Here is a 52,011-nt window from a genome sequence, read left to right on the forward strand (position 1 = left end):
GTCGAGGGAGAAGCCGGGCGCGGACGCGGCGGCGCGCTCGACGAACAGCCGGACCGCGTCGGCCGGCCGCAGCGGCTCGACCAGGAACACCCGCTCACCGGCCAGGTCGAGCGGCTCGCGGCCGGTGGCCAGGATCCGCAGCCCGGGCGCGGCGGCCAGCAGCCCGGCGGCCAGGCCGGCGGCGGCCTCGACGACGTGCTCGCAGTTGTCCAGCACCAGCAGGATCTCGCGCTCCCGCAGGGCGGCGGCCAGCCGCGCCCCGGGCGTCCCGGCCGCCGGGCCCGCGCCGAACGCGGGGGCGTCGTCGCGGACGTCGAGGACGGCGGCGACGTGCTGCGCCAGATCGCCGGCATCGCCGCGCCACCCGGCCAGCTCCACCAGCCACACCCCGTCACCGAACCCCTGGGCCTGGGACCCGTGGGCGGCCCGGCGGGCGGCCTCCAGCGCCAGGCGCGTCTTGCCGACCCCGCCGGGACCGGTCAGCGTCACCAGCCGGACGTCCCCGAGCAGCCGGCCCACCTCGGCGACCGCCGCGTCCCGCCCGACGAGGTCGCCGAGCGGCGCGGGCAGGTTCGTCCGCGCCTCCCGGCCGGGCTCCGCGACGCCGCCCGCGACCGGGCGAACGGGTCCCCCGGCGCTCGCGGTGGGCAGGAGGGCGGGATCCTGGCGGAGGATGGCCTCGAACAGGGCGGTCAGGGCGGGGGACGGGTCGACGCCCAGCTCGTCGGCGAGCCGGTCGCGCAGGTCGCCGTAGGAGGCGATGGCCTCGCTCTGGCGCCCCGCCACGTACAGGGCGCGGACCTGGACGGCGCGCAGCCGCTCCCGCAGCGGATGACGGGCCACCAGCCCCGCCAGCTCGCCGGCCAGCAGCAGGTGGTCGCCCGCCGCCAGCCGCGCCTCCGCCTGCTCCTCCAGCACGGACAGGCGCTCCTCCGCCAGCCGCCGCGCCGCGATCCGCGCGAACTCCTCGTCGGCGACGTCCGCGAACGCGGGCCCGCGCCACAGCCGGAGCGCCTCGGTCAGCAGCGCGGCGCGCTCGCGCGGGTCGCCGGCCGGGCGGGCCAGGCTGACCAGGGACCGGAAGCGCGCCGCGTCCACCTCGTCGGACGCCTCCAGCCGCAGCCGGTACCCGGCCGCCTGGTACGGCACCCGGTCGCGCCCCAGAGCCGCGCGCAGCCGCGACACCTTGGCCTGCAACGCGTTGCCGGCCCGCCCCGGCGGCTCGTCGCCCCACAGGTCGTCGATGAGCCGGTCGGCCGACACCGGCCGCCCCTCGTGGACGAGCAGGTCGGCGAGCAGGGCCCGGACCTTGCTCTCGACGATCTTGACGGGCCGCCCCTCGTCGTCCCACACGGCGAGCGGGCCGAGCACTGCGAACCGCATGGGAGAACCGTACACACGCGCCGGAGGAGGACCGTCAGCAGATCGTCAGGATCCCCGCAGCGCCCGGGTGCAGAGTTCGGTCACGGATCACGGCGATCCGCCTCGCACAGATCGGAAGCACTGACATGTCCGGCACGTCACCCCTGTTCCAGCCCACGACGCTCGGCTCGCTGAGCCTGCCCAACCGCCTGGTGATGGCGCCGATGACGCGCAACCGCGCCGCCGCCGACGGCACGCCCACCGACCTCATGGCCGAGTACTACGCCCAGCGGTCGGCCGCCGGGCTGATCATCGCCGAGGCCACCACGCCCAACGCCGTCGGCCAGACCTATCCGAACATCCCCGCCCTGCACCTGCCCAGGCACGTGGCCGGCTGGCGGCGGGTCACCGAGGCGGTCGCCGAGGCCGGCGGCCGGATGTTCGTGCAGCTACAGCATGGCGGCCGGATCGGCCACCCGGCCAACAGCGGCCTGCGGCCCGTCGCGCCGTCCCCGGTGGCCTTCCCCGAGCCGGTCGCCACCCCGGACGGGAACCGCCCGGCCGTCGTGCCGAGGACGATGAGCCTGGAGGAGATCGAGTCCACCGTGGCCGACTTCGCCGCCGCCGCCCGCCGGGCCGTGGACGCCGGCTTCGCCGGGGTGGAGGTGCACGGCGCCAACGGCTACCTCATCCACCAGTTCCTGGCCGACGGCACCAACCACCGCACCGACGCCTACGGCGGCTCGACGGCCCGGCGCATGCGCTTCGCCGTCGAGGTGGTGCGCGCGGTCGCCGCCGCCGTCGGGCCGGAACGGGTCGGGCTGCGGCTGTCGCCCGGGTTCCCCGGGCAGGGGATGAGCGAGAGCGACACCGACGTGCTCTACCCGGCGCTCGTCGAGGAGCTGTCCGGCCTCGGGCTGGCCTACCTGCACCTGGTGTGGGCCAAGCCGGACCAGCCGCTCTACCGGCGGCTGCGCGCCGCCTGGCCGGGCGCGCTGATCGCCAACCCGGCCCAGCCCTGGCCGGCTCCGCTGCCCGCCGACGGCGGCCGGCGCGAGGCGGAACGGCTGCTCGACGCGGGCGCCGACCTGGTGTCGCTCGGACGGGCCTTCCTGGCCAACCCCGACCTGCCCGAGAGGCTGGCCGCCGGGGCCCCGCTCAACCCCGTCCGCATCGAGCACTGGTACGGCGGCGGCCACACCGGCTACACCGACTACCCGACCCTGCGCCAGCCTGTGCCGGCCTGAGACCACCTGCTCCCACCGGCGGGGGGGGGGGGGGGGGGGGGGGGGGGGGGGGGGGGGGGGGGGGGGGGGGGGGGGGGGGGGGGCGGGGGCGCGGGGCGCCGGGGGGGGGCGCGCGCCCCCCCCCCCCCCCCCCCCCCCCCCCCCCCCCCCGCCCCCCCGGGGGGGGGCCCCCCCCCCCCCCCCCCGCGGGGGGGGGGCGCCCCCCCCCCCCCCCCCCCCCCCCCCCCCGCCTTTTCGCGTCTCCGACCTGCGGTGACATCCCCGATCTCGCTCCTCACGCGGCTCTCCCGACGGCTCTCGCCGGGTCCGGACGGCGGTCTTGACAGACGGTCTCTTTGCCTTCAAATTAGGCAAGGCTTACCTAACTAAAGCATTCGGGAGGACGTGCCGCAATGGACGGGATCGACGGCGGGATCGCCTTGGTGACCGGCGCGGCCCGCGGCATCGGGGCGGCCGTCTGCGCCGCCCTGGCCGGGGCCGGGGCCGTGGTCGCCGCGGCCGACCTGCGACCGGTGACCGGCGGCGACGGGCGGCCGTACCGCATGGACGTGCGCGACCCGCACGACGTCGAGCGCGTCGTCGCGGCGGTCGAGCGGGACCTCGGCCCGATCGCGATCCTCGTCAACACCGCCGGCGTGCTGCTGCCCGGCGAGGTGGACGGCACCGGCGACGACCACTGGAGGCAGAGCTTCGCCGTCAACGCCGACGGCGTCTTCCACGTCTCCCGCGCCGTCGCCCGCCGCATGACGCCGCGGCGGCGGGGCGTGATCGTCACCGTCGGCTCCAACGCGGCCGGCGTGCCGCGCGTCGGCATGGCCGCCTACGCCGCCTCCAAGGCGGCGGCCCGGATGTTCACCCGCTGCCTCGGCCTGGAGGTCGCCAGGCACGGCATCAGGTGCAACGTCGTCTCACCCGGCTCGACCGACACCGCCATGCTGCGCGCCCTGTGGGACGGCGCCGACCCCGGCGAGGCGCTGTCGGCCACCCTGCACGGCGACCCGGCCGCCTTCCGCGTCGGCATCCCGCTCGGCCGGGTGGCCGACCCGGCCGACGTGGCCGACGCGGTGCTGTTCCTCTGCTCGGCACGCGCCAGGCACATCACCATGCACGACCTCCTCGTGGACGGCGGCGCCACCCTCCACGCCTGACCCGCCCCGGCCCTCCTGCGCCACCCCGACCCCGCCCACCGAACCTGCCCCCTTCGAGCCTGCCCTGAGCCCCCGAGCCCGCGGCCTGCGCGCCCGGACCGCCCGGCAGCGGGCCGAACCAGATGGACCGACCGAGATTGGACCGATCGAGATTGGACCTCCCTTGCATCTGCTGACAACCGCGGCGGATCCGCTCGCGGGCTACGACCGCGCGGAGTCGGTGCTGTTCGCCTCCGCCCGCGGCACGCTGCTCACCCGCGGGGTGCGCGGCGTCGCCGCCGGCGACCTGGCCACGCTGGCCGGCAGGGTGGACGGCCCGGCAGCCGGGGCCATCGGCTTCGACGGCACGGCCCACCTGATCCTGCCCGAGTCCGAGACCTGGTCGCCGCCGCTGCCGCCGGGCGCCGCCCCCCTGGTCAGCGGCGGCTGGTGGAGCAGGCGGGTGCCCGAGCCGGCCGCGTACGCCGCCGCGGTGCGCAGGGCCCTGGCCGAGCTGGAGCGCGGCGGCCTGGCCAAGGTGGTGCTCGCCAGGACCGTGGAGCTGCGCTCGGACGAGCCGATCGACCTGCCGGGGCTGCTGCGCCCGCTGCTCGGGCACGGCTACTCCTTCGCCGCGCCGCTGCCCGGCGGCCGCACGCTCACCGGCGCCAGCCCCGAGCTGCTGGTCTCCCGCCACGGGCGCGCGGTGGTCAGCAATCCGCTGGCCGGCTCGGCGGCCCGCTGCGCCGACCCCGCCGAGGACCGGCGCAGGGCCGCCGCGCTGGCCGCCTCCGCCAAGGACCTGCGCGAGCACCGGCTGGTCGTGGAGGCCGTCGCCGACGCGCTCGCGCCGTACTGCGCGGGCCTCCAGGTTCCCGTCACACCCGAGCTGACCTCCACCGTGACCATGTGGCACCTGTCCACCCGCGTCACCGGCACGCTGCGCGACCCCGACACGCGCGTGCTCGCGCTGGCCGCCGCCCTGCATCCGACGCCCGCCGTCTGCGGCACGCCCGAGTCCGGGGCGCGGCGGATGATCGAGGAGCTGGAGCCGTTCGACCGCGGCTTCTACGCCGGGCTGGTCGGATGGACCGACGCCGCGGGCGACGGCGAGTGGGCCGTGGCGATCCGCTGCGCCGAGGTGGCCGAGCACACCCTGCGCCTGTACGCCGGCGCCGGCATCGTCACCGGCTCCGACCCCGAGGCCGAGCTGGCCGAGACCGCCGCCAAGTTCCGCACCATGCTGCGCGCCCTGGGGGTCTCCGATGCGCTGGCCTGAGGAGGAGGCAGCGCGGTACCGGGCGGCCGGCTACTGGCGCGGCGAGACGTTCGGCGGCCTGCTGCGCGACCTGGCCGCCGCGTACGGCCCCCGCCCCGCCCTGATCTCGCCCACCGCCCGCTGGACCTTCCGCGACCTGGACGAGCGCGCCGACCGCCTGGCCGCCGGGCTGCGCGCGAGCGGCATCGGCCGCGGCGACCGCGTCGTGGTCCAGCTCCCCAACGTGCCCGAGTTCCACCAGGTGTGCTTCGCGCTGTTCCGGATCGGCGCCTGGCCGGTGTTCGCGCTGCCCGCCCACCGCTCGGCCGAGATCTCCTACTTCTGCTCCTTCACCGAGGCCGCCGCCTACATCTGCCCCGACGACGGGCACCGGGCCTACGCCCCCGGCACGCCCGCGCACGTCCTCGGCGAGCTCCCCGAGGCCGACCCGGACGAGGACAGCCCGGACGGGGAAGACCCCGGCGGCCCGCACCGCCCCGCGCCCGGCGACGTCGCCTTCCTGCAGCTGTCCGGCGGCAGCACCGGCCTGCCCAAGCTCATCCCGCGCACCCACGACGACTACATCTACAGCTTCCGCGCCAGCGCCGAGATCTGCGCGCTGCGGCCGGACAGCGTCTACCTGTGCGCGCTGCCCGCCGCGCACAACTTCCCGATGAGCTCGCCCGGCGTGTTCGGGGCGCTGAGCGCCGGGGCCGCGTCCGTGCTGGCCCCCGACCCCAGCCCCGGCACCTGCTTCCCGCTCGTCGAGCGCGAGCGCGTCACGATCGCGGCGCTCGTCCCGCCGCTCGCCCTGGTCTGGCTGGACGCCGCCGCCACCACCGGCCACGACCTGTCCAGCCTGGAGGTGCTCCAGGTCGGCGGCGCCAAGTTCGCCCGGGAGGCGGCCAAGCGGGTGCGGCCCGAGCTCGGCTGCACGCTCCAGCAGGTGTTCGGCATGGCCGAGGGCCTGGTCAACTACACCCGGCTGGACGACGACGAGGAGACCATCGTCGCCACCCAGGGACGTCCCATCTCGCCCGACGACGAGATCCGCGTCCTGGACGACGACGGCCGCGACAGCGACCACGGCCACCTGCTGACCCGCGGCCCGTACACCATCCGCGGCTACTGGCGGGCCGAGGAGCACAACAGGACCGCCTTCACCGACGACGGCTTCTACCGCACCGGCGACATCGTCCGTCGCACCCCCACCGGCCACCTGGTCGTCGAGGGACGCGCCAAGGACCAGATCAACCGGGGCGGCGAGAAGATCGCGGGCGAGGAGGTCGAGAACCACCTGCTGGCCCACCCGGCGGTCCACGACGCCAGCGTGGTCGCCGTGCCCGACCCCTACCTGGGGGAGCGGGCCTGCGCCTACGTCATCTGCCGCGGCGACCCGCCCAGCGGGGCCGAGCTGCGCGCGTTCCTGCGCGGGCGCGGCATCGCCGTCTTCAAGATCCCTGACCGGTTCGAGTTCGTCGACGCCTTCCCGCAGACCGCGGTCGGCAAGGTCAGCAAGCGCCACCTCCGCGAAAGGACATGACATGCCGATCCCCAGGATCGAACCGTACGCCATGCCGTCCGAGCTCCCGGCCGACCGGGTGGACTGGCGGCCCGACCCGCGCCGGGCCGTGCTGCTCGTGCACGACATGCAGAACTACTTCCTGCGCGCCTTCACCCCCGGCCGCTCGCCGATGGTCGAGCTGATGGCCAACGTGCTGGCGCTGCGCGAGCGGTGCGCCGAGCTGGGCGTGCCCGTCGTCTACTCCGCCCAGCCCGGCGCCCAGAGCGCCGAGCAGCGCGGCCTGCTGCTGGACTTCTGGGGCACCGGCATCGGCGCCGACCCGCGCGAGGCCGCCATCGCCGACGAGCTGACGCCCGGCGACGGCGACGTGCTGCTCACCAAGTGGCGCTACAGCGCCTACCAGCGCACCGGGCTCGCCGAGCTGATGGCCGGGCAGGGCCGCGACCAGCTCGTCATCTGCGGCGTGTACGCCCACATCGGCGTGCTGATGACCGCCTGCGAGGCGTTCATGCGGGACGTGCAGGCGTTCGTGGTCGCCGACGCCGTCGCCGACTTCTCCCGGCAGCACCACGAGATGGCCCTCACCTACGCCGCCGAGCGGTGCGCCGTCACCACCACGACCACCCGCGTCAGCCGCGCCCTGTCGGGGGCGGTGGCCGGTGTCTGAGGCCGAGGAGCGCCTGCGCGCCCAGATCGCCGGCCTGCTGTACGTCGAGCCCGCCGAGCTCGGCCCGCACGACGACCTGCTGGACGCCGGCCTGGACTCCATCAGGGTGATGACGCTCATCGAGGCGTGGAAGCGGGAGGGCCGCGACATCGGCTTCCCCGACCTCGTGGACCGGCCCACCATCGCGGCCTGGGCGGAGCTGCTCACGTGACCGTGCAGACCATGCCGCTCACGGGCGCCCAGGCCGGGATCTGGCTCGCCCAGCGCCTGGATCCCGCCAACCCCGTCTACAACGCCGCGGACCGCATCGACCTGCGCGGCCCGCTCGACCCGGCCCTCTTCGCGCGGGCGCTGGAACGCTGCCTGGCCGAGGCCGAGCCGCTGCGCCTGCGCTTCACCGCCGAACCGGCCCAGTACCTGCCCGACTACGACTCGCTGCGCGGCTGCCTGACCGTGCTGGACCTGCGCGCCGAGCCCGACCCGGAGGCCGCGGCCGACGCCTGGATGCGGGCCGACCTGGCCGCGCCCGTGGACGTCGTCACCGGCCCCCTGTCGCGGCACGCGCTGCTGCGCCTGGCCGGCGACCACCACGTCTGGTACCTGCGGGCCCACCACATCCTCATCGACGCCTACGCCCTGTCGATGCTGGTCGGCCGGACCGCCGGCATCTACACGGCGCTGGCCGACGGGCTGGCGCCGGGGGCGGGGCCGTTCGGGTCGATGGCGGCGCTGCTGGCCGAGGAGGAGGCGTACCTGGCCTCGGAACGGCGGGCCCGCGACCGGGCGTACTGGCTGGAGCGGCTGGCCGGCGCCCCCGAGCCCGCCGGGCTCGCCGGGACGCCCGGTCTGTCGGCCCGCGAGGTCGCCGGGCTCGCCGGCACGCCCGCCTTGTCGGCCCGTGAGGTCGTCCGGCGGCGCGCCGTCCTGCCGCCCCTGCCCCGGTGGGACGACCTGGCCCGCGCCGCCCGCGCCACCTGGGCCGACGTCGCCGCCGCCGGCCTGGCCTGCTACGTGGGACGGCTCACCGGCGGCACCGACGTGCTGGTCGGGCTGCCGCTGATGAACCGCACCGGGGCCGCCGTCCGCGTGCCGTGCCTGACGGTCAACGTGCTGCCCGTCCGGCTCGACGTACGGCCCGGGCGCACGGTCGGCGACCTGGTCGGGCAGGCCGCCCGCCGGATCGCCGAGGCCCGCCGCCACGGCCGCTACCGCATCGAGGACCTGCGCCGCGACCTGGGCCTCGGCGGGACGTCGCGGGCGCTGTTCGGCCCGCTGCTCAACATCAAGCCGTTCCCGGCCGAGACGAAGTTCGGCAACGCGACCGGCACCGTCACCAACCTGGCCGCCGGGCCGGTGGACGACGTGGCCGTGGCCCTGCTGCCCGACGGCGACCGCCTCACCCTGGAACTCGACGGCAACGCCGCCCGCTACGACCAGGCCGCCCTGGCCGCCCACACCCGACGCCTGGCCGGCTTCCTCACCACCCTGACCGGCGCCTCCCCGGACACCCCGCTCGGCCGCCTCCCCCTCCTCACCGCCGAGGACCGCGCGGCCCTTCCCTCCGAGGCCCCACAGCCGACCGGCCGCGCCACCGGCCGCGCCACCAGGCAGGCCGACGGCCGGACGGACGGCCGGACCGCTGGCCGGACCGCTGGCCGGACCGCTGGGCGGACCGCTGGCCGGACCGTGGTGGATGCCTTCCTGGAACGCGTCCGGCTGACGCCCGCCGAGACGGCCCTGGTGTGCGACGGCGACAGGCTCACCTACGAGGAGCTGGGCGCGCGGGTGGACCGGCTGGCCCGGCGGCTGGCCGCCGGCGGCGCGGGCCCGGAGCGGGTCGTGGCCGTCGTCCTGCCGCGCTCGGCCGAGCTGGTGGTGGCGCTGCTGGCGGTGCTGCGCAGCGGCGCGGCCTTCCTGCCGGTGGATCCCTCCTACCCGGCGGAGCGGCGCGCCCTCATGCTGGCCGACGCCGCCCCGTCCGTCGTGCTCACCCCCGGTTGGGCGGGGGATGCGCCCGGCACGCCGGATCCGCTGCCTCTCCCCGGGCCGGGCGACGCCGCGTACGTCATCTACACCTCCGGCTCCACCGGCCGGCCCAAGGGCGTCGTGGGGACCCACGGCGGGCTCGCCGCCCTCCTGGACTCCCACCGCGAGCGCCTGTTCCCGGACGGCGGGCGGCTGCGCGTCGCGCACACCGCGTCGTTCTCGTTCGACGCCTCCCTGGACCCGGTGCTGTGGATGATCGGCGGTCACGAGCTGCACCTGCTCGGCGACGACCGCTACCGCGACCCCGAGGCCCTGACCGCCTACGTCCGCGAGCACGGCGTCGACTACCTGGACCTGACCCCCTCCCACCTGAAGGAGCTGCCCGGCCTGCTGGCCGAGCCGCCGCGCGTCGTCGTGGTCGGCGGCGAGGACGTGCCCGGCCCGCTGTGGCGGACGCTGCGCGAGCGCACGTTCGCCGTCAACCACTACGGCCCCACCGAGGCCACCGTGGACGCCTACACCTGGCTCGGCGACGGCTCGGAGTGGCCCACCGCGGGCTCGTCGGCGCACGTGCTCGACCACGCGCTGCAACCGGCGCCGCCGGGCGCCGCCGGCGAGCTGTACCTGGCGGGGGAGGGGCTGGCCCGCGGCTACCTCGGGCGTCCCGACCTGACGGCCGAGCGGTTCGTCGCCGGTCCCGGCGGGTCGCGGCTGTACCGGACGGGCGACCGCGCCCGCTGGGCCGCCCCCGGACGGCTGGAGCTGCTGGGCCGGGCCGACGACCAGGTCAAGGTGCGCGGCGTGCGGATCGAGCCGGCCGAGGTCGAGGCGGTGCTGGAGGAGCACCCGTCGGTGGCCGCGGCCGCGGTCGCCCCCCACGCCGGCCGCCTGGTCGCCTACGTCGTCCCCACCCCACCCGGCGCGCCCGGCGCGGACCTCTCGACGGGGGTGGAGCTGCTGCGGTTCGCGGCCGCGCGGTTGCCCGTCGGGATGACGCCCGCCCAGGTCGTCACCCTGGAGGCGCTGCCCCGCACGCCCAACGGCAAGCTCGACCGGGCCGCCCTCCCCGCCCCCGAGGCCAGGGCCGCCACCGGCCGCGGGCCCGCGAACGCCGCCGAGGAGACCATGTGCGCCCTGTTCGCCGAGGTGCTGGACCTCCCGGCGGCGGGCCCCGAGGACGGCTTCTTCGACCTGGGCGGCCACTCGCTGCTGGCCGCCCGCCTCACCGTGCGGATCAGGGAGACCTTCGGGGCCGCCGTGCCGATCAGGGCCGTGTTCGACGCCCCCACCCCGGCCGGGCTCGCGGCCCGGCTCGGCGTCACCGCCGCCCCCCGGCCGCCCCTGGTCCCGTCCCCGCGGACCGGGCCGGCGGCGATGCGGCCCGATCCGGTGCCGCTGTCGTCCGCGCAGGCCAGGCTCTGGTTCCTGTATCGGATGGAGGGGCCCAACCCGACGTACAACATCCCGCTGGCGCTGCGGCTCGGCGGCGACGTGGACCGCGCCGCGCTGCGGGCCGCGCTCGACGACGTCGTGGCCCGGCACGAGATCCTGCGCACGGTCTTCCCCGAACGCGACGGCGTCCCCTGCCAGCGGGTCCTGGACCGGTACAGCGTCCCGATGCCCGTCTGGCAGCCGGACGAGCCCGCCGCGGCCATGCGCCGGATCGCCCGCCGCGGCTTCGACCTGGCCGCCGAGCCGCCCTTCCGCGCCCACCTGCTGCGGCTCGGCCGCGACGGGCACGTGCTGATGCTCGTCCTGCACCACATCGCGGGCGACGGCTGGTCGGCGGGGCCGCTGGTCGGGGACCTGAGGGCGGCCTACGAGGCCCGCCGGAGCGGCCAGGCGCCGGCGTTCGGGCCGCCGCCCGTCCAGTACGCCGACTACACGCTGTGGCAGCGCGACCTGCCCCTGACCGGGCTGGAACACTGGCGGGCCACGCTGGCCGGCCTGCCGGACCGGCTCGACCTGCCGTACGACCGGCCACGGCCCGCCGTGCTGGGCGGCGCGGGCGGCACGGTCCCCGTGACGTTCCGGCCCGCTCTCATGGCCGAGGTCGAGGCGCTGGCCCGCCGCGCCCGCGCCAGCGTCTTCATGGTGCTGCACGCCGCCTTGGCCGCCCTGCTCACCCGGCTCGGCGCGGGCACCGACATCCCGATCGGCACGCCCGTCGCCGGCCGCGGCCACAGCGCCCTGGACGGCAGCGTCGGCTTCTACGTCAACACCCTCGTGCTGCGCGCCGACACCTCGGGCGACCCGTCGTTCGCCGAGCTGCTGGACCGGGTCAAGGCCGCCGACCTGACCGCGTTCGACCACGCCGAGCTGCCCTTCGACCGGCTCGTCGAGGCGCTCAACCCGCCCAGGTCGCGCGACCGGCACCCGCTGTTCCAGGTCATGCTCGTCCACCAGGACGCCGCCGAACCGCCCGGCGTCGAGGTCGTCCACACCGGGACGGCGAAGTTCGACCTCACCCTGAACGTCGGCCCGTCCGGCGCCGGGTTCCTGGAGTACAACCGCGACCTGTTCGACCGGGCCACCGCCCGCGCCCTCGCCGGCCGGCTGACCCGCCTGCTGGAACAGGCCGTGGCCGATCCGGACCGGCCGCTCGGCGGGTACGACCTGCTCGACGCCGCCGAACGCCGCACCCTGGTCGAGGAGTGGAACGGCGACCTGGTCAGCGAGCCCGGCGGCACCCTGCCCGGCCTGTTCGAGGCCCAGGCCCGTCGCACCCCGGACGCCGTCGCCGTGGACACCTGGACGTACGCCGAGCTGAACGCGCGCGCCAACCGGCTGGCGCACAAGCTCATCGCCCACGGCGCCCGGCCCGGCGCCGTCGTCGCGCTGTCGCTGCCCCGCTCGCCCGACCTGGTGGCGGCGTTGCTCGCGGTGGTCAAGACGGGCGCGGCCTACCTGCCGCTCGACCCGTCCCACCCGGCCGCCAGGACCGACCACATGATCGCCGACGCCGGGCCGGTGTGCGTCGTGGACGCGTCCTGGCTGGGCGACCTCGGCGACTGGCTGGATCACGACCCGGAGCGCGACCTGCGTCCGGGGGACGCCGCGTACGTCATCTACACCAGCGGCTCCACCGGGCGGCCCAAGGGCGTGGTCGTCACCCACCACAACGTCGTCCGGCTGCTGTCGGCCACCGACGCGTGGTTCGGGTTCGGCCCCGCCGACGTGTGGACGCTGTTCCACTCCTACGCCTTCGACTTCTCGGTGTGGGAGCTGTGGGGCGCGCTGCTGTACGGCGGCCGCCTGGTCGTGGTGCCGTACGAGACCAGCCGGTCCCCGGGCGACCTGCTCGCCCTGCTGGAACGCGAGCGCGTCACCGTGCTCAACCAGACGCCGTCGGCGTTCTACCAGCTCATCGCCGCCGACGACGGCCGCGACCTGGCCCTGCGGTACGTGATCTTCGGCGGCGAGGCGCTGGAGCCCGCCCGCCTCGCCCCCTGGCGGGCCCGCCGTCCGGACCTGCCGCGCCTGGTCAACATGTACGGCATCACCGAGACGACCGTGCACGTCACCCACCACGTGCTGCCGCCCGGCGAGCAGCACGGCAGCCCCATCGGGCGCGGCATCCCCGACCTGCGGGTCTACGTCCTGGACGACCGCCTGCGGCCGGTGCCTCCCGGCGTGGTCGGCGAGCTGTACGTCGCCGGGGACGGCCTCGCCCGCGGCTACCTCGGCCGGCCCGGCCTGACCGCCGAACGGTTCGTCGCCGACCCCTTCGGACGGCCCGGCACCCGCATGTACCGCTCCGGCGACCTGGCCAGATGGCGCGCCGACGGCACGCTCGACTACGCGGGCCGCGCCGACCAGCAGGTCAAGGTGCGCGGCTTCCGCATCGAGCCGGGCGAGGTCGAGGCGGCCCTGCTGCGGCACCCGTCGGTCGCCCAGGCCGCCGTGATCGTCCGCGAGGACCGGCCCGGCGACCAGCGCCTCACCGCCTACATCGTCCCGCCCGCCGGATCCGCTTCCGCCGGAACCGCCCCCGCCGGAACCGCCTCCGAGGGGCCCGCCTCCGAGGGGCCCGCCTCCGCCACGGACGCCGACGTGGGGGAGGTGCGGGCGTTCGTGGCGCGGGTGCTGCCCGGCTACATGGTGCCGGCCGCCGTCGTCCGGGTGCCCGCGCTGCCGCTCACCGTGAACGGCAAGCTCGACCGCGCCGCCCTGCCCGCCCCCGAGGCCCCCACCGGCGGCGGCCGGCTGCCGGACGGGCCGCGCGAGGAGGCGATGTGCGCGCTGTTCGCCGAGGTGCTCGGCCTGCCCCGGGTCGGCGTGGACGACGGCTTCTTCGACCTCGGCGGCCACTCCCTGCTCGCGGTCCGGCTGGTGGCCAGGGTCAAGGAGGTGTTCGGCGCCGAGGTGTCCGTCGGCGCGCTGTTCGAGGCGCCGACCGCCGCCGCGCTCACCGTCCTGGCGCAGGGCGGCGCGCGCACCGACCCGCTGCGGACGCTGCTGCCGCTGCGCGAGTCCGGCTCCCGGCCGCCGCTGTTCTGCGTGCACCCGGCGGGCGGGCTGAGCTGGTGCTACGGCGGCCTCATCCGGCACGTCCAGGACCGCCCGATCTACGGGCTGCAGGCCCGCCGCGACCACCTGCCCACCTCGCTGCGCCGCCTGGCCGCCGACTACGTGGCCCAGCTCAGGCTGGTGCGCCCGCGCGGCCCCTACCACCTGCTGGGCTGGTCCACCGGCGGGATCATCGCCCAGGAGATGGCGGTGCAGCTCCGGCTGGCCGGGCAGGAGGTCGCGCTGCTGGCCGTCCTGGACGCCTACCCCGCCGAGGGCATGCGCGACCTGCCGCCCTCCGACGAGGCCGAGGCGCTGGAGGCGCTGCTCACGATGGCCGGCTTCGCCCCCGACGCCGCCCTCACGCTGGAGCGGGTGGCGGAGATCCTGCGCCGCGAGTCCAGCCCCCTGGCCGGGCTGCCGGCCGGGACGCTGGCCGAGCTGAAGGACCTCTACCTCAACACCAACCGCCTCGTCCGCGCCCTCGACACCCGCCGCTTCGACGGCGACGTGCTGTTCTTCCGCGCCACCGTCGACACGGTGGACGACACCCTGACCGCGGACGCCTGGCGCCCGCACGTCGGCGGCACGATCGAGACGCACGACGTGGCCTGCAGCCACAAGGACATGACACAGCCGGGCCCGATCGCCGAGATCGCCGCGATCGTCGCCGCCCGCCTCGACCGCCTCGACCATCTCGACCATCTCGACGGAATCGACCGACCCGGCGGCCCCGGCCCCCGTGGCGCCGCCCCCGCGACCCAGGAGCACACCCCGTGAACCCCTTCGACGACCCGGACGGGCAGTTCCTCGTCCTGGCAAACGACGAGGACCAGCACTCCCTGTGGCCCTCCTTCGCCGCCGTCCCCGACGGCTGGTCGGTGCGCTTCGGGCCGGACGGCCGGGCCGCCTGCCTGGCCTACGTCCAGGCGTCCTGGACCGACCTGCGCCCCCGCAGCCTGCGCCGGTGAGGGGCCGCGTACTGGCCGCCTACGTCACGGCGATGTGCGTGAGCGGCCTGGACGCGACGATCGTCAACCCGGCGCTGTTCGCCGTCGCGGCCGACCTCGGCGTGCCGCCCGCCGCGGCGAACGCCGTGGAGTCGGCGTTCCTGGCCAGCCTCGCGATCGCCATGCCGGTCGCCGGCTGGCTGTGCGACCGGTACGGCGCGTCGCGCGTCTTCCTGGCCGCGCTCGCCGCGTTCACGGCGGCCTCCGGGCTGTGCGCGCTGTCGTGGGACCTGGGGTCGCTGGTGTGCTTCCGGGTGCTGCAGGGCGCGGCGGGCGGCGTCCTGACGCCCGCCGGGATGGCCATGTTGTTCGCCGCCTACGCCCCGGCGGAGCGCATGCGGCTGTCCCGGCACATCGTGGTGCCGACCGCGCTCGCGCCCGCGCTCGGCCCGGTGCTCGGTGGCCTGCTGGCCGACACGCTCTCGTGGCGCTGGGCGTTCCTGGTCAACCTGCCGCTCGGCGCGGCGGCCCTGCTCGCCGGCGCCGCCGCGCCGCCGCCCGCCCCCGGCACGGGCGGAGGCACGGGCGGCGGGACGGCCAGGGGCGGGGGCACGGGCGCAGGGCGGCTGGACGTGCGCGGCCTGCTGCTGGCCGGCGCCGGGTCCGGCCTGCTGATGTACGGGCTGAACGAGGCCGCCGCCGGCCTGTCGCCGCTCGCCTGGGCGGCGCTGCCCGCCGGAGCCGCCCTGGTGTGGGCGCTGGCCCGGTCGGCGCGCAGCACCGAGCTGCCGCTGCTGGACCTGGGTCTGCTGGCCGACCGCGGTTTCCTGCGCGGCGCGGCCACCGCCACGCTGTCGGCCGCCGGGCTGCTCGGCATGCTGTTCGCCTTCCCCCTGATGTACCAGGACGCGCTGGCGGCCACGGCCACCGACGCCGGTCTCGTCGTCTTCCCCGAGGCGCTGGGGCTCATGGCCGCCGGGTTCCTGGTGGACCGCGCCTGCGCCCGCTGGGGCGAGCGGCGGGTGGTGGCGGCCGGGCTGCTCGGCGGCGCGGCGCTGTTCGCGTTCCTCGCGCTGGCCGAGCCGGGCCCCTGGACGCTGCGGGCCGTCATGTTCGCCGTGGGGCTGGTGCTCGGGCAGGCCGTGACGGCGGTGCAGGTGTCGGCGTTCACGACGGTCGGGCCGCAGGTGATGGGCCGGGCCATGACCCTGTTCCAGTCGCTGCGCATGCTCGGCGGCGGGCTCGGCGTCGGCGTGTGCGCCGCGGCCGCGGCCCTGGCCGGGTACCGCGCCGCACTGCTGGCCGCCGCGGCGTTCCTGCTGGCCGCCTGCGGCGCCGCGGCGCTGCTCCGGCCCACCGCGGTCACCGCGCGGAAGGCCGGCCCCACCGGCTGAGCCCCAAGCCGGCGGCCGTCCGGGGCTACGGGGTGAGCGCCAGGTCGGCGGTTGTCAGTGCGAGCAGGACGGCCGCCTCCACCAGCGCGCGGTCGGCTGCAGGGGCCGCCGCCGCGGCCGCGAACCCCGGCTCGTGCGGCGCGGCCCCGCCCGCCCCGATGTCCAGCATGGGATGGACGGCCGGCACGACGTGCGACACGTTCCCCATGTCCGTCACCGCGAACGGCTCACGCTCCACCGGCGCCGGACGGCCCAGCGCGGCGGCGTTGGCCGCGTAGAGACGGGCCAGGGCGGCGTCGTCGCGGAAGTCCAGGTAGTCGGGCTCCGGCCGGGTCAGCCGCAGCTCGCAGCCGGTCGCCGTCGCCGCGCCGCGGAAGCAGGACTCCACCCGGGCCCGCAGCCCCGCCAGGTCCCGCGCGGCGGCGGCCCTGATCTCGTAGGAGGCCGCGGACCTGGCCGGGATGACGTTGGGCGCCTCGCCCGCCGAGGTGACCACGCCGTGCACGCGCAGGTCGTGCGGGAGCTGCTGGCGCAGCAGGCCGATCGCCACCTGGGCCAGCGTCACCGCGTCGGCCGCGTTGCGGCCCTCGTACGGGGCGAGGGTCGCGTGCGCGGCCCGTCCGGTGTACTCGGCGTCCAGGGTGCCGAGCGCGAACGAGCGGAACCGGACGGTCTCGAACGGCCCGGGATGCACCATCATGGCGGCGTCCACGCCGTCGAACACCCCCGCCTCCAGCAGCAGCGCCTTGCCGCCGCCGCGTTCCTCGGCCGGGGTGCCGACGACCTTCACGGTCAGCCCCAGCTCGTCGGCGAACGGGGCCAGCGCCAGGCCCGCGCCGGCCGAGGCGGCGGCGATCACGTTGTGGCCGCAGGCGTGGCCGAGGCCGGGCAGCGCGTCGTACTCGGCGCAGAAGGCCACGGTCAGCGGGCCGCTGCCGAGAGAGGCGGAGAAGGCCGTCGGCAGGCCGCCCGCGCCCGCCGTCACCGCGAACCCGCCCGCTTCGAGCAGGCCCGCGGTCCAGGCGGCCGCCCGGTGCTCCTCGAACGCGGTCTCGGGGTGGGCGTGGATCCGGTGGCTGAGCGCGACCAGCTCGGGGGCGTGGGCCTCGGCGCGGCGGCGGATCGCGTCCCTGACGTTCACAGCCAGCCCGCCGCGAGGTCGGTGAGGCCGTCGGCCAGGCCGCCGAGCCAGCAGGCCGGGTCGTGGCCGCCGTTGTACTCGGTGTAGCTCACCTCGTACCCCTGGGCGGCGAGGGCGCCGGCGAAGCGGCGGTTCTCCTCCAGCAGCATCCACTCCAGCCGGCCGGCCTCGACGTGGAAGCGCACCGGCAGCCTCGGGACGGCGGCGTACCGGCGGGTCAGCCGTTCCGGATCCTCGTCGGGCCACCAGTACGACCCCGACTGCGACAGGACGTTGCCGAACCGTCCGGGCGCGAGGAACGCGGCGTAGGAGGCGGTCAGCCCGCCGAGGCTCTGCCCCGCGATCACGGTCAGCCCCGGATCGCTGGTCGCCCGCCACGTGCGCTCCGCCCACGGCAGCAGGTCGTCGGCCAGGTAGCGGACGAACGGCTCGTGGCAGGCCAGCTCCCGCAGCCGGGCCGGCCGGTCCACCGAGTCGGGCATCAGCACGACGAGCGGCGGGAGGCGGCCCTCGTTCACCAGGTTGTCCAGGGTGGGCGCGACGCGCCCGGCCCACACCTCGCCGTCCAGCAGCACCACGACGGGAAGGGGACCGGCGGCCGGGCCGGGCGGCGTGTAGACCCACACCCGCCGCCCGCCCGACCGCGCCTGGCCGACCCGGCCGCGCGGCACGCCCGGCCGGCGCTCCCGGTACGGCTGCGGCGGCGCCTGCGGCAGCTCCAGCAACGATGAGGGACGCCGGTCCGGCGGGCCGGGCACCGTGAGCGGGTTGCCCGGATCCGGCACGGCCGTGCGCATGACCTGGAGCCAGGAGTCCCGGTCGGTGCCCGGCAGCCGGTCGCAGGGCAGGATCTGGTAGCCGGCCCGCAGGTCGGCGTCGAGCTCGTAGGTCAGGTGGAGCAGGTCGCTGCCCGGACGGCGAGTCATGACATGTCTGCTGATGTCGCCCGCGTGCCGGTCGCGGTCGGTCATCGTGTTGATCAGCACGACCGCCTGCTCGTCGCGCGACCTGGGCCGCCAGAGGAACGTCACCTTGCACCGGCCGGGCGTGCCGGCGGGCTCGACGATCGGGGTGGTTGCGGGCGTCATGTCACGGCCTCCGGTCCGACAGCAGGGTCCACAGCAGGAAGGGGCCGCCCAGGATGCTGGTCACGACGCCCACGGGGATCTCGGCGCCGTCGGCGGCCACGCGTCCGGCCGTGTCGGCGATCACGACCAGCGCCGCGCCGGTGAGCGGCGCGCCGACCAGGGGCAGCCGGGCCGGTCCTGCCAGCCGGGCGGCGACGACGGGCGCGGCCAGGGCCACGAACGCGACGGGCCCGGCCACGCCCGCCGCCAGCCCGGCCAGCACGACGGCGAGCGCCAGCAGGGCGATCCTGGTCCGGCCTGGATCGACGCCGAGCCCGGCGCTGACGTCCTCGTCGAAGCGCAGCACCGCCACCCGGCGGGCCAGCGCGAGCGCGGCCGGGACCAGCACCGCCAGCCCGGCGGCCACGGGCAGGGCGACGGAGTAGCCGCGCCCGGCCAGGCTGCCCACGCTCCAGGAGTGCACGGCCGTGGCCGAGCCGAGCCCCTGCCAGGCCAGCAGCGACTGGGTGAGCGCGCCGGCCAGCGTGGTCAGCGCCAGCCCCGTCACGATGAACCGGTAACCCTGCCGGCCGACGCCGCCCGAGACGGCGAACACCGCCACCGCGGCGGCCAGCGCGCCCACGGGACCGATCCACCAGTGGGCGAACAGCGTGCCCGAGGCGGACACCATCCCGGCGACCATGATGGCGATGACCGCGCCCTGGTTGATGCCGAGCATGTCGGGGGTGGCCAGCCGGTTGCGGGCCAGCGCCTGGGTCAGGCAGCCGGACAGCCCGAGCGCCGCCCCGGCCACCAGCCCCGCCACCACCCGCGGCAGCCTGATCTCCTGGACGAGCAGCACGTGCCCGCCCTCGCCCGCGCCCGTCAGGGCACTCAGCGCCTGCCCGGCCGTCATGCCCGACTGCCCGGCCGCCACCGCCGCCACGACGGCCACCGCGGTGACCGCCAGCAACGCCGCCGCCGCCACGGAGGACCGTACGGGCACCAGCACCGACCAGCCCCGCCGCCGCACGACGCGCGTGTCGGAAGGCGAAGGCCCACCCGCCCGCGCGGCCCCGCGGGCGGGCCGCCGCCGCGGCGCGCGGGACGGGACCAGGTCACCGGGCCCGGCGGCCACCGCCCGGGACCGGGCCACCACGACCAGCACCGGCGCCCCCAGCACGGCGACCAGCAGCGCCACGGGCGCCTCGTACGGCCGCATGACCACCCGGGCCAGCACGTCGGCCCCCAGCAGCACCACCGCCCCGGCCAGCCCGGACAGCACGATCCGCGGCCCCACCCGCCCCCCGCCCAGGGCCCTGGACAGGTAACCGGCCAGCAGGCCGAGGAAGCCGATCGGACCGGCCACCGCGACCGCCGCGGCGCTGAGCAGCGTCACCGCCACCGTCACCCACAGCCGCGTGCGCCCCGGCCGGTGCCCGAGCGCGACGGCCAGGTCGTCGCCGAGCGCCAGCGCCGCCAGCGGCCGGGCCGCGACCGCCGCCATGACCAGCCCCGCCGCGACCGCCGGCGCGATCGCCAGCACCCGGTCCATGGGGATCCCGGCCAGCGAGCCGAGGATCCAGAACCGGTACTGGTCGAACGTGACCGGGTCGGCCACCAGCACGGCCGTGGTGATCCCGGTGAGCGTGGCCGACAGGGCGGCCCCGGCCAGCACCAGCTTCAGCGGCGAGAGCCGGGCCCCGATCGCGAGCACGACCCCGGTGGCCGGCAGCGCGCCGCCGAGCGCCCATCCCAGGTACGCGCCTCCGGTCTGCGCCCCGGCGGTGACGATCCCGATCACCACGCCGAGGGCGGCGCCCGCGTTCACGCCGAGCAGCCCGGTCTCGGCCAGCGGGTTGCGGGTGACCGACTGCAGCAGCATGCCCGAGACCCCGAGCGCGGCGCCGATGACGAGGGCCGCCAGCGTCCGGGGCAGTCGCAGCGTGTCCACCACCATGCGCAGGTGGTCGTCCCCGCCGCCGCTGAGCAGGTGGTCGAGGACCTGCCCGGGGGCGACCCGGCCCGCGCCGGTGAGCATGGACGCCGCGCACAGGGCCAGCAGCGCGGCGGCGCCGAGTCCGAAGGCCCGGACTTGCGTAAACATAAGGTAAGGCTAACCTAAAAAAGGTAAGGCTTACCTCATTTCTTAGCTCGGGAGCTCGTATGGCCCCTCTCCGCAGGGTCGGCGGACTGCTCGTCGCCGCCGCCGCCGTCCTGACCGCCGTGGCGTGCGGCGCGTCCTCCGCACCCGCCGCGCCGGGCGCGTCCGCCGCCGCCGCGCCGGCCGTCCGGGAGGTCAAGGACGCCACCGGCACCCTGATCAAGGTCCCGGCCCGGCCCAAGCGCGTGGTCACCCTCACCCAGGAGGACCTGGACGCCGTCCTGGCCCTCGGCGTGACCCCGGTGGGCATCACCAACGGCCAGGGCATCGACACGCCGCCGGCCTACCTGGCCGACAAGGTGAAGGGCGTCCCGGTCGTGGGCAACCTGCTGCAGCCGGTCATCGACAAGGTCGTCGAGGCCCGTCCGGACCTCATCCTCGCCGGCGACCTCCAGGACCAGCAGGTGCTCGACCAGCTCCGCAAGATCACCCCGGCCACCGTGGTCACGATGGCCCCCACCGACGACTGGAAGCTGTCGTTCATGGGCGTCGGCAACGCGCTCAACAAGCTCGACGCGGCCAGGAAGGTCATGGCCGACTACGACGCCCGCGTCGCCGCGGCCAAGGCCAGGATCAAGCCGGCCGAAGTGAGCATCGTGCGCTGGAACCCGCAGGGCCCGAGCTGGATGGAGAAGCGGCAGTTCGCCGGATTCGTCGCCACCGACCTCGGCCTGACCCGTCCCGCCGCCCAGGACAAGGACGGCACCGCCCACTCCATGCCGCTCAGCCTGGAGGCGCTGTCGGACATCGACGGCGAATGGCTGTTCGTCTCCACGCTGACCGCCGACGGCGAGAAGACGCTCGACGAGGTGCGGCGGACGCCCGCCTTCAAGGAGCTGAGAGCGGTCAAGGCGGGGCACGTCGTGCCGGTGAACGGCTCGGTCTGGAGCACCCGCGGCGCCCCGCTGGCCGCCGGCGTCGTCCTGGACGACCTGGTCAAGGCCCTCACCGCCGCCTGAACGAGCCTGGAAAGGGAATTTGCCGGGCGCGGCGCGGGTTGGCGGGGGAGATCGTCCGCATCCGATGAGGAGAACCCATGAACGACCACCCCGACGCCCCGGCCGTCCGACAGCTCCGGCTGGTCGTCGAGGCGGAGGACTACGAGGCGGCGCTGACCTTCTACCGCGACGTGCTCGGCCTGCCCGAGGAGGCCGCCTACTCCTCCGGCGACGGCGCCCGCGTGGCGATCCTCGACGCGGGCCGGGCCACCCTGGAGATCGCGAACCCGGCCCAGAAGAAGATGATCGACGACGTCGAGGTGGGCCGGCAGGTGGCGCCCAAGCTCCGGGTCGCCTTCGAGGTGGACGACTCCCGTGCGACCACCGCCCGCCTGGTGTCGGCCGGCGCGGACGAGGTGGCCCCGCCCACGCTCACCCCCTGGCAGTCGCTCAACGCCCGCCTCGACGCGCCCGGCGGCCTGCACATCACCGTCTTCCAGGAGCTCGCCACCCCGGAGGAGCGCGAGCAGCTGGACGGCTTCGGCACCTCCTGACCGGCACGTCCTGAGCGGCGGCTCGTCGGGCGGCGGCTCGTCGGGCGGTGGCTCATCCGGCGGTGGGGCGGGCGCGCACGTGCATGCGCTCGCCCTGCCGCCCGAACAGGGCGAGCACCTCCGTGGGCTCGGGGCCGGGATTGCCGAACGCGTGCGGCACACGGGTGTCGAACTCGGCCACCTCGCCCGCCGTCAGCAGCACGTCGTGCTCGCCGAGCAGCAGGCGCAGCCGCCCGGACAGGACGTAGAGCCACTCGTGGCCCTCGTGGGCCCGCTGCTCGTACTCGCCGTGAGGCCAGCCCGGCGGGTAGATCTGCTTGTACGCCTGGATCCCGCCGGGACGCCGGCTCAGCGGGATGTACGTCATGCCGTGCCGCGACACCGGTCGCAGGTGCACCCGCGGATCGCCGGTCGGCGGCACGTCGATCAGCTCGTCCAGCGGCACCTGGTGGGCGCGCGCCAGCGACAGCAGCAGCTCCAGCGTGGGCCGGCGGCCGCCCGACTCCAGCCGCGACAGCGTGCTGACCGAGATGCCCGTGGCCTCGGCGAGCTGGGCCAGCGTCACGCCCCGCCGCTGCCGCAACGCCCGCAGCCGCGGCCCCACCGCCCGCAGGACCTCGTCGAGATCCGGTGTCTCGTCCATGCGGCCCAGCTTGCCATTTCGGCAACGACATTTGTCAACCGCGTCGCGCGGGACGCACAGTGTGCCATCGGCACATCTCTGGAGGAACGCGTGGACGACAAGATGGACGACAAGTACGACGTGGTGGTCGTCGGCGGCGGGGCCGCCGGGCTCAGCGGCGCCCTGACCCTGAGCCGGGCCCGCCGCCGGGTGCTGGTGATCGACGAGGGGCGGCCGCGCAACGCCCCGGCCGACGGCGTGCACACCTACCTGGGACGGGAGGGCACCCCGCCGCTCGACCTGCTGGCCGCCGGCCGCGACGAGGTGGCCGGGTACGGCGGCGAGCTCGTCACCGGCTCCGCCGTGGCGGCCGAACGCCTGGACGCCGGCGGCTTCCGCGTGCGGCTGGCCGACGGGTCCGCGGTCGTGGCGGACCGGCTGCTGGTCACCACGGGCCTGGTGGACGAGCTGCCGGACCTGCCCGGCGTGGCCGAGCGGTGGGGCCGGGAGGTGCTGCACTGCCCGTACTGCCACGGGTGGGAGGTGCGCGACCAGCCGATCGGCGTGCTGGCCGCCGGCTCGATCGCCGCCCACCAGGCGCTGCTGTGGCGGCAGTGGAGCGACGACGTGACGCTCTTCACACACACCGCCCCGCCGCTCGGCGAGGAGGACCGGGCCAGGCTGGCCGCGCGCGGCGTCACCGTCGTCGAAGGGCGGGTCGCCGGCCTGTCGCCGGACTCCGGCCCGCTCACCGGCGTCACCCTGGAGAACGGCGACGTCGTCCCGTGCCGGGCCTTCGTGGTCGCCCCGCGCTTCACCGCCCGCTCCGCCCTGCTGGCCGGGCTCGGCGTCGAGACGGCCGAGCAGCTCATGAACGGGCACGTCATGGGCGTCCACGTGCCCGCCGACCCGGCCGGCGCGACCGGCGTCCCCGGCGTGTGGGTGGCCGGGAACGTGGCCAACCTGGGCGAGAACGTCATCGGCGCCGCCGCCGCGGGGGTCAGGGCGGCGGCGGCGATCAACGCCGACCTGATCGAGGAGGAGACCCGCCGCGCGGTGGCGGCCGCCGGCGCGCCGGTCTCCGGCGAACAGTTCTGGGACGAGCGCTACGGGCAGTCCGAACGGATCTGGAGCGGCAACCCCAACGTGCGCCTGGTCGAGGAGGTCGCGGACCTGGCACCCGGCACCGCGCTGGAACTGGGCTGCGGCGAGGGCGCCGACGCCGTGTGGCTGGCCCGCCGCGGCTGGCGGGTCACCGCCGCCGACATCTCCGGCGTGGCCCTGGCCCGCGCCGCCGTCCACGCCGCGGAGGCGGGCGTGGCCGAGCGCGTCGACTGGCAGCGCCACGACCTGGCCGAGTCCTTCCCCGAGGGCGAGTACGACCTGGTCACCGCGAGCTACCTGCACTCGCCCGCCGAGCTGTCGCGCGAGAAGGTCCTGCGCGCCGCCGCCGCGGCCGTCGCGCCCGGCGGTCAGCTCCTGGTGCTCGGGCACGCCGGCCCCCCGCCGTGGGAGCCTGAAGCCCGCGTCGAGCTGCCCACCCCGCAGCAGGTGCTGGACGCTCTGGAGCTGGCCGAGGGGGAGTGGGAGGTGCTGCGGGCCGAGGAGTTCGAACGCGCCCAGACCGCCCCGGGCGGCGCGCCGGCCGTCCGCGTCGACAACGTGCTGAGGATCCGGCGGCGCGGCTGACCCGAGCGCTCAGCGGCGGCGCTCGCGCAGGGCCAGGCCGCTGTCCTGGGGGGCGCGCTGGGCGAGCCGCTCCTCGACCTTCCGGTCGATCTCGTGGCCGACCCGCTCCGGGAACGAGTCCACCAGGGCCTGCTCGTAGTCGGGACCCAGCTCCCGGCGCGCGGCGACGGCGGCGCGCAGCTCGTCGTCCGGCAGTTCCGAGGCGCTCATACCCTCGGCTCTACGCCACCCCGGCACCCTCGTCCAGACACCGGGACGCGCTGGTCGAGGGCCGTCGTCAGCGGGCCGCGGGCGGTCTCCTCCAGCAGGGCGACGGTGGCGGTCAGGTCGGGGAAGGCGTCGATGAAGGCGTCGACCGGGTGCGGGGCGAAGTCGGCGGGCCGGCGCAGCCCGCTCTGCATGCAGGCGACGAACCGCAGGCCCGCGCCGGTGGCCGCCGCGGCGTCGGTGGGGGAGTCGCCGACGTAGAGGCACTCGTCGGGGGCCAGGCCGGTGGCCGCCAGCAGCTCGTCGAAGGCGCGCGGGTCGGGCTTGCCGAAGCGGGTGTTGCCGGCGTGGTAGACGGCCGCGATCCGGCCGTCGAGCGCGTGGCCCGGCGCCATCAGGTGCTCCATCTCGGCCTCGTCGCGCGAGGTCAGCAGCATGACCGCGCGCCCGGCCGCGTTGAGCTCGTCGATCGCGCGCAGGTTCTCCCCCGGGACGGCGTCGACCAGCCCGGCCGCCACGTACTCGCGCAGCACGGCGTGATGCAGGGGCAGGTAGGCGGCCAGGTCGAGGCCGGGCGAGCGCAGCGGCATGGCCTCGTGCAGCGACCGGCCCCAGGTCGCCACGTGCACCGCCCTGGACATGGGCCCGTGGCCGAGCCGCCCCAGGACCTCGTTCTCCAGCTCGAAGCACGCGGCCTCGGTGAGGCACAGGGTGTCGTCGACATCAACCACCACGGCACGGATCACAGGCCACACCATAACCGGTGGCCGTCTCAGGAGCCGACGGCGGCGGCGCGCAGCGCGCCCGCCAGGTCCGCGACCGGCCCGGGGACGGGGCCGGGGAGGCGGGCCAGCAGCAGCCGCCGCTGCTCGCGCGGCCCGCCCCGCACCGGCAGCACCCGTACGCCCTCCGGCAGGGCCGGGCCCATCGACGCCGGCACCGTGGTCAGCCCGCAGCCGGCCGCCACGAGGGCGAGCTTGGCCAGCCAGTCGCGGACGACGAACACCGTCTCCGGCCGCTCGTCCAGGCCCGGCCACACGCCCAGGGTGGGGCTCTCGCCCGCCGGGGCGGCCGGGCTGGCGATCCAGGGACGGCCGTGCAGGTCGGCGACGTCCACGTACTCGCCCCGGGCCAGCGGGTGCCCGGCGGGGACGGCCACCCGCAGGCCGCGCTCGGTGAGGATCTCGATCTCCAGCGGCGGCGTCTCGGCGTCCGGGGCGCGGAACGGCGGGGCCGAGCTGAGCAGGGCCAGGTCCAGCGTGCCGGCCCGCAACGCGCGGACCAGGGCCGAGCTGCCGTCCTCCCGCCCGGTGACCGCGATGGACGGACGCGTGCGGCGCAGCTCGGCCAGCGCGCGGGGCACCAGCGCGGCCCCCGCCGCCGCGAACCAGCCGAACCGGACGGTCGCCGGCTCGCCGGGCAGCCCGGCCAGCTCCCTGGCCGCGGCGTCGACCTCGTCCACGACGGCCGCGGCGCGGCGGAGGACGAGCCGTCCGGCGGCGGTCAGGCGCACGCCGTCGTGCCGCCGCTCCAGCAGGCGCGCCCCGGCGGCGCGTTCGAGCGCGGCGATCTGCCGGGACACGGCGGACTGCGTGTAGCCGAGGGCGGTGGCCGCCGCGGTGAGCGTGCCCCGCTCGGCGACCTCCCGGAAGACCCGCAGGGCGGTGAGCGACGCGTCGGTGAAGGCCATGACGATCACGCATACCGGACTTGAGTAACTTTCGCTACCCGAATGCCTCCGGCCGCTCCTAACCTGACCGGTGCCGGGAGCGCGCACCGGCCCGCACAAGCATTTTTCGAAGGAGTGACAATGAGCACCACCCCGAAGGTCGCCCTGGTGACCGGCGCGACGCAGGGGCTCGGGCTGGCCCTCGTCGAAGGGCTGGCCCGCCGGATGACGCCGGACGACACCGTCTACCTCACCGGGCGCGACGCCGCCCGCGTGGCCGAGGCCGCGGCGGCGATGCCGGCGACCGGCGCCCGGGTCCGCGGCGAGCTGCTCGACGTGGCCGACCCGCAGGCCGCCGCCGAGCTCGCCGGCCTGCTGCGCGAGCGGCACGGCGGCGTGGACGTCGTCGCCGGCAACGCCGTCATGCGCGTCGGCCCGGACGACGACATGCGCGCCCTCATCGACGCCTACACCGAGGTGAACAACTTCGGCACCACCCGGCTCCTGCGCGCCTTCGCCCCGCTGGTCCGGGACGGCGGCAGGCTCCTGGTGGTCGGCAGCTCGCTGGGCACGCTGCACCACCTGGCCCCCGTCCTGCACGACCGCTTCGACGGGCTGACCAGCCTGGAGGAGGTGGACGCTCAGGTGGCCGCCTGGCGCGACGCGGTCAAGGACGGCAGCGCCCGCGCCCAGTCCTGGCCGGGCTTCGTCAACATCCCGTCCAAGGTCTGGCAGGTCGCCGCGGTGCGGGCGCTGGCCGGACAACGGCGGGAGGAGGACGCCCGCCGCGGCATCCTGCTGGCCGCCGTCTGCCCGGGGATGATCAACACGCCGACGTCCGGCCTGTGGTGGGACGTCAGCGGCGCGCCTACGCCGGAGCAGGCCGCCGTGCCGCTGCTCGACCTGGCCCTCGGCCCGGTGGACCCCGGCCACTACGGGGAACTCGTCCGGTTCGGACGGGTTCTCCCATGGCGGCCGGAGTGGCGGCCGGAGTGGCGGCCGGAGCGGCGGCCGGAGCGGGCGGCTAGTTGATCGTGACGATCGTCCCGGCGCCGTTGGGGTACTCGACGTAGCCGGTGTTGACGCGCTGCGTCGCGCCCGTCCAGGACGCGGTCAGCGTGAACGGCGTGCCGGCGGTCACCTTCGGGCGGGCCGGCGTCACGGTGAGCGCGCCGCGCGCGTGGCCCGCCTCCACGATGTCGGTCTGGGTGGTGAACGCCGTGGACGTCGTCCCCGGCAGGTCACCCAGGCTGAGCACGATCAGGGTGTACCTGCCGGGCCGCGGGCGGGACAGCACGGCGCGGTGGTCGCCGTCCGGGCTGGACAGCCACGCCTTGAACTCGCGCTCGCCGGCGCCCTCGCGGACGAGCAGGCCGCCCACCTGGGCCTCCGGGTTCACCGCCTTGATGCGGAACGCGGCGGCCCTGGCGCCCTCGGGCACCGTGACCGGGATCTCGCGGCCCCACACCTCGTCCTGGCCGACCGTGCCGGGCGTCTCGGCCCCCGAGACCGGCCCGTACGGGGTGACCTGGAACTTCTTCAGCCCCGGCGTCACCTCGAAGGAGAGCGAGCCGGTCGCGCCCGCGCCGCGCACCTCGGCGGGCGCCCTGGCGCTCAGCGGCGTGACCACGATCGCGCTGCGCACGCCGATGCCCGCCCCGGTCCAGGTGAGCCGGCCGGTGGCGGTCTCGCCGGTGGCCTCGGGCAGCGTCTCCAGCGTGACGGTGAACTCCCTGGCCTGGCCGGCCTCCTTGAACACCAGCGTGGACGGCTTGACCTTCGCCCTGAACCCGGGCACCTCGATCGAGGCGTGGTAGACGCCCGGCGTGAGCGCCGTCACCCGGCGGGTGACCGTGCGCGAGCCGAACAGCTCGGCCACCGCGATCGTCGGGTAGTTCAGGTCGGAGGCGGCCAGCGGCGCGACGCCGGTGCCGGTGGCCACGCCGAGGCCCTCCAGGAACCCGTACCAGTCCTTCGGCCCGGCGTCGTAGACCAGGCCGGGGGTGAACATGCGGGACGGGTCCACGTGCCCGGCGCCCTGGGCGAAGACGTCCGGGGTCCTGGTGTCGTAGGCGGTGGTCATCATGGCCGACTTGATCGCCATCGGCGACATCTGGGGATGCCGGCCGAGGTAGAGGGCGGCCAGGCCGGCGATGTGCGGGGTGGCCATCGAGGTGCCGGAGTAGAAGTCGAAGTCCTTGCCGTCGTTGCCCGGCGGCGCCACGGCGGCCAGGATCGCCGCGCCGGGGGCGGTGACGTCCGGCTTCAGCAGGTCGCCCTTGGCGGACAGGGCGGGGCCGCGCGAGGAGAAGCTGGTCACCTCGGGGTAGGCCACGCCGTCGGAGGGGGCGGGGAGCAGGGTGGCCGTCGCGCCCGGCGTGGCCGCGTACGCCGCGATCCTCCCGGCGTCGGGCGCGTCCACGTGCACCGTCGGCACGGCGTGCAGGTCGGCGTCGGTGGACTGGGGGGTCGGGTTGCCCAGCACCATGCCCACGCCGCCGGCCCGCCTGACCTCGGCCGACTTCTCCACGCGGGCCGTCGTCCCGCGCTCGCAGTAGACGATCTTCCCGGCGGCCTTGGCCGGGTCGAGCGCGCCGGCCGCGCACACCTCGGCGTCGGCGTCGGACGCCTGGCCCGCCTTCACCGACACGGCGGTGGCCAGCGGCACGGGGCCGAGCGGCGCGACGACCGAGGTGCTGATGCCCCGGTAGGCGGCGCCGTCGCCGAGCCGGACCTCGCCCCGGCGGGGCGCGATCGTGCCGGCGGCGACGGTCGTCGTCCAGGGTGCGGTGTTGTCCAGCGTGGAGGCGTCGGGGCCGGAGTTGCCGCCGGCGGTGGCGACGAAGACGCCGGCCTGGGCGGCGGCCAGGAAGGCGAGCTGGATCGGGTCGTCGGCGGGCGATTCCGACATCGCGCTGCCGATCGAGTAGTTGATCACGTCCACGCCGTCGGCCACCGCCTGGTCGATGGCCGCGATCAGGTCGGAGCTGAAGCCGCCCGTCGTGCCGCCGTCCTTGCCCTGCCACAGCGCCTTGTAGACGGCGATCGCCGCGCCCGGCGCGACGCCGGAGACCGTGCCGAAGTCGATGCCGTTCGCGGCGGCCGGCACGCCGTGGTCGCCCGCCGCGGTCCCGGCGGTGTGCGAGCCGTGGCCCTGGGCGTCGCGCGGCGAGGCGAAGTCGTCGCGCTGCTGCGGCGGGGTCTGCCGCAGCCACTGCTCGCCGAAGTAGCGGGCGCTGATCAGCTTGCCGTTGCACAGATCGGCGGTGAAGCGCTCGCCGGTCTGGCAGAGACCGGTGAACGTGGAGCCGTCGGCCTTCCGCATGACCGTGGCCCCGTCCTTGAGATAGGGGCGGTACGGGTCGGCGCCGGCGGCCGGCTCCGTGCCGAGGGCGGGGCCGGCGAAGGACGGGTTCTCCGGCCAGATGCCGGTGTCGACGACGCCGACGACCACGCCCTTGCCCGCCTTGCCCGTGCCGCCGAGGGCGGCCCACAGGCCGCGGTCGCCGGACAGGCGCAGGAAGTCGGTGGAGTTCCGGTCGTCCAGGGCCTTGTGCAGGACGTCCGGGGTGACCGAGAGCACGCCCCGGCTGGCGTGCAGGCGCAGGGCCTGGGCGGGGGTGAGGTCGGCGGTGAAGCTGTTGGAGGCGACCACGTGGTGGGCGGTGGCGGACGCGCCGACGCTGCGGGCCACCTCGTCCTGCCGGGTGGTCAGGCGGTCGCGGTAGCGCCTGGCGTGGGGGCTGGTGGTGTCCACCTTCCTGCCCTTGCCGCCCTTGGTGGGCGCGATGCCGGTGACGCCGCCGTCGTAGGTGGCCAGGGGCGACTCGGTCAGGGTGACGACGTAGGGGGAGGGGGCTGCGGCCGGTGCGGCGGCTGCTGTGGAGGCCGCCGCGGGCCCGGCCACGGCCGGGACGGCGGCGGTGACCGCCAGCGCGGCGGCCAGTGCTAGTGCGCGGTGAACGCGGGTGTTGCGGGACATTGCTCCTCAAGGGGGACGAGCCTGGTCACCCGTCCGGGGAGGATCACCGGAGGGCCGCCTTGGAGTCAAGCGTCCAGTGGAGATCAGTGTCGAGATATAGTGCTGACATTTTCGGCCACGTGACCAAAAACGACATTTTCGGAAGGTGCTTTGTGGCGGACGGCTCTGTGCTCGGCGCGGTGGGCCTGTCGGACTTCGACGAGCGGCTCTACCGGCTGCTGCTGCGCGGGCCCGGCCTGCGCGCGGCCGAGGCGGCGGCCGCGCTGGAGACCGGCCCCGCCCGGGTGCGCGCCGGGCTGGCCCGCCTGGCCGACGCCGGGCTGCTGCGCCGCACCGGACCCGGCCGGTACGAGGCCGTGCCGCCGGAGGCGGCGATCGAGTGGCTGGTGGACCGCCGGCGCCTGGAGACCGAGGCGCGGCTCGCGGCGGTCCGGACGGTCGTGTCGGACTTCGCCCAGCTCTACCACTCCGGCCGGATGGGCTCCGGGCCGGCCGGGGTCGTGGAGGTGCTGGCCGGCGAGGAGGCCGTCAAGCGGGTGATCACCGAGTTGCAGCGGACGGTCGGCGTGGAACTGCTCGGCTTCGACCGCCCGCCGTACGTGGGCCGCCCCGACGACTCCCACGACACCAACGAGTCGGAGCTGGAGGGCACCCGGCAACTGCTGGCGCGCGGCGTGGACATCCGGGTGGTCTACTGCGCCGAGTCCCTGGACCGGCCCGGCCGCCTGGAGACGCTGATCCGGCTGGCCGAGGAGGGCGAGCGGTCCCGGTTCGTCGCGCACCTGCCGTTCAAGCTGCGCATCGCCGACCGCAGGATCGGCCTGTTCCCGCTGGTGGACGGCGTCTACGACAACATCGCCCTGCTGCACCCCTCGCGGCTGCTGGACGCCCTGGTCGAGCTGTTCGACGTCTACTGGGAGCGCGGCCGGCCGCTGGCCGGGCTGCCGCAGGCGGCGCAGGAACGCCCGGCGGAGGCGGACCTGCTCGTGCTGCGCCTGCTCAACGCCGGGCTCAAGGACGAGGCCATCGGCCGCCACCTCGGCGTCAGCCCCAGGACGGCCACCCGCAAGATCGCCGCCGTGGTGGAGAGCCTCGGCGTGACCAGCCGCTTCCAGGCGGGCGCGGAGGCGGCCGCCCGCGGCTGGCTCTGATTCCCTACCGCCTTCCATATCGCCGCACTTCGGTCGATCTTCGCTTACTGTGCATCTCGGGGGGTGCGCTGCGGGAGAATGTTCCTCGCCGCGCGCCGGTGCACGGCCAGCGGGGGAACAACGGGGGAACACGGAGGATGACGTCGAGGATGAGTGCTCAGACGCAGGAGCATCTCGGCCCTTACCGGGTGATCAGGAAGATCGGCGAGGGCGGCATGGGGGTCGCCCACCTCGGTCTCGACGGCGCGGGTCGCCAGGTCGCGATCAAGGTGCTGCATCCGCACGTCGCCGCCGACCTCAAGGCGCGCGACCGCCTGGTGCGCGAGGTGGAGACCATGCGCCGGGTGCGCAGCCGGTACGTCGCCGAGGTCGTCGACGCCGAGTTCGACGCCCACCGGCCCTACGTCGTGACGCGCTTCGCCGACGGGCGCACGCTGGAGCAGGCCGTCCTGACCGACGGCCCCCTGGAGGCCCACGCGGTCGTCAGGCTCGCGCAGGGGCTGTGCCAGGCGCTGGTCGACATCCACGCGGCCGGCGTGATCCACCGCGACCTCAAACCGGCCAACGTCATGCTGGTCGGCGGCGAGCCGCTGGTCATCGACTTCGGCATCGCCCACCTGGTCGACGCGGCCCGGCTGACGCAGTCGGGCATGTTCGTGGGCACGCCCGGCTACCTGGCGCCGGAGATCATCCGGGCCTCGCAGGTCACCCCGGCGGCCGACGTGCACGCGCTGGCCTCGACGGTGTTCTTCGCCGCCACGGGGCTGCCGCCGTTCGGCACCGGGTCGTTCGAGGCCGTCTGCTTCAACACCATGGAGGGACGGGCGCGGCTCGACGAGGCGCCCGCGTGGCTGCGCGGCTGGCTGGCCGGCGCGCTGCGCGTCGACCCGGCGGCCCGGCCCGTCGCCCGGGAGCTGCTGCGGCAGGCCGGGGCGCTCGACCCCGGCGGCCGCCCGCTCCCGCCCGAACGGCCCGGCGCCAGCACGCTCACCATGGACGCCGTCTCCGCCCTGCTGCCGCCGGTGGAGTACGCGCCGCGCGGCCACCACGAGCAGCCGGCGCCGCCCGCCCCCACCGTCCACGCGGACCGGCAGTGGGAACGCCCGCGGCCCGCCCCGGCGCCCGCCGCCCCCGCCGAGCCGTTCGACCTGCGGCGGTTCGTGACCAGCAGCGCGTTCGTCGGCGTGCTGGCGCTGGTGACGCTGTCGGCCACGACCGTCGTCACGCCGGTCGTCGGCGGCCTGCTGGCGGTGGCGCTCTCGCTGGCGCTGCGCGTCGCCGACCACTTCCTGTCCGAGGAGCGGCCGACGCCGGCCCGCGCCGCGCTCGTGGCCATGGGCAACCTGCTCCTGTCGCTGGCCTGCGGCCTGGGCGTGGCCGGCCTGCTGGAGGCGGCCGGATCGAGCACCAGCCACGCCGAGGCCCTGGCCGCCGGCGCGTTCACGCTGGGGCTGTTCGTGCTGCCCGGCGCGGGGCCCGCGCGGCGCAGGGCCGCGCGCGTGCTGGCCCGCCTCCTGCCCGGCCGCAGCGCGACCGTGGTGACGGTGGCCGTCATGGGGCCGATCGCGCTGCTGGCCACGATCGCGGCGCTGCTCCAGGGCTGACCGGCCCGAAGAGCGCAGCCCCGGCCGTCGGCGGTCCACACCTCGCAGCCGGCCGCGCGCACCCGCAGCGGCTCCCCGGCATCGAAGATCATTCGCGGTGCCGTACGGCTGGACACCGCGACGGTCAACGTGCTCAGAATGGGCCTCGTGACGCCTCCGACCGGGCACGTCGTCAGGAACCCGCTCACCGGGCGCGCCGAGCGGCCGCTCGCGCCCGTCGGCCCCGATCGGCTGGCGGAGATCGCGGCCGGGCTGCGCGCGATGGCCCCCGCCTGGCGGGCCCCCGACCGGGCCGCCGACCGGGGCGCGGTGCTGGCCGCGTTCGGCCGGGCGCTGGCGGCCGACGACGAGCTGCTGGCCGCGCTGGTGGCCGACACGGGCCGGGAGGCCGAGTCCAGGCTGGAGCGGCAGCTCACCGCCGGGCTCGCCGAACGCTGGGCGCGCCAGGCCCCCGCCCTGCTCGCGCCTCCGCCCGAACGGCCGGCCGCGCTGCCGGGGATCGCGGTGGGCGGCGACGCGGTGCCGTACGAGCTGGCCGGGGTGATCAGCCCCTGGAACTTCCCGCTGCTGCTCGCCCTGATCGACGCGGTGCCCGCGCTGGCGGCCGGCTGCGCGGTGCTGGTCAAGCCGAGCGAGGTGACGCCGCGCTTCATCGAGCCGCTGATGCGGCTGGTCCCCGCCGAGCTGCCGCTGCGGCTGGTCGAGGGGGCCGCCGAGACCGGCGAACGGCTCGTCGGCCTGGTGGACACCGTCGTGTTCACCGGCAGCGTGCCGACCGGCCGCCGGGTGGCCGAGGCCGCGGCGCGCGCGTTCGTCCCCGCCCACCTGGAGCTGGGCGGCAAGGATCCGGCGATCGTGCTGGCGGGCGCCGACCTGGAACGGGCGGCCGAGGCCGTCCTGTGGGGCGGCACGGCCAACGCCGGGCAGTCCTGCCAGTCCGTCGAACGCGTCTACGTCGAGCGCGGCGCGTACGACACGTTCCTCGGCCTGCTCGCCGACCGGGCCGCGCGCACCCGGCTGACCTGCGAGGGCGGCCCCATCGGGCCGATCATCGACCCCGCGCAGGCCGGCGTCATCGCGGCCCACCTGGCCGACGCCGCCGCCAAGGGGGCGCTGACCCACACGGGCGGCGCGATCGAGCGGCACGGCGGCGGGCTGTGGTGCCGTCCCACCGTGCTGTCGCGGGTGCGGCACGACATGCTGGTCATGACGGAGGAGACGTTCGGGCCGGTGCTGCCGGTCATGGCCGTGTCCGGGGCGGAGGAGGCGGTGGAGCTGGCCAACGACAGCGCGTACGGGCTGTCGGCCGCCGTGTTCGCCGCCACCGAGAAGGAGGCGCTGGCCGTCGCGGCCCGGCTGAACGCCGGCGCGGTCAGCGTCAACGACGCCGCGCTGACCGCGCTCGTCCACGAGGGCGAGAAGAACTCCTTCGGCCTGTCGGGGCTCGGCGGCTCGCGCATGGGCGCCGCCTCGATCGGCCGGTTCCTGCGCCGCAGGGCGTACCTGATCAACCGGTCCGGGGCCGCCGACCCGTGGTGGCACCCCAGGGAGGGATAGAGCATGGGACTGCGTGCCGAGATGCCGCTGCTGGCCCGCCACGAGGGCGAGTGGGCCGGCGAGTACGTGCACGTCGACAAGGACGGCGCCGTGATCGACCGCCACCACGTCGAGATGACCTGCGCGATCGTCGACGACACCGGCTACCACCAGACCAACCGCTACCGCTGGGACGACGGCCGCACCGAGGTGCACGAGTTCCCCGGCACGTACCTGGGCGGCGGCCGGTGCGCGTTCGACACCGATCGGCTGACCGGCCAGTTCTGGGAGCTCGACGACAGCACCATCTACCTGACCTGGCGCTTCAAGGCCGAAGGCGACGACCTGCGGCTGTTCGAGCTGATCGTGCTGAGCCCGGACGGCGGCTCCCGCAGCCGCACCTGGCAGTGGATCAGGAACGGCGAGTGCGTGCGGCGCACGCTGATCGACGAGCACAGGACCGCCTGACATGACCGCCTGCACCGCCCTGGCGCTCCAGATCGCGGCGAGGGCCGTCACCGACCGCGCCGACCTGGCCGCCGCCGTCGGGCGCGTGGCGGAGCGCGTCGGCGGCAGCAAGGCGTGGCTCGGCCCCGCCCTGCGGCTGGTGGTGCTGCCGGAGTACGTCCTGACCGGCTTCCCCGCCGGGCAGGGCCCGGCCGAGTGGCGCGAGAAGGCCGCCCTCGACGTGGACGGGCCCGAGTACCGGGCGCTGGCCGCGATCGCCGCCGACGAGGACGTGTTCCTGTGCGTCAACGCCTACGAGCGCGACGAGCACTTCCCCGGCCTGTACTTCCAGGCGTGCGTGATCCTCTCCCCGGCGGGGGAGGCGGTGCTGCGCTACCGGCGGCTGCACTCGCTGTTCACGCCCACGCCGTACGACGTGTGGGAACGCTACCTCGACCGGTACGGCCTCGACGGCGTGCTGCCGGTCGCGCGCACCGAGATCGGCAACCTGGCCGCCCTCGCCTCGGAGGAGATCCTGATGCCCGAGCTGGCCAGGGCGCTGGCGCTGCGCGGCGCGGAGGTGTTCTGCAACCCGACCTCCGAGGCGTACTCGCCCGCCCTGACGCCCAAGGCCGTCGCCCGCCGCGCCCGTGCTCTGGAGAACCTGGCCTTCGTCGTCTCGGCCAACACCGCCGGGCTGTCCGGCATCGCGATCCCGGGCGACTCCGTCAACGGCGGCTCGGAGGTGATCGACCACGAGGGCCGCGCGCTGGCCCAGGCCGGGCCGGGGGAGACGCTGGTCGCCGCCGCCGAGCTGGACCTGGCCGCGCTGCGCCGAGCCCGCCGCCGGCCCGGCATGGCGAACCTGCCCAGCCGGGTCAAGACCGGGCTGTGGGCGCGCGAGTACGCCGCGCACGACGTCGAACGGCCCGCCGACCTGGAGACCGCCCCGGACCGCGGCTTCCACGTCGCCCGCCAGCGCGAGATCATCGAACGCCTGCACGGCCGGGGCTGAACGTCAGGCGCGGGCGTAGCGGCGCAGCAGCCCCCGCTCGGCCGCCAGGAAGATCGAGTTGAGCGCCACGCCGAGCACGCCCAGCAGCACGATCCCGGCCCACATGGCCGGGATGTCGAACTGGCTCTGCGCCTCCAGCAGACGGTGGCCGATGCCCTCGCTGCTGCCGTACAGCTCGGAGATCACCATCATGATCAGCGCCAGCGACACGCTGAGCCGCAGCCCGGCCAGGATCTTCGGCGCGGCCGCGGGCAGGACGACGTGGAACAGGCGGGTGGCCGCCGACAGGCGGAAGACCCGGCCGGTGTCGAGGTAGCCGCGGTCGACGTGGCGGCCGCCGTCCATCGAGTTGATCAGTACGGGCCACACGACCCCGTACACGATCGAGGCGAGCTGCATCGGGGTGCCGATCTTGAACAGCAGCAGGAACACCGGCAGCAGCGCCGCGGGCGGCACCGAGCGGCCGAGGTGCAGCAGCGGCTCGGCCAGCGCCGCCAGCCACTCCAGGCGGCCCAGCGCCAGGCCCAGCGCCACCCCCGCCAGCGCGGCCAGCGCCCACCCTGTCACCAGCCGCCCGAGGCTGGGCAGCAGGTCGGCGACCGCCTCGTCGGTCAGGAACAGCCGGCCCGGCGAGCCGGAGAACCACATCTCGCGCAGCCGCGCCAGGATCGTGCTGGGCGGCGGGAAGTAGACGGCCGCCGCCCGCCGGGCGACCAGCTCCCACGACACCGCCACCACGGGCAGCAGCCAGTGGCGGCGCGCCCACCGCCAGACGGTCGCCGCGGCCCCGCCCGGCCCCGGCCGGGTCACGCCGCCACCTGCGCGCGGGCGTGGTGCCAGCGGAACAGCCGCCGCTCGGCCGTGGTGACCAGCAGGTTGGCCGCCAGCCCGAGCAGGCCCGCCCACAGCGTGCCGGCCAGCACCCGGTCGACGTGGTTGGCGCTGCCGGCCTGGAGCAGGAACGTGCCGATGCCGTCGCCGCCCGCGATGAGCTCCACGCTGACGGCGACGATGAGGGTGACCCCGACGGAGATGCGCACGCCGGTCGCGACGAACGGCGCGGCGCTCGGCAGCGAGACCCGCAGCACGACCGCCAGCGGGCCGAAGCCGAAGCTGCGCAGCGTCTCCTTGGCCTGCGGGTCGACGTCGGACAGGCCGTACATGGTGTTGACGAGCAGCGGCCAGCAGCAGGTGTAGACGATCAGCGAGGTCTTGGCGTCGGCGCTGTCGGGGAACAGGAACATGGCCAGCGGGATCAGCGACACCGACGGGATCGGCCGCAGGAACTCCACCAGCGGCCGCGCCGAGCGTTCCACCACCGGCACCGTGCCGAGCAGCAGCCCGGCCGGCACCGCCACCGCGATCGCGATCAGCAGGCCGGCCGCGCACGCGCCGAGCGTGGCCAGCACCTGCGCGTGGAAGGCGCCGTCGGCCGCCAGCCCGGCCGCGGCGGCCAGGACGTCGGAGGCGTACGGCAGCACCCCGGGGTCGATGAGCCCGGCCCGGCCCGCGGCCTCGGTCAGGACCAGCGCCCCGGCGACCCCCGCCGCCCCGAGGACCAGCCGCCCGCCCCGCGTGATCATTCCAGGCCGGTCGCGATCTGCGTGCCGACGTCAGGCCTGCTCTTCAGGTAGCCGTAGCCGACGAGCAGGTCGGCCAGCTTCTGGAAGCCCTCCCGGGGCGGCTCCATCGAGAAGACGCCGAGCTTCATGGCCGCCGCGCTCGCCGCGTCGATCTGCGTGTACGTCGGGATGACCTCGTCGATCGCCTTGCGGTCGGCGGCGGCGACGGCCTGGGCCTTGGCCAGGGCGCGGTGGAAGGCGGCGGCGGTGCGGGGGTTGGCGGCCAGCCAGGACTCGGACACGCCCCAGCCGTCGATCGGGATGCCCGCGGTCGGGCCCGACATGGTGTCGATCACCTCGGTGCCGCCCGCCTTCTTGGCGGCGGTCAGGAACGGCTGGACCAGCCAGGCGGCGTCGACCTTGCCCGAGGCCAGCGCGCCGAGCTGCTCGTTGAACGGCATCGCCACGTACTTGACGGCGTCGGGGGCGAGCCCGGCCTGCTGGAGGTGGGCGTTGGTGACCGTCTGGCCGAGCGCCTTGAGCACGTTGACCGCGACCGTCCTGCCCTTGAGGTCGGTGGCGGATTTGACCGGCGACCCCTTGGGCACGACGACGCCCGCGACTCCGGGGGCCGACTCCTGGCTGTGCTGGAACAGTTTGAGCTTGGCCGCCCCGGAATCGTTGATGGACAGCAGCGAGACGTAGGAGGTCAGGAACGCGTCCATGCTGCCGTTGAGTATTTTCGGCATGACCGCCTGAGGGGCCTGGATGATCTCGGTCTTGACCGTCAGGCCCTCGGCCTTGAAGAAACCGCGTTTCTCGGCGATGAACAGCGGCGCCGCCGACGGCACCGGCACCACGCCGACGAGGAGCTGCGTCTTCTCCAGCCCGCCGGAGCTGCCGGAGCCGCTGGTGGGGGTGGGGGCCGCGCCGCCGCCGCAGGCCGCGAGGCCGGCGACGAGGGCCAGCGCGGCGGCGGCGTGTGCGATCTTCACGATGCTCTCTCCTGACTGGCCGGCGCGATTCCTGGCCGGGCAAGGGGAGAATCGCGGCGCGCGCACGGCCGGACGCGGGCCCGAATCGCCCGAACCCCCGATCCGTTCGGCGCCACCGGAAAGCCCCGCTGCCACGAATGGCGATCGTACAGCAGGAGTCGCGGCCACCGCCATGAAACAAACCGGGCATTTGTATTGACGGCCCTGACGGTCGGTATAAGTCCCGGTAAATCGGTTATTCACGTATATCCCTGGCCATTGTGGGAGCAATTGCTGAACTGCGTATCGCCGCCGACGCGGTCATTGCCGCTCCTTGGGCGTGCCATGAGAGCCGGGTTGAGAGCATGTGGGCGGCAGGAGTCCCGGGCGAGACCGGTGAGGGGGTGGGGGCCCTGCGGCCGCTTCGGCTCTCGGTCCAGGCGCGTCTCATCCTGGCGACCGCCGTGTTGTCGCTCATCGTCTGCGCGGCGATCGGCGTCGCCCTCGACCTGCTGGTCCGCGACAGGATGCGGCAGGACGTCTTCGCCGACACCCAGCGGGCCACCACCGAGTGGATCGGCTCGATGGGCACCACCTTCCCGCCCCCGGTCACCACCTCGTACGTCGACCTCATCCAGCTCGTGGACGCCCGCGGGCACGTGGTCGCGGCCAACCGCGCCGCGCGGGGCAGGCCGCCCGTCAGCACGCTCTGGCCGCCCTCCGACGACCGCATCCGGCACGGCGTGGCCTGCCGGGGGGACGAGTGCCTGATGTTCACCGCCACCCGGCCCTCGCCGCAGGAGGAGCGGCTGCTGTGGCATGGCGCGTCCCATGTCGTCTACGCCGCCCGGGTGGAGCCGCCGCTGCTGTCCACCCACCGCCTGGAGCTGATCATCGTCGCCGGGGGCCTGGCCGTCAGCGCGTTGCTGACCTGGATCGCCGCGTTCCTCATCGGGCGCACGCTGCGGCCGGTCGAGGCGATGCGGGCCAGGATGGCCGAGATCACCGTCACCGACCTGAGCAAGCGGGTGCCCGAGCCGCCCGGCGGCGACGCGGTCGCCGAGCTCGCGCGCACCGCCAACAGGACGCTGGCCCGCCTGGAGGAGGCGGTCGAGCAGCAGCGCAACTTCTCCTCCATGGTCTCCCACGAGCTGCGCACGCCGCTGACCGGCCTGCGCGCCCGGCTGGAGGAGGCGCTGACCTACCCCGACGTGGACCCCCGCGCCGCCCTGAGCGACGCCCTGTCCACCGCCGACCGGTTCCAGGCGATCATCGAGGAGATGTTGCTGCTGGCCCGCGTCCGCACGGCGTCCCCGCACGACCGGAAGCCGGTGCGGCTCGGGGAGCTGGTCCGCGAGGAGGTCGCGAGCCGGCGGGCGGGCCTGCTGATCCGCGTGCACGTCGAGGAGGACCTCCAGGTGCTCGGCAACCGCGTCCAGCTCGGCGAGGTGCTGACGAACCTGCTGGTCAACGCCCAGCGGCACACCCGCACGATGGTCGAGGTCCGGGTGGAGCGCAGAGACGGCCAGGCGGTGGTCACGGTCCGCGACGACGGCGCGGGCGTCGCGCCCGGCGACCGCGAGCGGGTGTTCGACCCCTTCGTCCGCCTGTCGGAGGGACGCCGGCGCGACCCCGGGGGCAGCGGGCTCGGCCTGGCCATCTCCCGCGCCATCGCCCGCGCCCACCAGGGCGACCTGGAGATCGAGGACACGCCGGACGGCCCCTGCTTCGCCCTGCGCCTCCCGCTCCCCGCCCCCGGCCCGGACGCCCAGCCGCGCTAGCGACCGGTTTCGGCCGCCGGGCGGCGGGCAGTCGGGCGGGACCCCGAGACGAGGAGGACCATCGTGCCGACCGCGCGAGAGATCATGACCCCGCACGCGGAGTGCGTGAGCGCCGAGGAGTCCGTGCTGGTGGCCGCCGAGAAGATGGCCCGCCTGGACGTCGGGTCGCTGCCCATCTGCGGCTCCGACGACCGGCTGAAGGGCATGCTCACCGACCGCGACATCGTGGTGAAGGTGCTGGCCGCGGGCAAGGACCCGGCTCAGTGCCGGGCGGGCGAGCTGGCCCAGGGCGAGGCCGTCACCATCGGCGCCGACGACGACGCCCGCGAGATCCTGCGCACCATGGCCGGCCACCGCGTGCGGCGCCTGCCGGTCATCGACGGGCACCGGCTCGTGGGGATCGTCGCGCTCGCCGAAGTCGCCAAGTCGGTGCCCGACGCCAAGGTGGGCGACCTGCTCGACGCCCTCACCACGGACTGACCGGCAGCACGCCCGCGTCTCAGGACGCGGTCACTGGCACTTGCCCTTCAGCCACGCGCTGAACTCCGGCGTGTAGTCGGTGGCCACCCGCTTGGCCCCGCTCGCCAGCGCCGACTTCCACGCGTTCTCGTTCAGGGTCCAGGAGGGCGGCGGCTCCTCCCACTTGGTCACCTCCGGCCAGATCGGGCCGCCGGTCAGCACCTGGCTCAGGCCCGCGGCGGTCACGCGGGTCCTGAGCTCGGCGGCGATCGCGCTGTCGTGGGAGTACAGGATGATCTCCTGCGCCTGGTGGTTCTCCTTGACCGGCCCGAGCACCTCGTTCCACGCCTGCGCCTTGACGGTGGCGTTCGAGCTGAGCAGCGACTGGCGGGCCTCGGGCTTGATCTCGACCAGCCCGATCATGCCGGCCGACCTCATCGCGGCCAGCCACTCGCGGAAGGTGTAGACGGTCTCGCCCTTGAACAGGCCGCGCACGATGGTCCGGCCCTTGAGCGCGGTGTCGCCCGCCGCCCACCAGATCTCGGTGATGTTCTTCTTCGTGCCCGACAGGCCCCAGGTCGAGGTGTTGTGCCACATGACGGCCTTGGTGCCGTCCTTGGTCAGCTGGAGGTCGGCCTCGACGCCGGAGGCGCCCCAGCCCTTGTAACGCTTCACGGCGGTGGGGTTGTTGGGCTGGCGCACCTGGTCCCGTTCCCAGGCGTTGGCGCCGGTCGGGTAGCCGCCGTGCCCGAAGATCAGGGGGCAGGCGGGCAGTGCGGCGGCCTGGGCGGCGGCCTGGGCGGCGGACGGCGAGGTGAGCGAGGAGGCCAGCGTCAGGGCGGCGAGGGAGGCGGCGAGGGGGACGGCCAAGGCACGCACCTTTCGATCTTGTAGTTGCCCGCACTCTGCCACATTCATGGACGTTCCGTCCTGGGGAAGCGGCTCGGCGGGCGAGGGCTGCGCAGGCGTGACCCCGGGTCGCCGGTACAGTCGTCGGTACCGTGACGGCTTGTGGCAGGCTGCCACGGGAACCGGCGCTCGAACCCTGTGGCGGGGCCTGTTTTTGTGGGATCCACACAAAGCAGGAGCCCCGGCGTGCACTATGCGGACATTGGTGCACGCGGCGGTGATCGAGCACGGTAGAGACAGTGACAGGCGAGGCTCCGGGACAACCCCGGACTTCGCCTACTTGTACGGGGTACGTGGGAGGCTCAACCGGTGTTCAATCGTGTCGCCATCGTCAACCGCGGAGAGGCCGCGATGCGGCTCATCCACGCCGTCCGGGATCTTTCGGCGGAGACCGGCAAGCGGATCGAGACGATCGCGCTCTACACCGACGCCGACCGCGACGCGACCTTCGTCCGCGAGGCGGACGTCGCCTACCCGCTGGGGCCCGCCTCCGCGCGCCCGTACCTCGACCACGCCGTGCTGGAGCGGGCGCTGATCGAGACCGGCGCCGACGCCGCGTGGGTCGGCTGGGGCTTCGTCGCCGAGGACCCGGCCTTCGCCGAGCTGTGCGAGAAGATCGGCGTCACCTTCGTCGGGCCGAGCGCGGAGGCGATGCGCCGGCTCGGCGACAAGATCGGCGCCAAGCTCATCGCCGAGGAGGTCGGCGTCCCCGTCGCGCCGTGGAGCCGCGGCGAGGTGGCCACGCTCGCCGACGCCCTGCGCGCCGGCGACGAGATCGGCTACCCCCTGATGCTCAAGGCGACCGCGGGCGGCGGCGGGCGCGGCATCCGCATGGTCGCCTCGGCCGACGAGCTGGCCGACGCCTACGAGCGCACCAGCCAGGAGGCCGAGCGCGCGTTCGGCTCGGGCGTGGTCTTCCTGGAGCGCCTGGTCACCGGCGCCCGCCACGTCGAGGTGCAGGTCATCGCCGACGGCCAGGGCACCGCGTGGGCGCTGGGCGTGCGCGACTGCTCGGTGCAGCGGCGCAACCAGAAGATCATCGAGGAGTCCGCCTCCCCGGTCCTGACCGGCGACCAGGCCGACGAGCTGAAGGCGTCGGCCGCGCGGCTCGCCGTGGCCGTCGGCTACCGCGGCGCCTGCACCGTCGAGTTCCTCTACCACCCCGGCGACAAGATGTTCGCCTTCCTGGAGGTCAACACCCGGCTCCAGGTCGAGCACCCGATCACCGAGCTGACCACCGGCACCGACCTGGTCCGGCTGCAGCTGCACGTCGCCGCCGGCGGACGCCTGGACGGCCCCCGGCCGGCCGAGAGCGGCCACGCCGTGGAGGCCCGGCTCAACGCCGAGGACCCCGACCGCGACTTCGCCCCCGCGCCGGGCCGCATCGCCCGCCTGGTGCTGCCCGCCGGGCCCGGCATCCGCGTCGACACCGGCGTCAGCGAGGGCGACACCATCCCCGCCGACTTCGACTCGATGATCGCCAAGATCATCGCCTACGGCCGCGACCGCGAGCAGGCCCTGGCCCGCCTGCGCCGCGCGATGGCCGCCACCACCGTGATCATCGAGGGCGGCGCCACCAACAAGAGCTTCGTGCTCGACCTGCTCGACCAGCCCGAGGTGATCGACGCCCTCGCCGACACCGGCTGGATCGACCGCGTACGCGCCGAGGGCCGCCTGGTCAGCCACCGCCACTCCGCGGTCGCCCTGGCCGCCGCCGCGATCGAGGCGTACCAGGACGAGGAGGAGGTCAGCCGCAACCGGCTGCTGGCCACCGCCCACGGCGGGCGCCCGCAGGTGCAGCACGAGACCGGCCGCCCGCTGACCCTCAAGCTCCGCGGCGCCGGCTACCGGCTCACGGTGGCCAGGGCCGGGCAGCGGCGCTTCCGCGTCGGCATCTCCGACGGCGACCGCTCCCACCCGCTCGACGTCGAGATCGACCGCTTCGACGAGCACGCCGGCCGCATCACCGTCAACGGCCGCCGCTTCCGCCTGATGTCGGCCACCCACGGCCCGATCCACCTGGTCGAGGTCGACGGCGTCACCCACCGCATCAGCCGCGACGAGGGCGGCGTCGTCCGCTCGCCCGCGCCCGCGCTGGTGGTGGCGACGCCCCTGTCGGCCGGCGACGAGGTCGAGGCGGGCGCGCCGATCCTGGTGCTGGAGAGCATGAAGATGGAGACGGTGCTGCGCGCGCCGTTCCGCGCCCGCGTCCGCGAGTGCGGCGTCTCGGTCGGCAGCCAGGTCGAGGCCGGCGCGCCGCTGATGCGCCTGGAACCCCTCGCCGGCGCCGAGGCCGAGCAGGCCGCCGCCACGACGGGCGCCGCCGAGATCGACCTGCCCGCCGCCCCGCCGCGGGCCTCCGCCGCCGAACAGGCCGAGCGCGGCGTCCAGGACCTGCGCGAGCTGCTGCTCGGCTTCGACGCCGACCGCCACGAGCGCACCCGCATGTTGTCGGGCTACCTGGCCGCGCGGGCCGAGCTCGACGACCGCGTGATCGAGGGCGAGCTCGACCTGCTCACCGTCTTCGCCGACCTGTCCGAGCTGAGCCGCAACAAGCCGGGCGGCGAGCTCGACGTCGAGCCGGGCAGCCCGGTGCACAGCCCGCGCGAGTACTTCCACAGCTACCTGCAGAGCCTCGACGTCGAGCGCGCCGGCCTGCCGGAGGCGTTCCAGGCCAAGCTGCGGCGCATGCTCAGGCACTACGGCGTCGAGGAGCTCGACCGCACCCCGGAGCTGGAGGCCGCGGTCTTCCGGATCTTCCTGGCCCAGCAGCGGATGACCGCCGGCGTCGCCGTCGTGTCGGAGCTGCTGCGCACCTGGCTGGCCGGCGCGCCGCCGCGCGAGTCGCTCGGCGAGCGGGCCGGGCTCGCCCTGGAGCACCTGGTCGAGGCCACGCAGGTGCGCTTCCCCGTGGTCGCCGACCTGGCCCGCGGCGTCGTGTTCCGCTGGTTCGCCCAGCCGCTGCTGCGCCGCAACCGCGCCAAGGTCTACGCCGCGGTCCGCGACGAGCTGCGCCACCTCGACCGCGACCCCGACGCGCCCGACCGCGCCGAGCGCATCCAGGCCATGGTGGCCAGTTCCGAGCCGCTCGTCCGGCTGCTCGGCCAGCGCATCGGCCGGCCCGAACGCGACCTCGCGCCCCTGCTGGAGGTCCTGACCCGCCGCTACTACGGCAACCGCGGGCTGGCGCAGGTCACCACCCGCGACAGCGCGGGCTGCCGGTTCGTCACCGCCGAGCACACCGGCCCGCGCGGCGTGACCCGCCTGGTCACCACCGCCGTCGACATCGCCGCCCTGCCCGCCGCCATCGACGCCGTGGGCGCGCTGGCCGAGGGGGTGGGCGGGCGCGGGCTCGTCGCCGACCTCTACCTCACCTGGGACGACCAGCCCGACGCCGAGGAGATGGCCGTACGGCTCGGGCAGGTCCTGGCCGAGCGCCCGCAGATCGCGGGCGTACGGCGGATCACCACCACCGTCGTGGGCACCAGCGGCGCGGTCATGCACCACCACTTCACCTTCCGCCCCGACGGCGCGGGCTTCGCCGAGGACCGCCTGATCCGCGGCCTGCACCCGCAGATCGCCCAGCGCCTGCAACTGCACCGGCTCCAGGAGTTCGACCTCACCCGGCTGCCCTCGGTCGACGAGGAGCTCTACCTGTTCAAGGCCGTCGCCAAGAGCAACCCGGCTGACGAGCGGCTCATCGCCATGGGCCAGGTCCGCGACCTGACGCCGCTGCGCGAGGCCGACGGCCGCCTGGTCGCGCTGCCCGCCGTCGAGGACGCGCTCAACGCCGGCCTCGACGCGATCCGCAACATCCAGGCCCAGCGCCCCCAGAACAAGCGCTTCGACACCAACCGCATCATGATGTACGTCTGGCCCTCGACCGAGCTGACCACCGACGAGCTCAACATGCTGGTCCAGCGCATCCTGCCGACCACGGCGGGCGCCGGGCTGGAGGAGGTCCAGTTCGTGGCCCGCCAGCGCACCCCCTCGGGCGAGCTGAGCGAGGTCGCCGTGCGCATCACGCTCGGCCCCGGCCACGGCGCCAGCCTGCACGTCGGCAAGCCGTCCGACGAGCCGGTCCAGCCGCTCGACGACTACCGCCAGAAGGTGCTGCGCGCCGCCCGGCGCGGCAACGCCTACCCCTACGAGCTGACCGGCCTGCTCGCCGGCCCGCAGGGCCGCTTCGTCGAGCACGACCTCGACGCCGACGGCGTGCTCGTCCCGGTCGACCGGCCCAAGGGCAACAACTCCGCGGCGATCGTGGCCGGCGTGGTCACCACGCCGACCGCCCGCCACCCCGAAGGCGTCACCCGGGTGGTGCTGCTCGGCGACCCGACCAAGGCGCTGGGCGCGCTGTCGGAGCCGGAGTGCTCGCGGGTGATCGCCGCGCTCGACCTGGCCGAGCGCATGCGCGTGCCGCTGGAGTGGTTCGCGCTGTCGGCCGGCGCCCGGATCTCGATGACCTCGGGCACCGAGAACATGGACTGGGTGGCGGCGGCGCTCAAGCGCATCGTCACCTTCACCCAGGCCGGCGGCGAGATCAACATCGTGGTCGCGGGGATCACCGTGGGGGCGCAGCCGTACTGGAACGCCGAGGCGACGATGCTCATGCACACCAAGGGCATCCTGGTGATGACCCCCGACTCGGCGATGGTGCTCACCGGCAAGCAGTCCCTCGACTTCTCCGGCGGCGTGTCGGCCGAGGACAACTTCGGCATCGGCGGCTACGACCGCGTCATGGGGCCCAACGGCCAAGCCCAGTACTGGGCGCCCAACCTGCCGGCCGCCCGCGACGTGCTGATGGCCCACTACGACCACACCTACGTCGTGCCCGGCGAGAACGGCCCCCGGCGGGCCCCGACCGCCGACCCGGCCGACCGGGACGTCCGCGACTACCCGCACGCCGTGGCGGGCAGCGACTTCACCACCGTCGGCCAGATCTTCTCCGCCGAGCACAACCCCGACCGCAAGAAGCCGTTCGACATCCGCACCGTGATGCGCGCCCTGTCCGACCAGGACCACCCGGTGCTGGAACGCTGGGCGGGCATGGCCGACGCCGACACCTCGGCCGTCCAGGACGTGCACATCGGCGGCCGGCCGGTCTGCCTGATCGGCATCGAGTCACGGCCGGTGCCGCGGCGCGGCTTCCCGCCCGCGGACGGGCCCGACTCGTACACGGCCGGCACGTTGTTCCCGCGCTCGTCGAAGAAGACCGCGCGGGCGATCAACGCGGCCTCCGGCAACCGGCCCCTGGTGGTGCTGGCGAACCTGTCCGGCTTCGACGGCTCGCCCGAGTCGATGCGCAAGCTCCAGCTGGAGTACGGCGCGGAGATCGGCCGGGCGATCGTCAACTTCGACGGGCCGATCGTGTTCTGCGTCATCTCCCGCTACCACGGCGGCGCGTTCGTGGTGTTCTCCAAGGCGCTCAACCCGAACATGACCGTGCTGGCGCTGGAGGGCTCGTTCGCCTCGGTGCTCGGCGGCGCCCCGGCCGCGGCGGTGGTCTTCTCCGGCGAGGTGAACAACCGCACCGCGACCGACCCGCGCGTGAGCGAGCTGCAGCGGCAGGTCGCGGCGGCCAGCGGCGCCGAGCGGGCCGCGCTCAACGCCCGCCTGGCCGAGGTCCAGCCGGCCGTACGGGCGGAGAAGCTGGGCGAGGTGGCCGCGGAGTTCGACCGGGTGCACAACATCCAGCGCGCGGTCGAGGTGGGCTCGGTCGACGCGATCATCAGCGCCGCCGAGCTGCGTCCGCGGATCATCGAGGCCATCGAACGCGGCATCGCCCGCCTGCACCAGGGCTGACCCCGCCCGCCCCCCCGGGCCGCCGGTCCGGGGGGCGAGGGCGCCGGGGCCTCAGTCGCGCGGCTCGACGAACAGGAACACCGGCATGGTGATCGTGAGCAGCGCGCCGGGGGCCGGCGCCTGGGCGGTCACCACCCATGCGCCCGTCTCCGGTCCGCCGTCGGGGTTGATCCGCCGCACCCGCGCGGTGACCCCCAGCGCGGCGAGCCGCCCGTTCGCCGCGTCCAGCTCCACGCCCGACAGCGCGGGCATGGAGCCGAGGTAGGTGGGGGAGGGGGCGGCCGTCGCCGGGAGCGGCGTGCGAGGGGGCGGGGCGGCGCGGTCGCCGGCGCCCTCCAGCAGCAGCGCGGTGAACGTCCCGCTCAACGCGAGCCCCATCACGACGAACGTGGCGATCAGGCGTGCCTCCGGCCGGTTCACGCCTCCTTTGTACGCCATCGGGATCACGTCGTCGGCCTGCGCGGCGTGGCGTCCTTCGTCGCTGGGGCGAAGTGGCCAGAATGGGAAGCATCTGGTCACTCAACGTGAGGGGAACGATGCGGTCGATCACATGGGCGGCAGCGGTCGCCGTCACGGTTGTGGTCGCGGGACCCGCCGCCCTCGCCGCGGCGGACACCGGGCCGGACGGGGACACGACCTGGCAGAAGCTCACCTCCTTCCGGGTCTCGCCGGCGGCGCCGCACCAGAACGACGCCCTCCGGCTGCTCATCCACTGCCCTTCCCAGGCCAACCACGCCGTCGTCGGGTCCACGGCGTTCCCGATCAAGGGGTCGTGGCGGATCTTCCGCGAGGTGGGGGTCGGGCTGGGCGGGATGGGGTTCGGCAAGAAGGGCGTCGTCATCTCCCGGTACGCGCCGCCGGGGGAGCACGTGGTGCGCCTGAAATGCGTCAAGGTGACGGCCGACTGGCTGACCGGCCTCAGGAAGGTCAAGGTCATCAGCCGGTCCGAGGTCCCGCTCGTGGTACGCCCGTTCCGCCTCGGCCAGTTCTTCTGACGCGCTGCCGCCGCCCGGATCGTTCCTGGTCCGAGCAGGGAGCCGGCGCATACCCGTACCGGGTCCAGGTTGCCCGAGTGGGGCGCCTCCCGTATCCTCCACGTTCGTGAGAGCCGGAGCGACGGGGGGAGGGCAGGTGGGGATCCTGCGGCGGGGTGCACGTGCGCTCCTGCTCGTCGTCCTCGCCCTCGGCGTGTGCGGGATGCACACGCTCGGCCATGTGAACGCCCGGCACGACATGGCGAACGCCCGGCCCGTTCTGGCGGTCGCCCACGAGCTGCCCGCCGCCCCCGTCGCCGCGCTGGCGGGGCTCGCCCCCGGCCATGAGATGCCGGGGCTCGATCCGGCCGGGGTGTGCCTGGCCGTCCTGACCTCGCTGCTCGTCGTGGTGCTGCTGGCCCTGTGGGTCGGGGTGCGGCGGCGGGCCGTCGGCGGGGCCGGTCCCGGCCCGGCCTTCCGGCCCGTCGCCCGGCCGCCGCCGCGACCGACGTCCCTGCGGCTGGCTCGTCTCTCGATCCTGCGCATATAGGCCGGTCATCCGCGCGGACGCCCTCGACGGCGATCCGCGCATCGGCCTACCCGCAGTTCCAGCGAACGAGAGAGCACATCAGCATGTCCACCAACCGTAAGATCGGCCTGGCCGCCGCCGCGGGCGCGCTCGTCCTGCTCACCGCGTGCGGCGCGAACGACACCGCCTCCACAGCCGCGCCCGGGGCCACGACCGCCAGCGCCACCGCCAGCGCCACCGCCAGCGCCACCGCCAGCGCCACCGCCAGCGCGCCGCCGTCGCAGCAGTCGTTCAACGACGCGGACGTCATGTTCGCCCAGATGATGATCCCGCACCACCAGCAGGCGGTCGAGATGGCCGAGCTCGCCCCGCAGCGGGCGAAGGACCCCGAGATCAAGAAGCTCGCGGCCGACATCAAGGCCGCCCAGGACCCGGAGATCCAGACCATGAAGGGCTGGCTGGCCGAGTGGGGCAAGCCCGTCCCGTCCGGGGGCATGGGGCATGACATGCCCGGGATCATGTCCGCCGAGGACATGAAGAAGCTCGACGGGGCCAAGGGGGCCGCCTTCGACCGGCTCTTCGCCGAGCAGATGATCGCCCATCACGAGGGTGCGATCGAGATGGCCCGTACCGAGCAGGCGAGCGGGGTGAACCCGCAGGCCAAGGAGCTGGCCAAGGCCATCGAGAGCACGCAGCAGGCCGAGGTGGCCCAGCTCCGCAAGCTCCTCGAACGTCTCTGACGCCACCCGTCACCCGTCACCCGCCGCCCGGACGCATGCGCCGTCCGGGCGGCGGGCGGCCGCGTCCCGCCGGTCACGGCCGCCGCGCGAACCGTACCGGCCCGCCCCCCGCCCGGCGGGGTGGCCCGTCTCCACCGTCACCCGGGGCTCCTGAAGGCAGTCCCGTCCGGGTGTGGGGTTTGTCTAAGTTTTTGGTGGTGTGTGCGTGTCGGCGAGGTGAACGGCGGGGTTGGTTTGAGGGGAAGGGTTGCGGATGGGGGTGTTCTTGTTTACCGTCCGCTATGAGGGTTAGGAAAGTTTCCTAACGCCTGTTCACCGATCACGGTCCACCTGCGGATGGCCCCATGGCACCCCCTATCCGAAGGATCAACGCATGATCAAACGTCCTGAGCGGCGACCCCGGCGGTCGTCGCTGCTCGTCACGGCCCTGGTCGCGGCCCTGATGGCGGCCGCGCCCCTGGCGCCGCCGGCCACCGCCGCGGCCGGTTCCAGCGCCGACACGCTGCTGTCAGGCGGTAAACCGGTCACCGCCTCCTCGGTCGAGGGCAGCGGCTTCGAGGCGGCCAAGGCGGTGGACGGCAACGCCTCCACCCGCTGGGCCAGCGTCGAGGGCCACGACCCCGAATGGATCAGGGTCGACCTCGGCGACACGTACAACGTCTCCAGGGTGAAGCTGACCTGGGAGGCGGCCTACGGCAAGTCGTACAAGATCCAGACCTCGCCGGACGGCGCCACCTGGACCGACGTCTACGCCACCACCTCCGGCAACGGCGCGACCGACGACCTGACGGTCAGCGGCAGCGGCCGGTACGTGCGCATGTACGGCACCGCCCGCGGCACGACGTACGGCTACTCGCTCTACGAGCTGGAGGTCTACGGCAGCGGCGGCGGCGGGACCGACACCACCCCGCCCTCTGTCCCGGGCAACCTGCGCGCGACCGGCGCCACCTCCACCAGCGTCTCCCTGGCCTGGGACGCCGCCACCGACGACGTGGGCGTCACCGGCTACCTGGTCTACCGGGGCTCGACCCTGGTGACCACCGTGGCGGGCACCACGTACACCGACACCGGCCTGACCCCCGCCACCGCCTACAGCTACACGGTCAAGGCGCGCGACGCGGCGGGCAACCAGTCGGCGGCCACCGGCGCCGTCACCGCGACCACCCAGCCCGGCAGCGGGGGCGGCCCCGCGGTGCCCTTCGGCAGCCACACCATCCCGTACGCGGCGGGCATGCTGCGTCCCTCCGGCGACCAGGCCACGCTGGACGCGCGGGTGGTCGACTACTACAAGCGGTGGAAGGCCGCCTTCGTCCGGCAGAACTGCGGGAACGGCTGGTACGAGGTCATCTCCCCGGACGCCGACCACCCGTACGTGGCCGAGGCCCAGGGTTACGGCATGGTGATCGTCGCGACCATGGCCGGGGCCGACCCCGACGCCAAGAAGATCTTCGACGGCATGGTCAAGTGGATGCTCGCCCACCCGTCGTCCATCAACCCCGACCTGCTGGCCGCCGAGCAGGACACCGCCTGCAAGAGCGTCGACGGCGGCGACGGCGCCACCGACGGCGACATGGACGTCGCCTACGGCCTGCTCCTGGCCCACCGGCAGTGGGGCAGCGCGGGCACGTACAACTACCTCGACCTGGCGGTCAAGCACATCAACGCCATCAAGAAGGACGAGATCAACCCGTCCACGAACCTGCTCAAGCTGGGCGACTGGAGCAGCTCGGGCGACCAGTACTACTACATCACCCGCACCTCCGACTGGATGGTCGACCACTTCAGGGCCTTCAGGAAGGCGACCGGCAACAGCGCCTGGGACACGATCAGGACCGCCCACCAGAACCTGATCACCACCCTCCAGAACAACTACGCATCGGCCACCGGCCTGCTGCCGGACTTCGTGGTCAACACCAACACCACCGCCAAGCCGGCCCCCGGCCAGGTGCTGGAGGACCCGAACGACGGCCAGTACTGGTGGAACGCCTGCCGCACTCCGTGGCGCATCGCCGACGACGCCGTGACCAGCGGCGACGCCAAGTCGCTCGCCTCGGCCCGGAAGCTCAACTCCTGGATCAAGAGCAAGACCGGCGGCGACCCCGGCAAGATCGCCATCGGCTACAAGCTGAACGGCACGCAGATCTCCAGCGGCAGCGAGGCCGCCTTCTTCGCCCCGTTCGCGGTGGCGGCGATGACGGACTCCGGCAGCCAGTCCTGGCTCGACGCGCTCTGGAACAAGATGCTCGGCACCCCGATCGACGCGAGCAGCTACTACTCGGCCAGCATCCAGCTCCAGGTCATGATCACGGTGACCGGCAACCACTGGGTGCCCTGACCGGCGGCGGCGGAACCCGAGCCGTGGGGGGGGGGGCCCCGCCCCGGCCCCCCCCCCCCCCCCGGGGCCGCAGGCCAAAAGCGCGCCCGGGGGGCGGCCGCGGCGGCCCCCCGGCGCGCCCCCCGCCCCCCC

Annotated in this window: 39 protein-coding genes (1 of these 39 only partly in view); 25 read left to right on the forward strand and 14 right to left on the reverse strand. The window is 75.2% G+C overall.

Translation table 11 applies throughout. The annotated features are described in order from the left end of the window. Nucleotides 1-1,383: the 5' portion of a BTAD domain-containing putative transcriptional regulator gene (locus ACIBQ6_RS28745; RefSeq protein WP_397215689.1), read on the reverse strand. 1,812 nt of this gene lie to the left of the window's left edge; the window shows 1,383 of its 3,195 coding nt (coding positions 1-1,383); it begins with the start codon at nucleotides 1,381-1,383; the stop codon falls past the left edge of the window. A gap of 125 nt (nucleotides 1,384-1,508) precedes the next feature. Between ACIBQ6_RS28745 and ACIBQ6_RS28750 the strand changes: the two genes are divergently transcribed. The 9 genes from ACIBQ6_RS28750 (at nucleotide 1,509) to ACIBQ6_RS28790 (ending at nucleotide 16,025) form a co-directional block, all read left to right on the forward strand. Further along, on the forward strand, nucleotides 1,509-2,609 hold the full coding sequence (locus ACIBQ6_RS28750) for an alkene reductase (RefSeq protein ID WP_397215691.1): 1,101 nt from the start codon (nucleotides 1,509-1,511) through the stop codon (nucleotides 2,607-2,609). Between the two features lie 392 nt (nucleotides 2,610-3,001). Continuing rightward, the gene (locus ACIBQ6_RS28755; protein ID WP_397215693.1) at nucleotides 3,002-3,757 is read left to right on the forward strand and encodes a 2,3-dihydro-2,3-dihydroxybenzoate dehydrogenase; all 756 of its coding nucleotides are present in this window, start codon (nucleotides 3,002-3,004) and stop codon (nucleotides 3,755-3,757) included. Between the two features lie 163 nt (nucleotides 3,758-3,920). Beyond that, nucleotides 3,921-5,015, forward strand: coding sequence for an isochorismate synthase (locus ACIBQ6_RS28760; RefSeq protein WP_397215695.1), 1,095 nt, complete (start codon nucleotides 3,921-3,923; stop codon nucleotides 5,013-5,015). After that, entirely contained in the window at nucleotides 5,002-6,537 is a 1,536-nt protein-coding gene (locus ACIBQ6_RS28765; protein ID WP_397215697.1) for a (2,3-dihydroxybenzoyl)adenylate synthase, read from the forward strand. Before ACIBQ6_RS28760 ends, ACIBQ6_RS28765 begins: the two co-directional genes overlap by 14 nt. Nucleotide 6,538: 1 nt before the next feature. Then, nucleotides 6,539-7,186, forward strand: coding sequence for an isochorismatase family protein (locus ACIBQ6_RS28770; RefSeq protein ID WP_397215699.1), 648 nt, complete (start codon nucleotides 6,539-6,541; stop codon nucleotides 7,184-7,186). Then, nucleotides 7,179-7,397: a phosphopantetheine-binding protein gene (locus tag ACIBQ6_RS28775; protein WP_387673335.1), complete on the forward strand. Its 219-nt coding sequence runs from the start codon at nucleotides 7,179-7,181 to the stop codon at nucleotides 7,395-7,397. The genes ACIBQ6_RS28770 and ACIBQ6_RS28775 overlap by 8 nt, the downstream gene beginning before the upstream one ends. Further along, nucleotides 7,394-14,461: an amino acid adenylation domain-containing protein gene (locus ACIBQ6_RS28780; protein ID WP_397215701.1), complete on the forward strand. Its 7,068-nt coding sequence runs from the start codon at nucleotides 7,394-7,396 to the stop codon at nucleotides 14,459-14,461. The genes ACIBQ6_RS28775 and ACIBQ6_RS28780 overlap by 4 nt, the downstream gene beginning before the upstream one ends. Further along, on the forward strand, nucleotides 14,458-14,652 hold the full coding sequence (locus ACIBQ6_RS28785) for an MbtH family protein (RefSeq protein WP_358297748.1): 195 nt from the start codon (nucleotides 14,458-14,460) through the stop codon (nucleotides 14,650-14,652). The genes ACIBQ6_RS28780 and ACIBQ6_RS28785 overlap by 4 nt, the downstream gene beginning before the upstream one ends. Then, nucleotides 14,649-16,025 carry an MFS transporter gene (locus ACIBQ6_RS28790; protein ID WP_397215703.1) on the forward strand — a complete coding sequence of 459 codons (1,377 nt, stop codon included), beginning with the start codon at nucleotides 14,649-14,651 and terminating at the stop codon, nucleotides 16,023-16,025. Before ACIBQ6_RS28785 ends, ACIBQ6_RS28790 begins: the two co-directional genes overlap by 4 nt. Before the next feature lie 25 nt (nucleotides 16,026-16,050). On the opposite strand, the gene ACIBQ6_RS28795 is transcribed toward ACIBQ6_RS28790, so the two are convergent. From ACIBQ6_RS28795 to ACIBQ6_RS28805, 3 genes are read right to left on the reverse strand one after another with little or no spacing between them, the layout of a single operon-like run. After that, the gene (locus ACIBQ6_RS28795) at nucleotides 16,051-17,166 is read right to left on the reverse strand and encodes an amidohydrolase (protein WP_397215705.1); all 1,116 of its coding nucleotides are present in this window, start codon (nucleotides 17,164-17,166) and stop codon (nucleotides 16,051-16,053) included. After that, nucleotides 17,163-18,254: an enterochelin esterase gene (gene fes / locus ACIBQ6_RS28800; RefSeq protein ID WP_397215707.1), complete on the reverse strand. Its 1,092-nt coding sequence runs from the start codon at nucleotides 18,252-18,254 to the stop codon at nucleotides 17,163-17,165. Before fes ends, ACIBQ6_RS28795 begins: the two co-directional genes overlap by 4 nt. 1 nt (nucleotide 18,255) lies before the next feature. Next, complete coding sequence (locus tag ACIBQ6_RS28805; protein ID WP_397215708.1) at nucleotides 18,256-20,340, reverse strand: iron chelate uptake ABC transporter family permease subunit; 2,085 nt, start codon at nucleotides 20,338-20,340, stop codon at nucleotides 18,256-18,258. Nucleotides 20,341-20,399: 59 nt separating this feature from the next. Between ACIBQ6_RS28805 and ACIBQ6_RS28810 the strand changes: the two genes are divergently transcribed. Continuing rightward, a complete protein-coding gene (locus ACIBQ6_RS28810; RefSeq protein ID WP_397215710.1) occupies nucleotides 20,400-21,356 on the forward strand; it encodes an ABC transporter substrate-binding protein in 957 nt (318 codons plus the stop codon). Between the two features lie 77 nt (nucleotides 21,357-21,433). Continuing rightward, a complete protein-coding gene (locus tag ACIBQ6_RS28815; protein ID WP_358297736.1) occupies nucleotides 21,434-21,889 on the forward strand; it encodes a VOC family protein in 456 nt (151 codons plus the stop codon). A gap of 52 nt (nucleotides 21,890-21,941) precedes the next feature. Here ACIBQ6_RS28815 and ACIBQ6_RS28820 read toward each other — a convergent pair whose 3' ends face one another. Beyond that, complete coding sequence (locus ACIBQ6_RS28820; protein ID WP_397215712.1) at nucleotides 21,942-22,532, reverse strand: helix-turn-helix domain-containing protein; 591 nt, start codon at nucleotides 22,530-22,532, stop codon at nucleotides 21,942-21,944. Between the two features lie 90 nt (nucleotides 22,533-22,622). On the opposite strand from ACIBQ6_RS28820, the gene ACIBQ6_RS28825 reads away from it, so the two are divergent. Beyond that, nucleotides 22,623-24,200, forward strand: coding sequence for an FAD-dependent oxidoreductase (locus tag ACIBQ6_RS28825; protein WP_397215714.1), 1,578 nt, complete (start codon nucleotides 22,623-22,625; stop codon nucleotides 24,198-24,200). A gap of 9 nt (nucleotides 24,201-24,209) precedes the next feature. Here the strand turns inward: ACIBQ6_RS28825 and ACIBQ6_RS28830 are convergent, their stop codons facing one another. From ACIBQ6_RS28830 to ACIBQ6_RS28840, 3 genes are read right to left on the reverse strand one after another with little or no spacing between them, the layout of a single operon-like run. Continuing rightward, nucleotides 24,210-24,410 (reverse strand): hypothetical protein, encoded by a 201-nt coding sequence (locus ACIBQ6_RS28830; protein ID WP_397215716.1) that lies wholly within the window; start codon nucleotides 24,408-24,410, stop codon nucleotides 24,210-24,212. Continuing rightward, nucleotides 24,407-25,141, reverse strand: coding sequence for an HAD family hydrolase (locus ACIBQ6_RS28835; RefSeq protein WP_397215718.1), 735 nt, complete (start codon nucleotides 25,139-25,141; stop codon nucleotides 24,407-24,409). The genes ACIBQ6_RS28830 and ACIBQ6_RS28835 overlap by 4 nt, the downstream gene beginning before the upstream one ends. Nucleotides 25,142-25,179: 38 nt before the next feature. Further along, nucleotides 25,180-26,097 (reverse strand): LysR family transcriptional regulator, encoded by a 918-nt coding sequence (locus ACIBQ6_RS28840; protein WP_397215720.1) that lies wholly within the window; start codon nucleotides 26,095-26,097, stop codon nucleotides 25,180-25,182. A gap of 120 nt (nucleotides 26,098-26,217) precedes the next feature. Between ACIBQ6_RS28840 and ACIBQ6_RS28845 the strand changes: the two genes are divergently transcribed. Further along, nucleotides 26,218-27,108 (forward strand): SDR family NAD(P)-dependent oxidoreductase, encoded by an 891-nt coding sequence (locus ACIBQ6_RS28845; protein ID WP_397215722.1) that lies wholly within the window; start codon nucleotides 26,218-26,220, stop codon nucleotides 27,106-27,108. Here ACIBQ6_RS28845 and ACIBQ6_RS28850 read toward each other — a convergent pair. Next, nucleotides 27,101-30,058, reverse strand: coding sequence for a S8 family serine peptidase (locus tag ACIBQ6_RS28850; RefSeq protein WP_397215724.1), 2,958 nt, complete (start codon nucleotides 30,056-30,058; stop codon nucleotides 27,101-27,103). The two genes, ACIBQ6_RS28845 and ACIBQ6_RS28850, sit on opposite strands and share 8 nt — an antisense overlap. 152 nt (nucleotides 30,059-30,210) lie before the next feature. On the opposite strand from ACIBQ6_RS28850, the gene ACIBQ6_RS28855 reads away from it, so the two are divergent. The 5 genes from ACIBQ6_RS28855 to ACIBQ6_RS28875 all read left to right on the forward strand — a co-directional run bounded on the left by ACIBQ6_RS28855 (nucleotide 30,211) and on the right by ACIBQ6_RS28875 (nucleotide 35,811). Then, complete coding sequence (locus tag ACIBQ6_RS28855) at nucleotides 30,211-31,209, forward strand: hypothetical protein (protein WP_397215726.1); 999 nt, start codon at nucleotides 30,211-30,213, stop codon at nucleotides 31,207-31,209. Between the two features lie 149 nt (nucleotides 31,210-31,358). Continuing rightward, the gene (locus tag ACIBQ6_RS28860; RefSeq protein WP_358297720.1) at nucleotides 31,359-32,813 is read left to right on the forward strand and encodes a serine/threonine-protein kinase; all 1,455 of its coding nucleotides are present in this window, start codon (nucleotides 31,359-31,361) and stop codon (nucleotides 32,811-32,813) included. Between the two features lie 147 nt (nucleotides 32,814-32,960). Next, the gene (locus ACIBQ6_RS28865) at nucleotides 32,961-34,370 is read left to right on the forward strand and encodes an aldehyde dehydrogenase family protein (protein ID WP_397215729.1); all 1,410 of its coding nucleotides are present in this window, start codon (nucleotides 32,961-32,963) and stop codon (nucleotides 34,368-34,370) included. Nucleotides 34,371-34,373: 3 nt separating this feature from the next. Continuing rightward, nucleotides 34,374-34,817: a hypothetical protein gene (locus ACIBQ6_RS28870; protein WP_358297716.1), complete on the forward strand. Its 444-nt coding sequence runs from the start codon at nucleotides 34,374-34,376 to the stop codon at nucleotides 34,815-34,817. Between the two features lies 1 nt (nucleotide 34,818). Next, nucleotides 34,819-35,811: a nitrilase-related carbon-nitrogen hydrolase gene (locus ACIBQ6_RS28875; protein ID WP_397215731.1), complete on the forward strand. Its 993-nt coding sequence runs from the start codon at nucleotides 34,819-34,821 to the stop codon at nucleotides 35,809-35,811. A 3-nt stretch (nucleotides 35,812-35,814) separates the two neighbouring features. Here the strand turns inward: ACIBQ6_RS28875 and ACIBQ6_RS28880 are convergent, their stop codons facing one another. Genes ACIBQ6_RS28880 through ACIBQ6_RS28890 form a run of 3 tightly spaced genes read right to left on the reverse strand, consistent with a single transcriptional unit; the run spans nucleotide 35,815 to nucleotide 38,368 of the window. Beyond that, a complete protein-coding gene (locus tag ACIBQ6_RS28880) occupies nucleotides 35,815-36,621 on the reverse strand; it encodes an ABC transporter permease (protein ID WP_397215733.1) in 807 nt (268 codons plus the stop codon). After that, nucleotides 36,618-37,394 (reverse strand): ABC transporter permease, encoded by a 777-nt coding sequence (locus ACIBQ6_RS28885; RefSeq protein WP_352359971.1) that lies wholly within the window; start codon nucleotides 37,392-37,394, stop codon nucleotides 36,618-36,620. The genes ACIBQ6_RS28880 and ACIBQ6_RS28885 overlap by 4 nt, the downstream gene beginning before the upstream one ends. After that, a complete protein-coding gene (locus ACIBQ6_RS28890) occupies nucleotides 37,391-38,368 on the reverse strand; it encodes an ABC transporter substrate-binding protein (RefSeq protein WP_397215735.1) in 978 nt (325 codons plus the stop codon). Before ACIBQ6_RS28890 ends, ACIBQ6_RS28885 begins: the two co-directional genes overlap by 4 nt. Nucleotides 38,369-38,712: 344 nt before the next feature. On the opposite strand from ACIBQ6_RS28890, the gene ACIBQ6_RS28895 reads away from it, so the two are divergent. Together ACIBQ6_RS28895 and ACIBQ6_RS28900 are read left to right on the forward strand one after the other, a co-directional pair. Next, a complete protein-coding gene (locus tag ACIBQ6_RS28895) occupies nucleotides 38,713-40,128 on the forward strand; it encodes a sensor histidine kinase (RefSeq protein WP_397215737.1) in 1,416 nt (471 codons plus the stop codon). Between the two features lie 63 nt (nucleotides 40,129-40,191). Then, nucleotides 40,192-40,608, forward strand: coding sequence for a CBS domain-containing protein (locus tag ACIBQ6_RS28900; protein ID WP_358297701.1), 417 nt, complete (start codon nucleotides 40,192-40,194; stop codon nucleotides 40,606-40,608). 30 nt (nucleotides 40,609-40,638) lie between these two features. Here ACIBQ6_RS28900 and ACIBQ6_RS28905 read toward each other — a convergent pair whose 3' ends face one another. Continuing rightward, nucleotides 40,639-41,457, reverse strand: coding sequence for a glycerophosphodiester phosphodiesterase (locus ACIBQ6_RS28905; protein WP_397215740.1), 819 nt, complete (start codon nucleotides 41,455-41,457; stop codon nucleotides 40,639-40,641). Nucleotides 41,458-41,805: 348 nt separating this feature from the next. Between ACIBQ6_RS28905 and ACIBQ6_RS28910 the strand changes: the two genes are divergently transcribed. Continuing rightward, nucleotides 41,806-47,301 (forward strand): carboxyl transferase domain-containing protein, encoded by a 5,496-nt coding sequence (locus ACIBQ6_RS28910; protein ID WP_397215742.1) that lies wholly within the window; start codon nucleotides 41,806-41,808, stop codon nucleotides 47,299-47,301. A gap of 51 nt (nucleotides 47,302-47,352) precedes the next feature. On the opposite strand, the gene ACIBQ6_RS28915 is transcribed toward ACIBQ6_RS28910, so the two are convergent. Beyond that, entirely contained in the window at nucleotides 47,353-47,721 is a 369-nt protein-coding gene (locus tag ACIBQ6_RS28915; RefSeq protein ID WP_397215744.1) for a hypothetical protein, read from the reverse strand. Between the two features lie 116 nt (nucleotides 47,722-47,837). On the opposite strand from ACIBQ6_RS28915, the gene ACIBQ6_RS28920 reads away from it, so the two are divergent. From ACIBQ6_RS28920 to ACIBQ6_RS28935, 4 genes are all read left to right on the forward strand, one after another. Continuing rightward, nucleotides 47,838-48,296 (forward strand): hypothetical protein, encoded by a 459-nt coding sequence (locus tag ACIBQ6_RS28920; protein ID WP_358297692.1) that lies wholly within the window; start codon nucleotides 47,838-47,840, stop codon nucleotides 48,294-48,296. A gap of 136 nt (nucleotides 48,297-48,432) precedes the next feature. Beyond that, a complete protein-coding gene (locus ACIBQ6_RS28925; protein WP_397215746.1) occupies nucleotides 48,433-48,825 on the forward strand; it encodes a hypothetical protein in 393 nt (130 codons plus the stop codon). Between the two features lie 83 nt (nucleotides 48,826-48,908). After that, entirely contained in the window at nucleotides 48,909-49,544 is a 636-nt protein-coding gene (locus ACIBQ6_RS28930; protein WP_397215748.1) for a DUF305 domain-containing protein, read from the forward strand. A gap of 373 nt (nucleotides 49,545-49,917) precedes the next feature. After that, on the forward strand, nucleotides 49,918-51,879 hold the full coding sequence (locus tag ACIBQ6_RS28935) for a glycosyl hydrolase family 8 (RefSeq protein ID WP_397215750.1): 1,962 nt from the start codon (nucleotides 49,918-49,920) through the stop codon (nucleotides 51,877-51,879). The last annotated feature ends 132 nt before the right edge of the window (nucleotides 51,880-52,011 follow it).

It is taken from the genome of Nonomuraea sp. NPDC049655 (genome assembly GCF_044465465.1).
Lineage (GTDB): Bacteria > Actinomycetota > Actinomycetes > Streptosporangiales > Streptosporangiaceae > Nonomuraea.

Excerpts from the sequence above, each read along its gene's own strand:
- ACIBQ6_RS28750 (WP_397215691.1), top strand. The coding sequence starts at position 1,509 with ATGTCCGGCACGTCACCCCTGTTCCAGCCCACGACGCTCGGCTCGCTG.
- ACIBQ6_RS28755 (WP_397215693.1), top strand. The coding sequence starts at position 3,002 with ATGGACGGGATCGACGGCGGGATCGCCTTGGTGACCGGCGCGGCCCGC.
- ACIBQ6_RS28765 (WP_397215697.1), top strand. The coding sequence starts at position 5,002 with ATGCGCTGGCCTGAGGAGGAGGCAGCGCGGTACCGGGCGGCCGGCTAC.
- ACIBQ6_RS28770 (WP_397215699.1), top strand. The coding sequence starts at position 6,539 with ATGCCGATCCCCAGGATCGAACCGTACGCCATGCCGTCCGAGCTCCCG.
- fes (WP_397215707.1), bottom strand. The coding sequence starts at position 18,254 with ATGACGCCCGCAACCACCCCGATCGTCGAGCCCGCCGGCACGCCCGGC.
- ACIBQ6_RS28805 (WP_397215708.1), bottom strand. The coding sequence starts at position 20,340 with ATGTTTACGCAAGTCCGGGCCTTCGGACTCGGCGCCGCCGCGCTGCTG.
- ACIBQ6_RS28810 (WP_397215710.1), top strand. The coding sequence starts at position 20,400 with ATGGCCCCTCTCCGCAGGGTCGGCGGACTGCTCGTCGCCGCCGCCGCC.
- ACIBQ6_RS28815 (WP_358297736.1), top strand. The coding sequence starts at position 21,434 with ATGAACGACCACCCCGACGCCCCGGCCGTCCGACAGCTCCGGCTGGTC.
- ACIBQ6_RS28820 (WP_397215712.1), bottom strand. The coding sequence starts at position 22,532 with ATGGACGAGACACCGGATCTCGACGAGGTCCTGCGGGCGGTGGGGCCG.
- ACIBQ6_RS28830 (WP_397215716.1), bottom strand. The coding sequence starts at position 24,410 with ATGAGCGCCTCGGAACTGCCGGACGACGAGCTGCGCGCCGCCGTCGCC.
- ACIBQ6_RS28840 (WP_397215720.1), bottom strand. The coding sequence starts at position 26,097 with ATGGCCTTCACCGACGCGTCGCTCACCGCCCTGCGGGTCTTCCGGGAG.
- ACIBQ6_RS28845 (WP_397215722.1), top strand. The coding sequence starts at position 26,218 with ATGAGCACCACCCCGAAGGTCGCCCTGGTGACCGGCGCGACGCAGGGG.
- ACIBQ6_RS28850 (WP_397215724.1), bottom strand. The coding sequence starts at position 30,058 with ATGTCCCGCAACACCCGCGTTCACCGCGCACTAGCACTGGCCGCCGCG.
- ACIBQ6_RS28860 (WP_358297720.1), top strand. The coding sequence starts at position 31,359 with ATGAGTGCTCAGACGCAGGAGCATCTCGGCCCTTACCGGGTGATCAGG.
- ACIBQ6_RS28870 (WP_358297716.1), top strand. The coding sequence starts at position 34,374 with ATGGGACTGCGTGCCGAGATGCCGCTGCTGGCCCGCCACGAGGGCGAG.
- ACIBQ6_RS28875 (WP_397215731.1), top strand. The coding sequence starts at position 34,819 with ATGACCGCCTGCACCGCCCTGGCGCTCCAGATCGCGGCGAGGGCCGTC.
- ACIBQ6_RS28885 (WP_352359971.1), bottom strand. The coding sequence starts at position 37,394 with ATGATCACGCGGGGCGGGCGGCTGGTCCTCGGGGCGGCGGGGGTCGCC.
- ACIBQ6_RS28895 (WP_397215737.1), top strand. The coding sequence starts at position 38,713 with ATGTGGGCGGCAGGAGTCCCGGGCGAGACCGGTGAGGGGGTGGGGGCC.
- ACIBQ6_RS28920 (WP_358297692.1), top strand. The coding sequence starts at position 47,838 with ATGCGGTCGATCACATGGGCGGCAGCGGTCGCCGTCACGGTTGTGGTC.
- ACIBQ6_RS28930 (WP_397215748.1), top strand. The coding sequence starts at position 48,909 with ATGTCCACCAACCGTAAGATCGGCCTGGCCGCCGCCGCGGGCGCGCTC.
- ACIBQ6_RS28935 (WP_397215750.1), top strand. The coding sequence starts at position 49,918 with ATGATCAAACGTCCTGAGCGGCGACCCCGGCGGTCGTCGCTGCTCGTC.